Origin of the sequence: Paenibacillus radicis (ex Xue et al. 2023) (assembly GCF_024722015.1) — a bacterium.
Lineage (GTDB): Bacteria > Bacillota > Bacilli > Paenibacillales > NBRC-103111 > Paenibacillus_S.
In genome coordinates this window covers 1-57,671 of record NZ_JANQBD010000024.1, presented here as the reverse complement: position 1 = coordinate 57,671, position 57,671 = coordinate 1, and the positions used below count along the sequence as shown (strand labels likewise).

Genomic DNA, 57,671 nt, shown 5'->3' with positions numbered 1-57,671 from the left:
CGACAGTCAGATCTTTTACCTGAGCTTGATCGGACCGCTGTCCAGGCTGCCTGTTGCCCTGAGCAAGCATGGAATGAACCCGCTCAAGCACCTGCTCGATCGTGCTGCTCTCCCAGCTCATGACCGCCTCTGAATATGAGGATTTATCCGCTTCATCTGACGAGAGATTCTCTTTATTTACAAGTCGCAACGTTGGAACTCCATGGCTTCGCATCAGCTGCGGAGCTGCTGAAGCTCCATGTTTGGTTTCTTTGGATAAATCCACAATCATCAGGTCGATAGGAAGGACAGCCAACGCTTCTTCGTCCCAATAGCGAAAAACAAGCACATCGTAGCATTTGATCGTCAATTCCCGCACAAGCTCATGCAATGAATAAGGAAATGGACTAATGATTACAATACGATGTGTAGTCTCGCAATAATCCCCAATTGCCGGTTCTGGGAGAGTTGGTCGAAATAATATAGAATCATTCAGCGGTGAGCTCAGTTCCCTTTCCCTTTCTTTTTGCATACCGGGCACACTCCTTTCACCAAAACATGCTGCTGCTCAATCGTATAGCCTGTTTCAGCGGCTACTGTGTTCAGCCATTCCTGCGGTACCTCAGTAAACACCTCGTCTACTCTGCCGCATACTTTGCAAACAATATGCTGGTGATCCTCGGTACAGGCATCGTATCGGCTGGCATCCCCGTCCAGCTTCAGCTCACGGATCATGCCTTCTTCCGTCAAATAACGTAAGGAATTGTAAACGGTAGCGTAGGCTAAGTGCTGTTCCTTCTGCTTCAGTCGGTCAATAACCTCAGCAGCTGTTGGATGATCTTTGCTCTCAGCCAAAATATCATAAATCGCTTTGCGCTGTATGGTAAGCTGCCCTTTTCTGCTCATAAAAAGCCCTCCGCAACTTCAATGTATTTAGATTAAGTTTAAACTTATATTCAGTCTAAGTCAATAGCAGGTAAACAAAGAAGGTACTGCTCTAAAAGTCATTTTGAGGCAGCTTATTCTTAGATGTTCTCAGTGAAATACAGAGATGAGATCGCTTTCCAACGCGCGCTAATCGTTAGGTTCTGGTTCTCGGTTCTCGGTTCTCGGTTCTCGGTTCTCGGTTCTCGGTTCTCGGTTCTCGGTTCTCGGTTCGGTTACGGCATTGCATGGCAGTCTGGCGGTCTTCATGCATTTATCGGGAAAATGTCACGTTAATTGCTCCGAAAATAGCGTTTCTAGCCCTTTAACTGGAATTTCTCATGCTAATTCTACGTATTTTGGCGGATATTGGCCATATCACCCATATTAGAGTTAGTTTTTCCAGTTAATTTGATTTCAAGCGATATTCAGGCTGAATTAACGTGAGGATTTCCATCTATTTCCACCCCTTTCCTTCAGCAGCCGCCCGAAGATCCTGGTCTCCCCTAGATTGAAAGCAACCTTTGAACATCGGTTCTCGCCCCATCACTTATGCAACATCCAAAAAGAGGCTGTCGCAATAGTCAAATTTTGGATTTTTGGATGCTCGCCCCCCACTCTGATCAGAATTTCCCTACAAAAAAGACGCTTCCATCCCCACTTACAAGTGGTTTTGGAGCGTCAATAGTTTGGGACTGATTCATACACTTACACCCTTTTGGGACAGCCTCCTTAGGAGTGGCAGTCCCAAAAGTCATTTTTGGATTTTTGGATGCTCGCCCCCCACTCTGATGGGATTTCCCCTACAAAAAAGACGCTTCCATCCCCACTTACAAGTGGTTTTGGAGGCGTCTGATTCATTCACTTACACCCTATTGGGACAGCTTCCTTAGGAATGGCAGTCCATTGATTCCAGCTGTCAGCTCATCATTATTAGGCAAATGAATGCTGTATACTTACTTCTTCAAATGTGTGTCGAGAAACTTGAGCATAATCGTATAAAAGTCCAACTGATTTTCATAGCCGCGGAAGCCGTGACCTTCATCCTCTTTAATCATATAAGGGGCATCAATTCCACGTTGGCGAATCGCCATAACCATCTGATCCGACTCTTTCTTCTTTACTCTCGGATCGTTGACACCTTGTGCGAACATAACTGGAGACTTGATACGATCCACATGCAAAAGTGGCGAATAGTCTTCCATCATTTGTTTGTCCACCCCTGGATCCCCGACTTGCATATACAACTTCTTTTTGTCCCAATAAGGAGGCATGGTTTCAAGAAAAGTAAGCAAGCTGGAGGGGCCCATAAAATCAATCCCCGCGGCATACAAATCCGGTGTAAACGTCATCCCGGCAAGAGCGGCATAACCGCCATAGGATGATCCATAAATAGCTATGCGCTTAGGATCTGCAGTTCCTTGCTTAATGAGCCAATTAACACCATCCGTAATGTCATTTTGCATGGCTTGACCCCATTGCTTATTGCCTGCGTTGAACAGAGCTTTTCCAAAACCGGTTGAACCGCGGAAATTCATCTGCAAAACTCCATAACCCCGGTTAGCCAAAATTTGCACTTCTTTGTCATATCCCCATGAATCGCGAGCCCACGGTCCGCCATGCGGAAGAATGACAAAAGGAAGGTTTTTGTCCCCGGCATTTTTGGGCAAGGTCAGATATCCCCTTATAGTCATACCGTCACGTGCCGTATAAGAAACCGACTTCATTTCAGCCAGTTGATCCACTTGAATCCAAGGCATTGTATCCTTAACTTTTTTTATCGTGTCGTCCTTACGGTTATATTGATAATAAACACCTGGAGACCTGTCACTGTAAACGAACAAATTCACCTTGGATTCCGGAAGCGGATTGCCTGTTATAATAAATTGCTCTCCGGGAAGCTTTTTGGCAATAGCCTGATTCAATTGTTCGAATTCCTTATCCAGGTAATGGTAGTGCACTTTATCGGTTTCATATTTCACTGCCAGAATAGCCTGTTTTTTGTAGGAGATTACGATATCAGTCACGTCGGCTTCCGGATTTTCATAAACCGTTTCACCTATTGATTTCGTATTCAAATTATATTTAACCAACGCTAAAGTATTTCTTCCAATATCGCTTAGTGCAAAAATCTGAGTTTCATCGAAAGAGAACATTATAGGTTTGAAGCTGTCCCCGAATTTAACATCCAATATCGACTCAAATTTACCTTGAGCGGAGCTGCGATACAATATTTTCGTATTAATGCCATCCTTTGCAACCGCTAATCTGGCCTCGCCATATATATCCGTTAGCCATTCGGTAATGTTTCCAGGATTCTCTGCTACCAGTTCCATCTTACCCGTCTTCACATTCAAACGCTGAACATCAAAAACAGTACGGTCCCGATTATTAATGCTGATTAGCATATCGCTCTCATGACCAGGCAAATAAGACAAAGATTCCATAATATCCGCACGTATATTGTCATAGGGCGTTAAATCCTTATCCTCTTTACCGTTAGGATTTACGGAATGCACGTGATTATCCTCCAAACCATGTGCGCTCGTGGTATAGACGATCCTCTCATTATTGAACCAAAAAAAGTTCTCAATATCCCGATCCTTCATATTCGTAATGCGATAATCCTGCTCTACGCCCTCTTGATCCACATAGATTTGCAGGTGACCTTCGAATTCCTCTACATAAGCGGTCATCTTACCATCCGGTGATGATTGAATTCCTCTTGTTTTGGATTTACGCAGGAAGTCGCTTAACGGTATTTCATCCTTGCCCGTCTCTCCCTGTGAGATAGCACGGTTTAAGAATAGCACAAGCTGAGCACGGGTTACTCGGCTCTTCGGTAAATATTCCAGCTGATCGGTAATTAAATGCTGCTTTAAGCGAACAACATCCTTGTAATGACTCTCCCCAATTGATGATTCATCCTTAAACCACACATTGACTCCGTTTTCCTTCAGCTTAAAGGCTCTTACCAACAAGCTGGCCATTTGTTCACGTGTCAGAGGGGCTTCCGGGTTAAAGCGTCCTTCGTCACCTTCAACAATCCCTTTTTCCTTAAGCGAATTAACCGCATACGAATAGACGCTGCTCTCAGGGATATCTGTGAATCCCTTTAATGACACTGGCTCCTTTAGCTTCAATGCTTTGCTTAACCACAAGGCTGTCACCCCGCGCGTAATTTCACTGTCCGGATGAAAAAGACCGTCAGAGCCGCCTTCGATGATCCCCATTTGAGCTAGTTTGGATATTTCTTTACTTGCATAATGTTTTTCCGTCACATCCGCAAAGCTCTTGGCAGCTGTTTCTGCATGGGCGCTAATGGGTACCGTCATAATCGTAACTAAAAATAGCATGGATATAAATAATGATAATTTCTGCTTCACTTATAACACCCCTAATCATAGTATCCATAGCCATTTCAAGAGCAAGCATCCAAAGTAGGGTTACGCTTCGAGCTCCCCTCTTTTACTCGCTTTGTTAATCTTTTTATATTGGAAGGCCAGCATTGCAAAATGAACAAAAAATACACCTGCAATAATATAGAACACAATGGAAATGCCAAAGCTGCTCGCAACCAAACCTCCGAACATCGCACCTGACACGTTCCCCAAAGAGTTAGCGCTTGCATTATATGCAAAAATGCTGCCCTGGAGTCCCATAGGGGTCAAGCTTCGCAGCAAGGATGAAATCGACGGCACCAAACCTCCTACACATAAGCCGGAAATAAAGCGGATACCCATCAAGCTCCACGGACTTGTTACACTCGCTTGAGGAATGTACAAGATGGCAATCAGAAACACGGAACAGAGCAGAATAGGAAGATGACCGAATCTGTCCCCCAATTTTCCCAGAAATGGCGCTGCGATGATTGTCCCCAATGCGCTTGATGCAAATATCAAACCTGCCATAATTTCAATGTGGTTCTCAATATGCATGCTTTTGACATACAAAGTAATCATCGGACTAATGCTCTGAAAGCTCGCAGCTATTAAATAAGTGGACACGAATAAAGTCAATATTATAGGAGATTGCTTAATCACTTCGCCCAGCTGCTTTTTCTTGGGAGCATCACGCTTTTCAATCCGGACTGGCTCAGCCGATTTCTGGAACCACCGTAATTTGAACTTCGGATACACTTTTGTTTCTTTAACACCGACAATCGCCAATACCGTTGCAATCAAAATAAATAAGCCTGTGAAAAAAAAAGAATTACGCATTCCGAGCCACTCCGCAAGTATTCCGCCAATCAAAGGTCCAAGCAATTGTCCAGCTACTTGTCCTGTTTGCAGCATACCCAGCGCTTTGCCGACCTCTTGTTTAGGGGCTTCAATTGCAATCAATGCGACAGCACATGTGCTGAATCCTCCCATCGTCCCAAACAAAGCTCTGAGGAGCAGCAATTGGATCGGCGTATGAACCAATCCCATAGCAGCAATGATGATCGCAAGGCCGAAGCCTGAACGGACCATCGTCAATTTCTGCCCATACCTGTCCGAAAATTTCCCCCAGAAAGGAGATACAAGTGCAATCATTAGATGATTGACCCCGAAAATCATGGCTGACCATAGTGCAGCCTGCTTAACGTCATGAATGCCAAGCTCCTGAACATACAGCGGCAAGAAAGGAATAATCATTCCAATACCAGCCGAGCAAAAAAAGCATCCGAACCATAAGATGTAAAGATTGCGCTTCCAAGTTTCCATTCGAACTTTCCTTCTTTACTGGTAAATTGTGTACTTGTCCACTGTATGCACAAAATAAAGAAGCGTCAAGAGGAAAAAGTTTATTTGGACGCGTTTTTAAGAAGAAGCTTTGCTGCCTCAACCTTCGTTAAGCCAGATGCAGCATAGGTTTGACCGTCAGCCTGTTTCATATTCCGTATAGCCTCAAGCTGTGCAGCTGTTGCCGGTTGAAATTTGATTAATGCATCCAAATTGTCATAGGCTATCTTTCTTGCCAATGCCTTATCTCCCAATTCGTCTATTAAACGGTACATCCCCTCAATCGCTAACTCCTCGCTCTTCAAGCCATAGCCAGAGTCCGTACTAAGCATAAACCTGTCCGGGAACTCTTTCATCACAGGAATAAAGTGCTCCAGCTTGTTAGAGCTCTCAGGATTGAAAACTGTAAAACCCGCAAAAAAATCCGCATATAGATTGGGATGCTTCTGCAGCAGCCGCCGTATATTATCAGGTGAATTATAGGCATTGGCATGTGCGAATATAAAATTCGTATGAGGGTAAGCTTCTAATGCTTCCTCCAGCTGATATATGGGCCCGCCAGATGGAGGATCAATGTGTAAAAGCAAAGGAGCCTTGTACTGCGCGGCTAACTCGTATATTTGCGGTAAGAAGCCATCCATCGGATGGTCTGTTTTCCAAGGAACATTCCTAAGAGCAGGAGAATTAACAGAAGCGGCTGCAATTTCTCCAATACCGAAATAGCCCTTTTCCAAATTTTTCTTGACAACCTCGAGACTCGAAGCATCCTTCAGGTTAATACCGGAGAAGAAGGGGATTACAAGTTCAGGATACTCTTCATAGGCTTTCCAGGCTGTTGCATCGGTGTCTATAGCACTTGGATCGGAAACATTACCGAACAGAACAATTCGGTCGATGCTCGTTCGTTTCCACGTTTCCACCATTCGCATATAGGCGTAACCGCCAGCGTCATGATTATGGGCGTCAGCCAGAGGCAGCTCGCCATATTCTTTTACCAGATCAGCCAGACTCTTGCTCGGTTTCGTAGACTGGGGCTTCGCTGGCACAGGATTTGCCTCTTGGAAGGAAGTATCGCCCGAAACCGGCTGCTCTTTCCCGGAATTGACAATAAACAGCTCTCTTCCTACTACTATTCCTCCAACCAGCACAACAACAGCGGTTAGACCTAGCACAGCCTTCTTAACTAACATAGCCACCACCCTCTTTTTTTTACATATTATTACATAATAATCCAGGTAGAGCCATGCTGTAAACAACATTTATACAAGACCGAATAAAACAACAAGCAGATAGCCTAAGCCTGATAAAAGCACAGATCCTATAAGCCCTGCGACAAATGGTCTCAACCCTAATCTGCGGAAAGAAAGTAGATCCACATTCAGTCCTAAGCCCGCCATTGCCATGGCAATTAGCAAATAAGCTGCCGTTATGACGTGATTCGTTACCTCTGTAGAGATGATTCCCAATGTGTTGACGCCACTCATTAAGAGAAACCCGATAATAAACCATGGAATCGGAATCGCTCTCCAGCTTGTTTGGCTTGTAGCACCAGATTGTTTGTTCTCCAAACGTTTGGCCCAAATACTAATGAGAATGGCTGCCGGAACAAGACAGGCTACACGGGTCAGCTTCACAATCACTGCCATATCTACAGCGTCCTTCCCGCCAGGGGCAGCTGCTGCAATTACATGAGCAACCTCATGCAGAGTAGCTCCTGAGAAGACGCCATATCCAGAAGCCGAAAGTCCGAGAAACGGATAAAGCAGCGTATAAAGCAATGTAAAAATTGTACCCAAAATCGCCACAGTTGCTGCACTTATAGCTGTTTCTTCATCATTCGCCTTGATCTGCGGCGCAATAGCTACGACCGCCGCTGCTCCACAGATGGCCGTCCCACATGCAGTGAGCATACCGAGCCTCTGCTCTACTTTTATAAACCGGGCAATGCCGTAAACTATAAAAACCGTAAATACGATGTTAATCACACCAACAGCCAGCACCTTCGGACCAGCATGAACTATATCAGCCAGGTTAAGCCGCATTCCGAGAAGAATAATGCCAAACCGCAGAAGTTTTTTATTTGAATAGGAAATACCAGGCATCAATTGTACCGGTACCCCGATCAACGCACGCCATACAATACCGAGCAGAATTGCAATGACCAGTTGACCCATGATACTTAAATAAGGAAAACCGGACAAATACTTGGCCGTAACTGCAAGGAGCAGCGTGAGACCTAAGCCTTGAGCGAAGCCGAGTCCTTTTTTTATAGGGTTAAATGGATAAGTTTGTGCTTGTGTCTGTCCCATAGTGAATTCACTCCTTTAATATATGGCTCCACTATAGAACAGCTAAATAAGGAAGTGAAATACTTATCTGCTATTAGTATCATCAGAAATACTAATGATTGTTCATTGTTCTGAATAAGGTTTAAAGCTACAATGTGAATACTGTATAACCGGGGCTCAACAAGGAATAAAACCGAAGATTAAGGCGGAGGAATAAGTATGATTGTAGAAACACTGAAAGTATTTGTAACGGTAACCGAGCAGAGCAATTTCTCCCGGGCCGCGGAGCTGCTTAATCTTTCCCAGCCTGGAGTAAGCTTGCATATTCGAAATCTGGAGCAGGAGATGGGTGCCAAGCTGATGCATCGTTCCCCCAAGCAAGTAAAATTGACGGAAGCGGGAACCCTATTATATAAAAATGCCAAGCAAATTTTATCTCTATACGAAAATGCGAAGCAAGAAATCCATCTGCTGCAAAATGCCGTAACCGGCTCACTTAAAATCGGCGCAAGCTTTACTATAGGAGAATATGTCATGCCGCGGCTGTTAGCCGAATTTACAAGTTTATATCCTCAGGTCGACATTCAAGTGAACATTGGCAATACGGAAGAAATTATCCAAGCCGTTCGCATCAATGAACTCGACCTCGGTCTGGTGGAAGGCCATGTGACCCAGTTCGATATCGAGGCCATCCCCTATATGAAGGACGAAATGATATTAGTCGCTCCACCCGGGCATCCGTTATCTTCCCTTCGCATAGCAGAGCCATCAATGCTGCAGGATCAAGTGTGGGTTCTAAGAGAAAGCGGCTCAGGGACCCGAGCGTTCAGTGATGCATTCATACATGATGCCGGTCTCTCCGTCAGGCGATCCTATATTTTTAACAGCAGCCAAGGTGTGAAGGAATCCGTTGCTGCCGGGCTTGGGATCGCTATTTTATCACGATTGGTCGTGCGCAAAGAGCTCGAAGCCGGTGAGATTATCGATGTCCCAATTAAAGAAACAAGCTTCACACGGGACTTCCTGATGATTCATGGCAAAAAAATGCCAATAACCATGGCGATGAAAATGTTTGTACAAAAGCTGATCCCCTCTTCCCCTGCGTAAGTATCCTGTAGGTTTATCTCTCTGATTCTCCACTTTACAAAATCGAATAACTCGTATAAATTAAAAGTAACAGTTGTTATATTATAACGACTGTTACTTTTTAAATTCGGAAAGGAGCAGCTCGAATGAATCTTTATGTAATAACTGCAAGCTTTCTAGGTACAGCAGTCGAGTTTGTGGAAGCCCTTACAATCGTATTGGCTGTAGGTGTAACGAAAGGCTGGCGAAGCTCGCTTTCCGGCATGGCTCTTGCCATCCTGCTGCTGACAGCACTGGTCGTGCTATTCGGAGTCCCATTAATGAGCTACGTGCATGTCAGCGCCTTTCAGCTTGTCATCGGGATATTAATGATGATGTTCGGGATGAGGTGGCTACGCAAAGCCATATTGCGGTATTCCGGCCTAAAAGCATTACACCTGGAAAATGAAGCGTACGAGGAAGAACTAACACGCCAGAAAAAAGAGGGAACGGCTACCAAGCGGATGGACTGGTTCGGCTTTACAACAACATTCAATATTGTTTTGTTAGAAGGAATCGAGGCTATATTTATCGTTCTTACCTTAGGTTTAGCCGCTAACGAACTCAGTTCAGCAGTTCTTGGCAGTGTCATCGGGATAATTGTCGTCATAATTGCCGGAATACTACTTAGGAAACCTCTCGCAATGATACCGGAAAACACAATGAAATTTGTAGTTGGATTAATGCTTAGCAGCTTTGGTATTTTTTTGGTGGGTGAAGGTGTCGGAGTCGAATGGTGGCACGGGGATGTGTCCATATTAGTTTTGATGGCCGCCTTACTGCTCGTATCCATTCTAAGTGTGGGTGTTCTGCAGAATCTGCAAAAACGGAGGGTGAGGAACCGTGAAAACAGTGCTTCAAACCATTTTGGGTCTTATAATTGATGATTGGTGGCTGGCTATCGGCATCCTTCTATCCATCACGGTTACAAGCATATTCATTTATAATAATTTCAGCTCCGCGGCTGGCGCATGGCTGCTAGCTATACTTACCCTGCTAACACTACCGCTTAGTCTAATTATGGAGTATCGAAAAAAAATGCGTTGACACCTATATATAAAGAGCAGCACCTGCCGCAAAGGCTGGATGCTGCTTTTTTGGATATATGGTATCATTAGGGTTAAAACAGAATGGAGCATCTTCTATGAAGTGGATTATTTTTATTTACAAAGTCCCCCCGCAGCCTACTAAATATCGTGCCTACTTGTGGAGAGAGCTCAAAAAATTCGGATCGATTTATCTTCAAGACGGGGTCTGCCTGCTTCCTAATTCCGATGATGTCCACTTGTTTATAGGAGCATTAGCTGAGAAGGTTCGTGAATTCGGAGGTCAAGAATCCACCTTTTTGTCCAATACATTCTCTACCGAAAAAGACCAGGAAATGATCGAGCAGTTTAACTCGGCCCGTACCGAAGAATATAACGAGTTGATTCCAGGGATCAAACGACTGCAAGGCTATTTCGAAGAAGAAGAAGCCTGGGAGTTCGATGATGAACAACTCCAACGAGTACGGGAAGAATTTCAAAAAACGATACGTCAATTTCAAATAATTGAAGCTCGAGATTATTTTGAAGCTGAGGCGGGACGAAAAGTCAGGCTGCTGCTTGATCAATGTAGAAAACAATTGCTCCGATTTTAAGCCCTTATTGTTTGCCAGTCCCTGTCTTTCGTTCACACCATGCATATAGTGCATCGTACATAGGTATTTGCAAATTAATTTTCTCGTGGTCATCGATCCCTAAGTAATGAAAACCAAAGGCAATGGCACGCAAGCCTGCTGACTCCGGAGTAATGTCAATGTCTATGGGAATATCAGCTCCATGGATAATTGATCCCATCATCACCAATGCCAGATTGTTGGTTAGCTCATACTTGATTAGCATCGTTTCAAAGCTGCAGCTCCCAGAGTGATGCCCCAATTCCACCCCCTTCATATCAAAAGGAATTCCGTCCGTTATGGCTGCAGGATCCGTATCATTGGGAACGAATTCAAAAATCGCTTCCGGATCAATAAATTTCAATATTAGCCATGGACATGCCACACGTTCAACATTCGCATTCTCTCTCGTTACCCATTTCACTCCGAGTCACTCCCTGCCCTATTGAATTCTTTATACGTCTGTCTTAGATTATAGCCTGTTAACTGAATTAACACATTAGTTTTTAATAGCAGCAATACGAATAGGAGCTTGCCGAAGCAAGCCCCTCAACGATCTTATTCATTTTAAACATTACCAGCCGAAATCCAGCGTCTTCCCAGTTTCAGCATAGGTCTTAACATTGCTTAGTATCATTGGCCAGCTCTGCGAGGCATTGCTGTAAGATGGATGGTTAGCTGGCCATTGGTCATTAACGAGCTTCAACTTGGTACAATTTCCAACCGTCTCCAAAGTAAAGGTTACTCTGGTCTCAAGCTGCGCATGATTTTCCCTATAAGATGGCCCCGGATGCTCCGTGCAACTCATTTCCTTATGGATCTCATACTTCAGAATGCTGCCATATACATGAATCGTCTCATCACCATCATTACCCGGACCTACATATTCGTAAGGAGCTCCCTCTTCAAAAGTAGATCGGATCACACATCCGAAAAAGGTTTTGCGTGTTCCTTCCGGCGACACTAAAGCATCCCATACCTTTTCTATTGTCGCATCAATGTAAAATTCATATTTCAGTTCTGCATTTTCCATATTACTTCCTCCTTGGTGTTTGTTTCTAGCGAAACTAGCAACATTGATTGTTTGCGAGATTTTCTATATGTTGCTAATATGAATTATAGATATTCATTCCAGTTAAGTATTGTAAAAACGCGACAAGCTGCTAGTTACGATTAGGACAACTCACAGGAGAAGAAGGAGTAACCACATATGAACTCAAATGCTCTGAAGCCTAGTATGGGTGTATTGAATTTGGTAGAAGGCGAAAAGAAATTCTCGCTCTCACGTTACGCTCCCTCGGGGGATGTTGGTTTTTTCGTCAAGCACTTCTGGATTGTAAGCTGGGGTTTAACCGGCCATGATCCCTATAATCAGGAAATTGTTCCTAATCCATGTGTAAATCTAATCATTGAACCTGACAAGACAGCTATATATGGCGTTGCGAAAAACAAATACAGCGTTATCATTCAGGAAAAGGGACGCGTTCTAGGTGTGAAATTTAAGCCGGGAGGCTTCTATCCATTCATTAAACAGTCAGTCTCTCAGTTAAATGGCAATCCTTTGGGGATCGAAGGCGTTTTTGATGTGGAGGCTCGAACTATAGAGCATACAATTCTCAGCCAACAAGATGACTTCAGGATGGTTGAGCATATCGAACATATAATTCGGCAAAAGCTTCCGGCGAAGGATGAAAACATTACTCTAATAAATAGAATCATAGATCAGGTTGTCGAAGACCGGGAGATTACTAAAGTGGACCATGTTAGTCAACTGTTCAACATTAACATAAGAAAGCTGCAGCGATTGTTTGAACAATACGTCGGAGTAAGCCCAAAGTGGGTCATCAAGCTGTATCGACTGCAAAATGCTGCTGAAACAATGGATCTCGACCAAAATTATAATTTGGTGAAGCTGTCGACAGATCTCGGATATTACGATCAATCGCATTTCATCAAAGATTTCAAAAGTATTATTGGTAAAACTCCTGAGGAATACACCCGTAAACACCAATAAATTACTTGTCTCTGAAAATGAAACCCGCTTTTGAGCCAATTAGCTCAAGCGGGTATTTTGTTTGCTGTTTTTTCTGTGTAAAAGACTGAGCAGTCATTCACCAAATAATATTCATCTTTATTTTGTATGAAAAGGTAGCATTTGGTTTACTATAATTAACAACTTTATCAAGGGTTTTCAGCCCAATGGGGGATCATCATTTGTTCAAAAAACTAAATAAATGGCTGAGAATGAACCCTGCTCAGGGTCGTGAACAGAAGAAGCCTGCCAATAATGACCAGAAACAGCAACAACTTTATTCAAGTTTGCAGCCTAATGAAAAGATGCTCCGTTCGATTTATACCAAAAGCTCGGATGTAGTCTTTCGCTCCTTTTTAATCGGTGGAAAGGTTAAAGCTATTCTGATATATATCGATGGCATGTCTGACTCCGAAGGCATTGAGGAGAATGTTATTGCGCCATTGATGAAGGAAGAGTCAGGAGCAAACACCAATCTCAAACAGCTTATCGAACAAAAAATATCAGTATCTCAAGCCAATGAATTCAACACATTCTCATCTTGTATTGACTATCTTTCTAACGGGAATCCAATTCTGTTATGTGATAATGAGCCATCTGGTCTTGCACTAGGATTAACCAAATGGGAAAAACGCGGAATAGAGGAACCTACGGCTGAGGTGGGGATCAGGGGGCCTCGTGAAGGCTTTACAGAAACACTGCGTGTCAACACCTCCCAATTGCGTCGTATCATCAAGAGTCCAAGCCTTAAGATGGAATCGATGAAAATCGGCGATTACACTCAAACGAATATCGTTATCGCTTATATAGAGGGTCTTGCGGATCAAACGCTGGTGGAAGAAGTGAAAAATCGGCTTCAACGTATCCGGATCGACGGTATACTGGAGAGCGGCTATATTGAAGAACTGATTGAGGATACCCCTTTCTCTCCTTTTCCTCAGCTGCTGAGTACCGAACGCCCGGATGTGACCAGCGGCAGCCTGCTCGAAGGAAGGGTAGCCATTCTGGTAGATGGCACTCCGTTTGTATTAATTGCTCCTGCAACCTTCTTTTCCCTCATACAAGCCGCGGAGGATTACTACCAGCGTTTCATGATTTCCACAGTCACACGCTGGCTGCGTTATTGTTTTCTATTGATCTCTATCCTGCTTCCATCCGTATATGTAGCCATTCTTACTTTTCATCAAGAGATGGTGCCCGGAGCTTTGTTAATCAGCATGGCAAGCTCACGGGAATCGGTTCCCTTTCCGGCGTTGGTCGAGGCTTTGATCATGGAAATTATATTTGAAGCACTCAGGGAAGCAGGCGTTCGATTGCCCAAGCAGGTAGGCTCTGCCGTCAGCATAGTCGGAGCGCTCGTCATCGGTCAAGCATCCGTACAAGCCGGCCTTGTCTCAGCACCTATGGTTATGGTAGTTGCCATTACCGGCATCTCTTCCTTCATGGTTCCACGTTATATCGCTGGGATAGCGCTGCGAATGCTTCGCTTTCCATTGATTCTTCTCGCGGGTACACTTGGGCTTCTTGGGATTATGTTAGGTGTTATCGCTATTGTACTTCATATGTGCAGCTTGCGGTCTTTCGGTATCCCCTATTTATCCGCGGTTTCGACTCCAAAGCTGGCTGAATTCAAAGACGTCCTTATTAGAGCTCCTTGGTGGATGATGAATACACGTCCGCGTTTAACGGGGGAGTACAACAAGTATCGGCAGGCATCCGGTCAAAAACCGGGTCCTGAAAATGGGGAGACTTAATCCATAGAGGGGGAGATGTAGATGCTGGAGAAAGGGAAAATTTCAGCCTTCCAAATGGGTTTGCTCATGTATCCCGTCATTTTGGCCACTGGCTTTCTTTCTCTTCCCGCCATTACAGCCCATTACACCCAAAATGACATATGGCTGACGCCCCTCATCGCATCTGCGACCGGTTTTGTAAGCATCTATACAGCAACCCGGTTACACGAGCTGTTTCCTAAACAAACAATCATCCAGTATAGCGGACAGCTGATTGGAAAAATACCTGGAAAAATCGTTTCCATGATCTACTTTCTTTTTCTGACACATACAGCAGGAACAATCACCAGACAGTACGCAGATTTTGTCACGGGTACTTTTTTATTTAGAACTCCACTGTTGTTGGTCATCCTCTCGATTCTTCTGCTCGCAGCCTTTGCAGTTCGCGGCGGGATCGAACTAGTAGCAAGGAGCGCAGTGATTCTCGTACCTATCTTTATTTTGCCGATTTTTATCCTGCTGCTTCTTTTCCCGGATCTGGACGCCAAAAACATTTTCCCTATTCTAAGCGGCGGGTTACTCCCTGTAATTAAAGGCGCAGCAGCTCCGCAGGCATGGTTTAGCGAATATTTTCTGATCTCCTTTTTCCTGCCCAACCTGACAGACCCAAAGAAAGGAAGGAAATGGGGGATCATTTCTTTGAGTGCCGTCGTATTGAGTTTGACTTATATCAACCTGATTATCTTATTTTTACTTGGTCCGGACATTGCGAATAAAATCTACCCCCTATTGGTTGCATTCCGTTCTATAGGCGTTGCTAGTTTTCTAGAAAATTTAGAATCGCTGCTGCTGGTGATGTGGGTGGTCGGTAATTTCATTAAACTCAGCGGTTTTTTCTATATGGCTGCTCTTGCGTTTGGCCAATGCTTTGAATTGTCAGACTGCCGTCCTATCATCTTTCCACTTGGACTTCTGATTGCTATCACGAGCCTGTGGGATTTGCCAAGCTTACCTGTAATGGAAGAATTGATCCGCTACGTAGCTCCATTCGAGCTGCCGACAATGCTAACCCTCATTCCGCTGCTATTGCTTATATTGGCTGTATTACGCAAAAGAAAAGCGACTGCTGGAGGAGATTCCACCCCATGAGAGCGTTGATGAAATTAGCAATGTTAATCCTGCCTTTCCTACTGCTTGGAGGCTGCTGGGATCGAACAGAGCTTAACGATTTATCGCTTATTACTGCATTAGCCTTCGACAAAGTGGAGAACAACATGATTCAGGCGACAGCGCAACTTATCATCCCACAGAATCAAAGCGGGAGTGGAATGATGGGAGCTGGGGGGTCCGGTGGCGGCACAGCCAAAAAAACAACCATAAGTTTTGAAAAAGGGTTTAATATTGCAGACGCACTATCCAAGCTGCAACGTAAAACTACCCGTAAGCTGTTCTGGGGGCAATGCAAAATATTTATTATAAGCGATACATTGGCAAAGAAAGGGATTCACGAGCAATTCGACTTTCTAGTACGGCATCCTCAACCCAGAGAAAGAGCTTATATGTTTGTCAGCAAAGGAAAAGCAGCGGATGCTCTGGAAGTGTTTCCAAGCGTTGAGCGATCTTCTTCGGATGCGCTCCGGAAGTTATCCGACCTGCAGACCGGATTCAAGATAACGTTAGAGCAGTTGAGCCAAATGTTAAGAGGAGACTCCCAGGCAGCCGCCCTTCCGATCGTTAAGATTTTGCCGCCGAAAAAGTCGGCAACTGATCCTCTGCAAACCATTCCGTATATAATGGGAATCGCAATTTTTAATAAAGATGCAATGATTGGGGAGCTTTCAGGTAAAGTAACGCGGGGGGTGATGTGGGTAAGAAATGAAATCCAGGAATACACGGTTACCTATAAAACCGATGAGACCGAAGGACTCGTGTCTTTAAACCCTGTCAAAGCCTCTGTTAAACTAATCCCGGAAATTGTTGGAGACCAATGGATGATGACTATAAAGGTGAATACAGAAGGTGATATTGTTCAAAACAGCACCCTATTGAATCCGTTAAGCCCAGACCTGTTAATACTGCTGGACAAGGCATTCGCCAAAGATGTCAAAGAACGCATCCTGCAGGCTACTAACGAGGTTCAGCATAAATGGAAAGTAGATATTTTTGATTTTGCCAAGGAATTCCACAGAAAATACCCCAAGCAATGGGAAAAAGAAAAAAATAATTGGAATGAGTTATTTCCAAAGGTTGTCGTGAAGGTTGACATTCAAGCTCATATACTCCGACCCGGGCTAATCAACTCACCGGCGGGAGTCCCTATGGAAGAGGTGAAGGGTCGATGAGATGGGGATTTTTCTGGATGGTCACAATAGCTGTGATGCTTATTATATGGCTGGAATGGTCCCAGCTTAAATCCAAGCCCACAAAGGATAAGCTCGTATTTATATCGCTGCTGCTTCTCGTTTGGCTGCTGTCTATGCTGGATTTGCCAAATACGCAGGGACCAACAACTTTATTACGTTTCATTTTCAAACCATTCCGGCCACTGCTTGAAACATAAGCCTCTATTTATAACCATGATGAAACACTCGACTTGCCCAATCTGAGGAAGAATGTCTGATTTTTAGTTGACCTGAGCTTTCCTTATACACAACAGATTTCTCAGGTACGTCTTGCCGGTAAAGGGTGGCACCAATTCCAACGGATACCCGATCGCCGATATGGCATTCGCCAATGATGGAAGATCCCGGCAGCATAGCAACTCTCTGTCCGAGCACAGGATAATGCCCCTGATGGTTCCCAACCGTGCAGCCTTGAGCCGCGACAAAAAAATCGCTATAGGCAGCTTTTCCAAGCACCGTCCCCGTAGTGTGCAGCAGCAAGAAGATATCCGGCAGCAACGTGTCGTACATGCAGCTGAAGCCATGCAATGCTTTGTTCAAGTAAAATAATTTGTTGGCAGCCGCTTCATTCTGTGTTAATTGCCAAACCGCATTAGACAGAAACCATAGGTATACAGCATACTGGTCCGAGTGCAGATGGTTCAGATTGGGCTCCCCCTCCTTGCTGTAGCCCGTTAATGTGACATGCCGAAAGCAGTAAGCGGTTCGTTCAATCGCCTGCTCGAATGCGGGCTGCAGCTCTTTAAGCTTGAGGACGCGGCGATCAGGGAACATATTGTTCAACTGCCTCAGGGTGTAGGCTGTAAATTCGTTATACGGCAACGACAAGTTCACGTTAACCTCCTGCCTTTCCCAAACCTTGTCGTTTTAACTCTTCAGTACACTCTGCGATCAATCCCCGAATGAGTGCTTCACTGTCTGGATTTTCGTAACCCATTTCATTATGAATTCGTGTGACGTCTATTAGTGGAAAGCAAACGGTCCGAGCATCATCTGCTACTGAGACCTGGCAGCCAGTAAGCTCTCGAATCCACTGGGAGATGCTCCTGTTCGACGTGTTTATGCCGCTCGCCACATTGTATACCCCCGATCCATCCGCTTGCGCGATGCTAATAAGCAGCCTCACTACATCATCGATACCGATGTAATCCTTAGCTGTATCAAGGGTCGTGTGCAAAGTAATGTGCTTCTTGTCTACCGCATCATGGATGAGCGAATATAGAAAATTACCAGAATTGTAGTCATCACCGCATACATTCGATACTCGGGCGATTTTGACGTTCTTCCGTCCTGAATTCAAGCAGAGTGATTCACCCGCGAGCTTGGAGAGATGGAACAAATGATCTCGATGATGGGGATTGACCAATAAGGACACCTGTTCATTGGAGGTAATATTATCCATATAAATGCGGGTCGATGATACATAAACGAAAGAATCGAAGGCTGCTTTTTCAAGAAACTCCCCAGCCAAACAAACATGCGCTTTCATCGTGTCAAAGGGCCTTTGCCGGAAATCTGAAGTTACTCCAGCACAGTAAATGACATGTCCGAGTGATTGCTGAAACACTGTTGGGTCATCTCTCTCTGGAGCGAAGCATTCCTTCCCTTGGCTGCGTAAAGCGCTAACTAGATGCCGACCCATAAAGCCTTGTGCACCAATGACTGTAAATAACCCCGATGAATTAGTATTCATTGGCGGTACCCTATCCTTCTTGAAGGTACACCCACATTGATCGAGTAGGGCTCAAGCTCTCCCTTGATCAGGGATTGTGCTCCCACGACACAACCTTTCCTCAGAAATGCGCCGTCAAGAATAACCGTTCCTGCACCAATCCATACATCATCCTCGATAACGATTCCTCCTTTACTCGGCATAAATCGCTGCTCTATAATCGGCAGACTGCTTGAACGATATTCATGATTCACTGGTGCAAGCGTGCAGTTTGCGGCGATCAGCACCCCACTACCGATCCATACTCCATTGCCGCTATAAATAACCGTACCTGAGTTGATATAGCTGTTACTGCCGATTTGCACATCCCCCGTGCCGCCAGCAGGCTTTATTTTTACAAACGAGTCTATCATCGCTCCGTCATCAATGAATATGCGCGTCCCTCTCACTGAATCTTCAATATCAGCCAACGCCGATACATGTGCTTTATCAGATATAATCAGCACTACTCCGCTCCCTCCCTCCATAGCTCGAACTGCTGATCCCTGTCACTTATGATGAGAGCCTCCATAGGCAGCCATTGAATACAAAACGCTGGATCATTCCATCTAACACCACGAGCACTTGCAGGTTCATATCGCTGAGACAGCAAATAAGTCAGCTCCGTATCGTCTTCGAGTGTTTGAAAACCATGGGCAACCCCCTCCGGTACATACAGCATACTGCGATTTGCTGCAGTTAGCCGAATGCCGAGCCACTGCTTATAAGTTGTTGATTGGGGTCTAATGTCCAGTATGACATCATAAACCGCGCCTTTTGTACAGCGTATCGTTTTCGCTTCAGTGAATGGAGCCTCCTGATAGTGCAGCCCTCGGATCGTACCTTTATACCAATTATAAGATATCCCGCACTGGACCACGTTCGTATTTAGACCATACTGAGCGTATTCATCCACACACCAGGAACGAGCAAAAAATCCGCGTTCATCGTTTGACGGCTCGATATCAATTACATAAGCGCCTGCAATCGAAGTTTCAGTAAATTTCATCTTTACCACATCTCAATCTGTGGAATCCATACGGCACATTGACCGCCCCAATCTCGAATATAGGATAGCTGTCCGGCAATTTCTTGTTTAAGATTCCACGGCATAATTATGACAATATCCGGTTTGGTCTCACGAATATATTCAGGAGGAAATATCGGTATGAGCGACCCAGGCAGGAGCAGCCCCTGCTTGTAGGGATTCCGATCCACAACATAATCCACCATCTCCTTGCCGATACCGCAATAATTAAGCAAGGTGTTGCCTTTGGCCGGCGCTCCATATGCCGCGATTTTGCGACCAGCATTTTTGTGCTCAATAAGAAATTGCCATATATTCCGCTTGGTATGAGCCACATTTTCAGAAAATGCAAGATACGTTTCAATTTTCCGGAGACCTGCCGCCACCTCTTGCTGAAGCAGGGTATGAACGCTCTGTCCAATCATTTTAGACGTATCTCCTACATGCCCTGCATATATGCGCAAGGATCCGCCGTGAGTATCCAATACATCCACATCGAATATGGCCAAACCATGTATGGCAAACAACTGCTGCACTGTGTGCAAGGAGAAGTATGAGAAATGCTCATGATAAATAGTATCAAACTGATTATGCTCCATGAGCTGCAGCAGATGCGGGAATTCCATTGTTAGTACGCCTGTATCTTTGAGCAGCGTCTTCAAGCCGGCTACAAAATCATGAAGATCCGGCACATGAGCGAGAACGTTGTTGCCGATCAGAACATCAGCCTGCTTATGCTCACAAATAAGTTGGTGAGCGAGCTCCATTCCGAAAAACTCCATAACTACAGGAATTCCTTTGTCCAATGCGGCGGCGGCTACGTTGCGAGCGGGTTCAATGCCAAGCGTTCGGATACCGGATTGCTGGAAAAATTGCAGTAAATAACCGTCATTGCAAGCAATTTCAACAACTAAGGGACTTACGTCGGAAGAATCGGTTGTTGGATCAATAGAGCTAGTAAAGCTTTGTAGAGCAAACCTGTCGATCATCATTTCGGTGTAATTCCGCGCATGCTTAAGCCAGCTGTCGGAGAACGAGCTAAAATAAGCATATTCTCCGAAAATGCTCTCCGGGGGCTCAAATTGTGCAAGCTGAACAAGGAAGCAAGCTCCGCATACATAGGCGTGCAGCGGATAAACCGAACAAGGTAGCTCGGATTCTTCTGGCTTCAAATAATGATTGGAGAACGGAGACATCCCGAGATCTACGAATGTATGGATCAACGGTTCCCCGCATAAGCGGCATGGTCGCAGCTTTATTGGAGCACTCATCGTGCAGACTCATCTCCTTCTCTTGACACAAAGATGGAATTCAGAGATATTTAACAAATTTCTATTTCAGGCTTGTAAGTTCTTATAAACTTCTATTTGCTTAAGAGTCATTTCACGAACGCTCTTGCCATGAGCATAAGCCTGATACCAATCGGCTGTCCAGCGAATGGCCTCCTTAGTGTCAAGCAGGGGTCTCCAGCCAAGCCTGGTTCTAGCCTTAGAGCAATCCAATACCAACCGCTGCGCTTCATGCGGCTTTGGATCGTTGAAATCCACCATATTATCTCTAATAGGCGCTGCTGCTTCCTTTATTGCATCTTCTATCTGCGAGCTTGGAAGCTCCTTTTCATCCCAACTTGCAAGCAATTCACGTGCAATTTCTCCTACGGTTAACGGCTGAGCGTTATCCGGTCCGAAATTCCATGCCTGCCCAAGCTGATCTCCTGCGGCATACATTCTCTCCGCTAGCAGCAAATATCCTTGCAGCGGGTCGAGCACATGCTGCCATGGTCTGACAGCTAACGGTTCCCGTACCTTCGGAGTTTTTCCGCTAAGCAAGCTGCGGATCAGATCGGGTACTAAGCGATCCTGCGCCCAGTCTCCGCCCCCAATAACGTTGCCGGAACGGACAGTGGAGAGTGCAGTAGGCGTCCCTGCGAAAAACGATCGGCGGAATGCGTCCGTTACCAACTCCGCGCATGCTTTACTGGCGCTATAGGGATCATATCCGCCCAGCTGGTCGGTTTCGCGGTAAGGCCATATCCATTCGCGGTTTTCGTAGCATTTGTCGCTCGTCACAATGATCACTGCCCTTACTGTAGCACCACTGGAACGGACTGCCTCGAGAACGTTTGCTGTCCCGACAACATTCACATCGAATGTTTCGACCGGCAAGCGGTATGAGGCTCGAACCAAGGGCTGAGCTGCCAGATGAAAGACGATGTCGGGACTGCAACGCTTCATGGCTGCGTTCAGTCGCCGTGAGTTACGTATATCGCCCTTAACGGATACGATTCCATCGGCTGCGTTTGCCAGTGAAAATAAATTGGGATCTGATTCTGGCGATAAGGCAAATCCTGTTATATGAGCGCCCAAACTTTGCAGCAACAGCAATAGCCAGCTTCCCTTGAACCCTGTATGTCCGGTTATAAACACCTTTTTCCCCTGCCAAAAGGACATCTTTACCACACCTTCCAAGGGGCTTTGGAGGATGACCACCATTCTTCCAGCAGCAGCTTATCCCTCAACGTATCCATTGGATGCCAAAACCCATGGTGCCGAAAACCCGCCAATTGGCTGCTAGCCGCAAGTCGCTCCAACGGTTCTAACTCCCAGATAGTCGCATCCCCCTCAATCAGATCAAACACATCCGGCTCCAATACAAAAAAACCGCCATTAATCCAGCTATCTTCCCCCTGGGGTTTTTCCTTGAATCGGGTAACCAAATCGTTAGTAAACTCCAACGCTCCGAACCTGCCCGGCGGATTAACCGCTGTTAAAGTGGCCAGCTTGCCCTGATCCCGATGGAATTGAATCAATTCGTTAATATTTACATCACTGACACCATCACCATAGGTAAAACAAAATGTTTCATGGCCTACAAACGTTTTGACACGTCTGAGCCTTCCCCCTGTCATCGATTCCGATCCTGTATCTACTAATGTTACCTTCCACGGTTCGCTCTGGTTGTTATGGATTTGCATTTGATTAGCTGCGATGTCTATCGTGACATCCGACCTATGGAGAAAATAATTGGCGAAATATTCCTTGATAACATATCCCTTATATCCGAGACAGATTATGAATTCGTTGATTCCATAATGCGAATATATTTTCATAATATGCCAAAGTATCGGATTGCCCCCGATCTCCGCCATCGGCTTGGGTCGCATAGTTGTTTCCTCACTCAGTCTTGTGCCGATTCCCCCAGCCAATATCACCGCTTTCACCTGACAATCGCCTCCTTTATACAGGGGACAGCTAGCGTTAAACTGCTTATACTGCTTCCGTTACAATAACCATCTCGGATACGGATAAAAGTGCATGGTTAAACATTTCATGAGTTTTGGGTATTTTTTCCATTTTATTGAAGAGTTCCGTTAGTTGAGGCTGTACAGGATCTTGAACAAACAGTATTTTTCTTACAGGCAGCTTGTTGCTTTCCAATAGTAAAAGAAGCGGTTGAAGATGGAAAAAAGTATTAGACAGCTGCGTCTGAAGAAACGGTGTTCTGTCACTCAACCAACGTGCGATTTGAAGGTAATGCGCTCCATTCTGCATCTTGAACAATAATAAGCCCCCACTGCACAGCTTGGAACGTATGCCATTGATTATGCTGTCAATCTGGTGCCGAGGATAGGGCTCTAATCCGCCTTCTAATAGAATCACATCGTATAAAGCTGAATCCTCAAAATCCTTCAATTCAGTAAGCAATCCATGCTTAGCTGTTTCTGAAACCGAAAGCAAATCCACCATGTATTTGCTTTGATCTGTATAATTGACAATCGTCGTTTGCTCAAATCCGTTTTCCCGCAATTTATTGCGTAGCTGCAGCGGCGTGGAGCCGCATTTGGCATTAATGCCAAGTATGCGGACAGCTTGAGGAGCCGTCCCAGAACGCTGCCTTTGTTGCTGTATGCATTCCGTCGCCGTATCCACCAGATGGATATCAAAACCTGTATCCTCCCAGGCATCTATTCCATATTTATCACGGAAAATTTCACGGCTTACCTCAAGAGATTGATGCTGCCGCTGTTCCTCCCCCACTGTGACAGAGCCGAAATGATGAGTGAAGGTGTCTTTTACAAATATCAGCTTGTTTCCAGCCCTGCGAATACGAAAACTTATATCGTCATCAGCGAATTCCCCATAAATGAACCTTGGATCAAAATAACCTACCTGCTTAAGTAGCTCCGTTCTCACCATCAACACACAGGGCAGGAGCCGAACTCTTTCCTCCCACATGTCAGGATTCGAAATGTTATAGCTCTCAGCAAACCGCTGCATCTCTTCAAGATCAACTGCATTGGGGCAAATGATCCGTTGATTGTTCGATACTGAATCGGCTCCCGGTGAAACAAAACCAATCGTTGGGTCGGATTCCATACAGATTAGCAAGTTATCGAGCCACCCTTTGGTAACAATGAAGTCATTGGAAATGCAAGCCGTGTACCTTCCTTCCGCCACCATCATTCCTGCATTAAAGCCGTTAACAGGGCCAACATTTGCAGCGAGAGTTACCTTCTTGTGATTAGGCAATTCGTTGAAATAAGCTGCTGTCCCATCCGAAGAACCATTGTTAACGGTAATCAGTTCTATTGGAAGATGCATTGTATAACGGTAGATGCTATCCATACATTGCTTGGTGTATTCCAAATGATTGTAGGCGAGCACAATGATGCTGACTAGCGGTTTGGATGCCCTATCAGTCATTTCATTCGTGCTGGACAACTTTTTATTTATATCATCTATACACTGTTGGATTTCAGTTCTCTTATTCTCGTCTTCCGTCAATTCCATTGACCGTCTATACAAGCTTACAGCTAATACGAATTCCTTCTTTTGGAAATATACATTGGCGAGTTTATAGAAGAGATCAAATCGCTGATACTCGAAACCGATGGCTTCAACCAGAGCACGCTGTGCTTCATCAAGCTTGTTTTCGAGCATATGGATCTCTGCTTTCCATAAGTAAATGTCTGCATCGCGTGGGTGGAGTCCTTGGAATTCGCGTATTAACAGCTTGGCAATATCCACTTGACCTGCATCGAGCATTTCTTTGATTTTTTTCTTTACTTCCAAATGAAGTCATCCCCAATCATCTGTTCCTTTTTTCCTATGAGTCTTCAAAAAGCAGCGTTATAAAAGGGAACTTTTTGAACGACCTCTATAAAATTACCAGCTTTCGTATACAGTAATTCCAATATATGCATGGAAAGATGAGAAGTGAGTCTATGCAGGGTTCCAAGAAATGAAAAACGGGCGATGAAAAACCATGGCAATAGTGGTTTCTATCCATGCAAGGGTCTACCCGTAAACGTAAGATGAAGAAAAAAGAAAGGAGTGGACTTCATATGCCAAACTTTGCCGTTTATAATACAGATCCCAATCAGCTGCAAACCTTGATATTTGGGAGCGACGGAACGAACACTCTTGCGCTTAATACCGACTCCACAGGCAGACTTAATATTGGAGATGTCAATACAGTAACAGCTGTCATGGGGGCAACAATTACTGGTGGTACTGTTTCGGCAACCATTGTTGGTGGCACGTTGAATGCGGTGCAAGCGGCTACTATTATCGGCGGTACGTTGAATGCCGTACAGGCTGCTACCATTGTTGGCGGTACTCTTAATGCTGTCGAAGCCGTCACTATTGTCGGCGGTACTGTTTCCGCCACCATTCTCGGCGGTACCGTGTCGGCTACCATTGTCGGCGGGACGTTGAACGCCGTGCAAGCCGCAACTATTGTTGGCGGCACGCTCAATGCTGTGCAAGCGGCTACTATCGTTGGCGGCACGCTCAACGCTGTCGAAGCCGTCACCATTGTCGGCGGTACTGTTTCCGCTACTATTGTTGGTGGTACGTTGTCAGCCACCATTCTTGGCGGCACGTTGAATGCTGTTCAAGCCGCAACTATTGTCGGCGGTACGCTCAATGCTGTGCAAGCGGCTACCATCGTTGGCGGCACGCTCAACGCTGTCGAAGCCGTCACCATTGTCGGCGGTACTGTTTCCGCCACTATTCTCGGCGGCACACTTAACGCCGTCCAAGCTGCTACTATCGTCGGTGGTACGCTCAACGCCGTACAGGCTGCTACCATTGTCGGCGGTACGCTCAACGCTGTCGAAGCCGTCACCATTGTTGGCGGTACTGTTTCTGCTACTATTCTCGGCGGTACCGTTTCGGCTACCATTCTTGGCGGCACACTTAACGCCGTGCAAGCGGCTACTATCGTCGGCGGTACGCTTAACGCTGTGCAAGCGGCTACCATTGTCGGTGGCACACTCAACGCTGTCGAAGCCGTCACCATTGTTGGCGGTACTGTTTCTGCTACTATTCTCGGCGGTACCGTGTCGGCTACCATTCTTGGCGGCACACTTAACGCCGTGCAAGCTGCTACTATCGTCGGCGGCACACTTAACGCTGTGCAAGCTGCTACCATTGTCGGCGGTACGCTCAACGCTGTTGAAGCCGTCACCATTGTTGGCGGTACTGTTTCGGCCACTATTCTCGGCGGTACCGTTTCGGCCACCATTCTTGGAGGCACTCTCAACGCCGTGCAAGCTGCTACCATCGTTGGCGGCACGCTTAACGCTGTGCAAGCTGCTACTATCGTCGGCGGTACTCTCAACGCTGTCGAAGCCGTCACCATTGTTGGCGGTACTGTTTCGGCCACTATTCTCGGCGGTACCGTTTCGGCTACCATTCTTGGAGGCACTCTCAACGCCGTGCAAGCTGCTACCATCGTTGGCGGCACGCTTAACGCTGTGCAAGCGGCTACTATCGTCGGCGGTACTCTCAACGCTGTCGAAGCCGTCACCATTGTTGGCGGCACTGTTTCGGCCACTATTCTCGGTGGTACTGTGTCGGCAACCATTCTTGGAGGCACTCTCAACGCCGTGCAAGCTGCTACCATCGTTGGCGGCACACTGAATGCTTTGCTCGCTGGCACTGTTTCCGCCACTATTCTCGGCGGTACCCTCAACGCCGTGCAGGCTGCCACCATCGTCGGCGGCACACTGAATGCTTTGCTCGCTGGCACAGTTTCCGCCACTATTCTCGGCGGTACCCTCAACGCCGTGCAGGCTGCTACTATTGTCGGCGGCACGCTCAATGCATTGCTCGCTGGCACTGTTTCCGCTACTATTCTCGGTGGTACCGTGTCCGCTACCATTCTTGGCGGCACAATTACAACGATATCCCAAAATAATTTCAACCAATTCAGTGCACTTGGCGTTACAGTAAGCAGTACAACTTATACGCCAATAGCTTCAGCATCGCTCAACCAAAGCTTATATCCTTACAAGGTATACTCCTATCTCATCTATAACAACAGCGGCGCCGCTACCGTCAATGCACGAGCAGAAATTAGCTCGGACGGTGTACGTTGGATTGTCGATTCAACTGTGACCGGTTTGTTAACAGGCGGTCTCGTTCTGACACCGATTAGATTTGCTAAATACACTCGTGTATCGCTAGCAATGGCATTACTCGGAACGGCTACTGTAGACGTTTATCTCGATGCACAAGTATAAACATAATTCATAAAATAGAGGATGACACCCGTTATCCTCTTTTTTTGTATTCAATTGAATGGGTCTCATTAAGCAATTATATAAAAAGTAAAAAAATGGAGATGTTGCGTGTGTCTGAGCTTGCTGTTCTTTCACTTATCGTTGACAGTAAGAAGCAAACTCCCGATCCAGGTAGCCCCTATCCTGTGATTGCCTTTGATCCCGAAAGTGGTGCAACCTGGAATGATGTTAAAAAGCAAATTATGCAATCGGGGGCCCAAAAGGTATTGCTACAATTTTCCAACGAGACGATCGATATACCGGCTCATAACTGGAATCACATCGATTATCAGTTCCGTCGTTTCCATCGGCTGTACGATTCTGTCGACATCATCACATCCGTTTCTCCTTTAATATTCATCGATCTCTTTGCCCCCCTCCCCTTACCTGGCCTTAGCATCGTTTCGAGGGAAATTAACTTTGATGAATATGGCTGGAAAACTACCCGACTGCTATACTTTTTCGATACACATAATTGGGATCAACTTGAAATCATGCTTAGCAAAAATAACTTGCACATAGATGATTTATTTGCCCTCTCATGCCTGTATGAGCAAACGAACCGTTTTGAAGAAGCCTATGCAGCTAGCCTAAAAGCTCTTACTTTGGAAGAATCAGCTCAAACTAATGATCGCCAACGGAATGGAACACCTCTCTCAGAGCTTCCTATCCCCGTGACACAGGACCTTCCAATGTTTGATCCAGCGAGGTTATGGTTGGCCCATGGTCTTCATGCAGCGAGGTGCAACCGTAATGAGGAAGCCGCTACCGCCTTCCGGATGTCCTATGCAGAGAATCCACACATGGACCCGTTATACTATTGGGCAGATGAACTTATACGGCAAGGCTTCTCACAAGAAGAAGCAATCATACCTATAGTGAAATGGTTGGAGACTGATCCAGATAAAGAAGAACGGTATATTCGCCTTTTACACCGTATTGGCTTATTTTCAGCGGCGCTTAAATCTCTGGAACAAATAACAACGGCATCGCATCATCAGATTACCCGCATCTACTTTGATTGTTTGATCCAGGTTGGCAGAATTGCTGAAGCTGCTCTGTTGTTCCATGAACAGGATGAGGCATACAAAAAAAAGTATCCGACGGATGCACTTTTATACAAAATACTGTTAGCTGATGATAATCTATCTGCTCTGATTTCGCCGCTTGCACAATATGAGCTTGTAGCATTACAGGATCGTGCTGTCTCGATTCGTCTATTTAGCTATGCGGAAACACTTCAAGGCTATATTAGTGAGCCCTTATCGCTCGCCTTCACCTTGTTTCGGAATGGTTATGTCATGCGTTCCGCTACCCATTTTTTACAAGCATTGAAAAATAATACGATGGTTCAGGACGGTTACCGATGTTTAGGAGAAATACTGTATTATCGTGGCGCCTATCAGCAAGCATCCGAGATGTTCGAATATTTGCTCTCGCAAGCACCAGATAACGCTGCTCTGCGCACTGCTTTGGCACTAGCCTGCTTACGTCAAAGCGAGGTGCTGCTTAAGGAATCCATGTATATTTTTCCTTCTTCTGTTTTCTTGCGCGAGGAGTCGGAGAAGGTTGGAAGCGGGATCAAGAGGATGGAGCAAAGCGCAGCTATTACTCGCTGGAAGTGGGCAGAGAGGACAAATTTTCATGGATAAACCACTCATTTCCCTCTGTATGATTGTCAAGAATGAAGAAGATTGCATCGCCCAATGCCTGCTAAGTGCAAGGACAGCCGCCGACGAGCTCATAGTGATGGATACTGGATCAACGGACCAAACAGTTGAGATAGCCAAACGAACCGGAGCTGCAGTCCATATTCGTGAATGGAAAAACGACTTTGCTGCTGCTCGCAATGAATCCATTAATCTCGCCTCTGGCGAGTGGATACTCGTGTTGGATGCCGATGAAATACTGGAGGAAGGCCATGGAGCGCTGCTGCGCGAGGTAATCGCTAATTCACCCGATGCGGATGGATTTTTCGTGCGAATAGTTAACTTCATAGGTACAGAAGCCCAGCACGCAGGATCATCCGTATCAGCTTCACTGCGTTTATTTCGCAATAAACAGGCTTATCGTTATGAAGGAAGAATCCATGAGCAGATTGTTCAACCTATTCTATCAGCAAATCCGGCAGCTAAACTGCTTTATTCTAACATTCAATTAAATCATGGCGGCTACCTGCCCGAGGTTGTTCAGAAGAAAAATAAAGTACAGCGCAACATGGATCTGCTGCTTCAGGAGCTGGAGAACACTGATAGTGAGAGCTTTCACCGTTACAACCTTGGTGTAGAATATATGCGGGCAGGCGACTATACATTAGCGCAAGAACAGTTTTGCCTTTCCAGAACCGTAACAGACTGGAGAAAAACGAGCTTCGGTCATGTTGTTGTGCTCCGCGAGGTGAACTGTCTGCAAGCCCTTGGCCGTTGGGAGGAAGCTGCCGATTTATGCCGGGTTGCCGCTAGTGATCTCAACAATTATCCCGACTTATTTTTCACACTCGGAAGAATTCATTATCACCTGCGACAATGGGAACAAGCTGAAGAAGCCTTCCATAAAGCACTGGAAATCGGTGAGTCACCGCCTCAGTATACGTCCGTCAGTGGTGTCGGAACTTATAGTGCCAGCTTTCATCTCGGCAAAACCCGTGAACAGCTGGGAGATTACGATGGAGCAGTGCAGTGGTATGCGAATGCACTTACGTTCAATTCAGGCTTGCTTTCACCCTTTTTACGACTGATCAGTCTGCTTGCTCGTCTTCATAACGCCAATGGCATCACTAATACGATGGAGCGGCTGTTTCATTTGGAATCGCCTAAAACCTGGTGGAGTATTGCGCTTTCTTACTATCAGCTAGGACTGTATGAACAAGCGACGGATATTTTGAAAAACAAACCTATGCCCGTAGAAAAGCGAGAGGAACGGCAGCTGCTGCTCTTGCGCTGCTACCTTCTACTGCCAGGAAATCGTGCCCCAGGCTATACGGGTGTAGCAGCCAGGCACAAACGAACAGTGAGGAAGCTGTTTTACATGGCTCTTGTTCGCAATGATGACAAGGCTGCAGCACGATGGCTGCAGCGTTTGGAACAGGAAAGAGCACAACGATTGAAACAGAAGCAAGGAATTACGGATAAACATACTAACGAATCCTTTGATAGCTCAGATTCTGCAAGCGAGCTTGTTTTGAACCTGCATGCATACTTGCTAAAGGAAAGAGAGCAGCATGTTATTCCTCTCCATCTTCCTGCTTCGGCGTATTCCGCACTGTGGAGCGAATTGTACTTTTTGTATATACTAGCCTCCAATGAGCATTTATTCGCTTTGCAAACTCAAATTCAAACCTATTGGCTCCAACTCCTGACGCTGCTGCCCGATCCTCTTCAACGCTTGAAGGGACGTTATGAGCTTATTAAATGCGTTCATGTAAGAATCTATCAGCTGCTGCAAAATAAAGATGGCGATCTTGAGTATGCTGCTCTGTGGAATGATGTGAAACCCCGATTAATGACATTAATCGATGATTTGCTCATGGAGGAGGTTAACTGATAATGCCTAGAGTATCACTGTGCATGATCGTTTGTAACGAAGAAGAGAATATCAAGCAATGTTTGACTTCAGCAGAGCCCTATGTCGATGAAATCATTGTCATTGACACCGGATCCCAAGATCAAACCCCAAACATAGTTGAGCAGTTCGGAGCGCAATTGTACAGAATGAAATGGAACGATCATTTTGCAGAAGCACGGAATTATGCAACAAAACGCGCAACTGGAGACTGGATTTTGGTGCTTGATGCTGATGAACAGCTGCTGCCAATAGATTTCGATCTCTTCAAAAGCTTGCTTGCTGATGAGACGGTGTCAGGCTACTATGTACTGATACGAAATCATCGCTCCGATGTGTCTGATGATTATGAAACCGATTTTGTATGCCGTTTATTCCGCAATCTCCCGAACATTTCTTACCAAGGGCGAGTTCATGAGGATATCGGCGTGTCGCTTTCCACAGCTTATCCCAAGCTCGCCATCAGGCGTTCAGGGCTGATTGTATCCCACTACGGATATTCGCGTATGGCGGAACACGCGAACAAGAAAACTGAACGCAATGTTAAGCTGCTGGAACGCGCGGTTCGTGAGGAAAGCGATCCTTTTTTTTACCGATACGCAATAGGAGTTGAATCATTTTTGCAGGAGCACTACCAGAGGGCTGCTGAAGATCTCGCCCCGCTTCTTCCGAAGGTACCTCCAACAACAGGCTATGCCGCTGATCTGGCCTATAAATTAGCTTACTCCTATTGGCGCTCAGGCAGGAACACTGAGGCACTTCAGGCAGTGAAAACAGGACTTGTCCGCGAGCCTTTGTATGCCGATTTACAGGAGCTTCATGCCGTATTGCTGCTCGAAGAAGGTCGTCCTGAGGAAGCCCTTCACCGACTTACCCAATATGCCAAGACAGCCACCTTCACCGAGGAAAAGCAGGCAGAGCGAGCAAATTATTGGTTGGGGCTTGCCCATCAGCAGCTTGGGAATTGGCAGCAAGCCTTGCTGTATCTTGAGAAATGTCTGCATACAACAGCTTATCGTGAACAAGCGAAACCTCGCTGGCTCGATTTGGCTCTGCTCATTTATCCGCTTACAGAGGTGGAATCCAGACTTACAGCAGCACTGCATAGCTTGGAAGAGCTTGCAATTCCTATCTATTTAGGCAGCTACGTAACGAAATGGGGATACAGCAGCCGAATGCTGCCATTACTGGAAGGGCTGAAATTGGATGGAACAAGCGAGGATTTACAATTGCAAGAATTAGCTTTTTTCTACGCGATCATGCTAGCGCAGACAGGTGAGACGGAGAAGTCTTCGGAAATTCTGCATCAGCTCATCCACAAAAAACCAGAAAAACATCTGCTTATTTACTTGTGGGCACTGCAGAATGCCGGAGGCGAATCACTGGTTCAACTCAACCTTCTATATGCCTTTCGTGATACTGAGCCTGAGCTTGCCTCACTTGCTGATAGGCTGCTTCACGGAAATCCATCGCTCTCCCCTGCGCCAAGTGTACAGCTTTTGGAGCAGGCAGCGTATGCCATGCTGATGATGAGAGCATGGTCCGGCTTTCAATTAGTTTGGCAGCACTTGCACGGAATTACTACTGAAGGTAGGCAGTCCGAGCTGCCAAAGGCTTGGCGTCCCGCCATCTACCAATCCCCGGCACATATACGCGAGATTATCCTGCAGGGTCACTCTCCTGAAACAAGCAGATATGGTGAACGGCTCTTTGGGGCTCAACTCGCGTACTCTCTAGGGAAGAAGGAGGAAAGCATCCGTCTGTTTACTCAATTAAAACAAGATTTTCCTCAACGACTCGAACCCCGATTAGGTCTGTATGGCGTTGGGATTGGATCAGATGAATGCGCATCCTATCTCTTTCTAGTCGACCTCTAAGAGGTCGATTTTTCATTTATGCGGTTATCCCTGAGTTTGCGCCTGAAAATAAATATCGAGCATGGTCGGTTGATCCAGTTGCTGTGATTTGACACTGAATCTTGTAAATTTCAAGTATCGCATAGGAACGATGGCTTGAGTTGTTCCAGCTGCGACAACCATCTTGGAGTCCTGCATGAAATCCAGTCCATTAGGGCTGATTTCCACCTTTACCTCACTCGCATGATTTCCTCGATTGACGATAGAGTATGTGTATAATTTTAACAAGGACGAATTGACCAAAAGTGATGGCTTCCATTCATTCTCAGTTGTTACCCCCAAGCGCTCCTGCTCGATGAATCTCGTCCGCTGTACATTCACACGCAGCTTCTTGATAATCGGGCGGATTGGCTTGCAGCATTTTTTAATAATGATGTATTTATGCTTTCTGTATGTTTTCTTTTTGGGAAACAGTTTTTTCTGACTCATGCAGCGATGCGAATATTTCTTCTTACGATGACAGCAGCAAGAGGTAAGCGTCTTTCTACAGGCGGTATATTTCAGTGCAGGCACCCAAACTCACCTCCGGTTTTGTAAGATAATTACCAATATATTCGGCTATCCTACATTTAGCAACGGCAGTTATCACGTCCCCTCAGCATCGTTTCCTCCTAGTAAGCCGCACTTTCTACCTTCAGAGCATAAAACTCCTTAATTACACTCTCAATCGGCGGTTCTTGTAAAGTCATGTCATTAACCAGGCTGCTCTAGTTCAAATGATTTATATACACTCAAGAGAAAGTACAGACATATCCAACTCGAGCTCAGCAGTATAAACCAACCGCTTATTGCCATGTTGGACTTCAGAATTTTGGATAATTTGCGTAGGACACTGGTTCTTTTGTTCGCAAATCAAAATATAGCGAGCCATCTCATCATAAAAATCATTCTTTCGAAAAATTGGATGATTAAATTCGGACCTCAGAAGAATCGAAAGAAGATTCAAATAACGTCTTCCCACTCCGCTTTATTCGAATCCATCGCCCTACCCAAAACCTGCAATAATACAGTCTTTTGACCATTTTTTCAGGAGTTTCTTGAATTCCTGCAAATGTGCATCTATTTTTATCATTGTTAGCTGTAACCAGACTTTTTATATGAAATAACTGTAATATCGCACTTATTTTCCTCATACTAACAATATTAGCAATAAATAACTGCACAATTGCAGGAATTTGTACTTGCTGATGATCTGAAAAGGAGGAAAGAACTGATATCGAGGTTAAAATCTATAATCATCCTCTAGAAGACTACCTCCATGCCTCTATTCATCGAACTACCAAAAAAAATTGAACATCCTATCTCCAAATAAACCAGTTATAATTACTTTCTCCGGTATTTCGACTTTTTCAAAAAAAGACCTTTCAATAAAAAAGGCAGATTCCCCGCAAGGAACATGCCATCTTCGTTAAGTGTATCTCAACCACTACAAAGGAGCGTTCTTGTCTTTCATCCCCATTGCAAAACCTTCAAATCCAAGCTTATTATAATAGGGGATATTCTCCTCCGTACAAAGCAGTTGAATATGAAGCTTGCTCTCTCGACCCTTTTCCACTAACTTTCGAATCATTTCGCTTCCAATTCCTTGGTTTTGATAATCCGGATGAACAACTAAACCACAAATGTACGCATTAATCACACCATCTGAAACGATGCGGCCCTTACCGATCAACCTATCCTGATCATAAGCACAAATAACATGCCAGCTTTGAACTAACGCTTTATATAACAGTTCCTTGGGCAGCATCAAGTAATCATTCCAACCAACAGTGTCGTACAGTGCAAATATGCAATCGGCACTTGGAATTTCATTAGTATAATGAATCTCTATCTTAATCCCCCCCTTTCTTCACTCCCCAGTCCCAGAATCTATGCTATCCGAGGCACCGTAAAGCTCATAATCCCAATAGGTCCGGCTTTGGTTACGCGTTACGTTCATGACCGTATTCCCATCCACCTTAAAAAGATCATAACGATAACCTTCCACGTAAGCTTGGTATGGAAGATCCCCGCCATAGTCGCTGTACAGCTTTTTGACAGCCAACTTCGTATCCAGGGAATAGGTACTGGACAATGGTGAATGAACCTTAATGATCAACGTCCCCTCCGCTGTTCTCGGATAGCCGAAATGTGGAACCTCCACTTCCGCTCCTTGGAACAAGTCATTCACGATTGAAATTTCCCCGCCGGCATTTATAAGCAAAAGCTTCCAGTCCCCGCCTACCACCCAATGGGTTCCATCTGCGTTACTCCATGACCCACGAATAAGAGAAAAGGGTAACTCCGTAGCTGTTCCTTCTCTAATCAAATAACTAAAATGATATTCACGCGAAGTACTAAACCTGCCTTTTACAGGAATATCAACGTTAATTTGTAGCGATAAAAGGGTAAGCTTTTCGCTCAATCGGTGCGTCAGAGCACTGTATGTAACCCCATTATTAGTTTCCCCAGGATAAGAAGCAAAAAGCGTCTGATTTTCAAGAAGATACTTGGTTAAGGAAGTAAGCTGTACATTTTGAAAGTAAAGAGCATCCTGCTTTCGTTCCAGCACGGTATCACCTTCGTATTTCCACATCCACTGCGATGCATTCTCGAACAGCTTACCGGCTGTTTTCCCATTAACCCACTGCGGCGGCTCCTGAAGAGACTTGGCAATTTTTAAATAGCCATATTCGTTGTTTTTGAACATCTGATTCCTAATGTATAAGTAATTTTCATCATCATATTCGATCCTGTCGAATTGCCGGCTCTGTTCGGTTGTAATGGTCAATCCGGCTGTATCTTCCCACTGCAAATTCATGTGAAAAAGGTCGTGAGCGAAGCTCCACGTCATTGGAAAGTAAGTGATGTCGCGGAATTGCAGCAGCGGAAACGGTTCTGTTTCATTCGCAATTCTCTGACCGTAGATAGTTACGGCAAAGGGAGCAATGGATGCGTTATAATAAGCACCCGCACGATTGGCGACAGATTCCACCTGACTCCATTTCTCTTTGCCCGGCAGCCCTTGCGAATAACCTGGAACAATGGATAGCCCACTGCTCTCATCCCATGTATAAGATAGCCCCAGAGCCCGAGCTGCGTTCCAAGTAAGTGGAAAGTAGGTAATGTCCTTATACGTAACCAAGGGATACGCGCTATGTGATTGGTCAATCCTTACTCCGTCCAAGGTTACTGTAAACTCTGGTATGCTGACTTGGACACGTTCTGCTTGCGCCTGCACTGGCTGCTGCATCTGACCTAGCAACATAAGGAACAAACCAGCTGTAAGTAATATTCTCCACATCTTGACCCCTCCTGAACAATAACATGTTAATTGTATGACGTTGGTCTTAAAGAATAGTTGCTCTTTTACAAAACAAATATAAAAGGAGCATGCCTTCAAAGGGCAGCTCCTTTTACGTTCATTTATTAAAACCGTATAAGCAATCGACTTAACTAGTCACTGCATTTAATGCCTTGCGATGCATCCGTGAAGTCGCCCAAACGAACAAGAGCATAAGTAATGCAAATCCGACCAACACCCACAGCGACCACGACACCGACAGCTTATCCATACACCAACCCGTCAACAGCGGAAGCGTTGCACCACCAATACCGCCTGCAGCAATCAGCACGCTCGTCGTACGCTCCTCCGCCCCTGGGAAGAAGCTGTTTGCATAAACCAAAGCTATTGCAAACATGCCTGACATTGCGAGCCCAAGTAAAATGATGATTCCAAAGGCAGATACGATGCCCGTGGTTAGCGCCAATCCGGCAACTAGTACACAGAAGCCGGCACTGCCGAACAGCAGGTAGCGGGAATAACCGATTTTTCGTGAAAAAGCTGCTGCGAACAAGCGGCCAATTGCCATCGCTCCCCAGAAGCAGGTTACCGATAATGCTCCAATTTCTGAACTAGCTCCAAGGTTCTCAACAAAGATCGACGGCAAAAAGTTTGCCAAGCTCATCTCGCCGCCTACGTACAGCAAAAAGATAAGAATAAAGAGAACGAAAACGCCCATCGAACCCTTACGAACCTTCTCTATAACTGCAGTTGGTTCATAACCGCGCTGCATGCGTTCACGTAATCCTCCAAGCGGCAGAAACCACCAGAGAAGAAGCATACATACGGTGAATAGGCCTAACGTCAAGAACGCCCCTCTCCACCAGCCTTCAGCTATAAACATAGAGGCCAAGAGCGGCATCACTAGCGCACCTACTCCGAAAAACACTTCTACACGAGCCATCATCGCCGCCTTGCGGTCTTCCTCCGCGGCTTGCATAATAAGCGCCCCAATGACAGTCTCAATCATGCCAAATCCGAATCCGGCAAAGGGTGCGACCACCAATACCACTCCCCAAGCCGGCAGCATTGCGAATACCAACTCAGCAGCGCTTAGGAAACATAGAGACAGCAGCAATGCTCCTCGTTTACCGAGCTTAGTCGACCACCATGGCCCCGACAGTACACCAATCAAGAAACCAACAAACTGTAAAGAGATCAATTGCCCGCCCGCCGTATAATCTTTTCCGTAAAAAGCCAGCATATCAGGCAGCAGCGACCCTATCACTACATGCGCCAAACCGATTAAAAAGTAAGATAAACAGCCCATCCATAAAAAAACCTTCACTTATCAATCCCTCATTTACACGTTGAATACGGATGTTTCCGACTTTTATTACTTTAAATGAAATGTCTGAATACTACAAGTCGCCGGGCAAATAAAAAGTTCCCTGCCGATCCTTCTAAAGTATCATCCTCAAGCTTCAAACCAGTATGGGCTTATATTCACCGACAAACTTATATTGATAGCTGTTATCTATTCGAATATATCCCAATATTTTACTCCATCTGTCTCGATGCACTAAACTTGATTGATTTTTGTTATCCATATTTCCTTCTGCAACAAGCAATTCATTATCATGACAAGACAGCACAATGCCTATATGGTCGTGAGATTCGTTGGACAGCAGCTTTTCATAAATAACGATATCGCCCCTAGCCGGGGAGAAGCCTTGATCTTGAACACTATGAAAAAAGTTCACATCAGGAAATTGGGCCCATTCAAGCCACGCTGCTACGCCTGCAAACCTGCACACACTATTAGGAAAACGGATCGGCAATAATAACCCTGCTTTTCTGCAACAGTAGTATACAAAGGCAGCACACCAGCTTGCTTTTAATTCTTTATAAATATTATCGCCTGTCCAATAAAGACATATATCACGGTAATCTTTATCCGAAGGAATCCCTATAATCCCTTTTGATGCGAGTTGTTCCGCCCAGTCTGCTAATCGCTCGCACCTATCACCTGACACTTCCATTGGCGTACCTATCCCTTGCTTATCCTGTTCAACTTTAAAATCATTGAGAATACCTAATTCATTCAGTAGCTTTCTCAAACGTTTTGCATGTTCAAAACTTACTTTAGTACCGTTATTATAAAAATATTGCTGCAGTACTTGGGCATCCTTGACAATCTCATCATATTCATTATGTATGTTAGCTTTATCACTATGATAGAATACCGCACAAAGGATGATCCTTTGCTCCTCTTTTGTGAAAATATCCATATCTCTTAAAATTGGTCTTATCGCCTCGGCACCATTTTGATCATGAAACTCTTCAATACCTGTCATAAATAAATAGTAATCATGCAGCAATCCTGCAATAGCAGCTATATGTTGCTGAAGGCCTCTTTTTTGCGCCAACATTGAAGCGTAGCTCGATACACCATAAAGCTGCAGATAAGCATTACGCCTTGTTTCTCCATTTGTTATTTTAAGCAGCTTTTCATCGACAACCGCCCTCACACTTTCCAACTTCTGGTAATTTTCAATGTGAATATTAACCCCTCCTTTACACAACCCATATTATACCATTTTTCAGAAAACTGAAGCGTATATTTTCAACCCGACTGACCTTTACTTAAGTAAACACAAAAAAAGAGCTCCCTCGAAAGTTAGCTCCTACATTATATGGAGTCAAATCAAATCATGTTGGTTAGCTGCTTCATAATAGTATCATACTGCTCCATCGTAATTTCCTTCATACATACCTGACGAATTAATTCCTTCTCTTGTGAACTAAACACCACATCATCTAATTCCCAGGATGAACTGATTTCTTGAAAGCTTTTCTCAAATTCATCTCTTGTCATGTTATTCTCTCCCTTGTGGGGGTAATCCCTGGATGTACGATCTATGGTGAATGGTGCTCTAAAGGGCCTATATATACTACTTCGAAAGGAAAATTCAAATTAAGTAGGTATAAGCTCACAAAACGTTGTTTTTTTCCAATAAAAAAGGAAACACACCCATCGGCATGTTCCTTATTTGTGTTCATTCGACATTTAATTTGCATGATCAATGACCTGCTGGTGGGGAAATACTAACAGTTTACCATCCGATTCCATCCAGAGCACGAAGTCCATTGTATTAATCCGTTCCATGGCAGCAATGAACTTGGGGGGATTCTGTACCTTCAAGCTGAATTTCAGCTGCAAGGTCGGCTTCTCTCTGCTGTCTTCGGACGAGTCGGTCTCGGAAATCATTTTGACGTTAATGATTTGAATGCCCTGCTCGCCAAAGGCTGATGCCAGCTTGCCAAGTACACCTGGATTATCAAGCGCCTTAATGGTAAGCTCGTGATTTCTGCGATGGCGCATCAAATATTTTTCCCATTTATTAAGGACAAATAGGCTGATTAAAACGAGCATGGTCGTGTAAAACGCCGCAAACAGAAATCCCGCTCCCACACACAAGCCAATCGCCGCTACCACCCATACCGATGCCGCTGTCGTCAAGCCGCTGATTACTGATCCATTGCGTAGGATGGCTCCTGCTCCAAGAAAGCCGATGCCGCTGATTACTTGCGCAGCAAGGCGTGCTGGATCAATCCGTACATTAGGCTCATTGACATATTCGGAGAATCCATAAATGGACAGCAGCATAATAGTAGCTGAGCCCAAGCAGACCAGAATGTGGGTACGAAAGCCTGCAGCATGGTTATTCCACTCGCGCTCCATTCCAACGGCCCCACCGAACAGGACCGCCAGCACCATCCTTAGCAGCAGCTCCCCATGGGAAATTGTCCATAAAGTTGTAGTTCCCATCGTGATAGTTCACTTCCTTTAGCTAAAGTAAATCGCATTCGTAAATCCAATCATAGTTCGCACATTGCAAAATACTCCGTACAGCTCGCCACGCAGCCAGCGGACGCCAGTCACATCCAAGGTCAGATCCGCTTGCGGCTGCCCTTGCGTTAATTCCACAACAGCAAGCTCTCCCAGATTGCTGACAAGCTTTAGTTGCAGCAGCTGCTCCGGCAGCTCCCAATGGCCTGCTCTCGCGGTGAAATCTATGCCAGCCGTTACCTCAAGCTGCATTCCGTCTCCCTCGCGGAGCTCAATAGTATCGCCGATGCCTGCCCGCGTACCATCGCTCCCAAGCACGCTAAGCTGTGGAAGCGGTCCCATCGACACAGCGACATTGCCTCGCCGTAGAGCATCCAGTGCTCTATGGACTAGGCTCAAGCCATCGTCTTCAACAGCTTCATCTTGAATCCCTAGAAATGTCGCCGAGATCGGATCCGTCACCGGATCGGAAACATGCCAATCCCGGCCACTTGTCGCTGCAATCCGGTGCCCCCGGTTTAACAGCTCCGTCCACATTGCGAAGGCGCGGGCATTATTGCGCTGTATTGAAGGAAATAATCCTGACCATACTTCAATATAATCAACCTCATTCCAATCTGACACTTCAAATTCCCAGAAGCAGCCCGTACACATCGGACTGCCGACACGGAATGGATGGGCTACTCCTACTAGTCCCCCCTGACGGTGAACCCCGTCAATTCCCCGATGAATATGAAAGGGGCTCAGATTGCGCCAATCTACATATTCCTGAATACCAAGCGTGAGCATATGTCCGAAGAATGTAGTCCATTCAAGTCCAGGGATCACTTCCACTCCGGACTCTGCTACAATCTGCTCTCGGTTTGCGAGTCCTGTCATTGTATTATGATCTGTTAAGGCAACGCCACGCAGTCCTAATGCATGTGCCGCCGAGACAAGCTCGGCCAAAGATTGTTTGCCATCGCTGTGAAACGTATGGCAGTGAAGTTCAAATGGCAGCCATTTAGTCATTGTATGTCCCTTCCTTCCCAGACATGCATCCTGTACCGGCATTGCTCGGTAACTACGCAATGAATGTTGATCATGATGCTTAGCTGCCCCCGGGGAAATACTCCAGGTACCAGCCCCGGCGAAGCTTCCTCGGCTGTAATAATCAGATGCTGTACAGGATCATGCCGATGTCCCGCACCACGAAACCCAAATTCATCATCGAACGACAGTGTAAGCAAATTTTGCAACGGCAAAAAATTTCGCCAATTATCCGCATATCCTTTGCGATGCTCATCTAGTATGTATTGATTTAGTCCTTCCATTATCAACTCTTGTGATTTCAATTCATCATCCAGTACCTTAGGCTCGTAAGCAAATTCCACGTGAAGCTCCCGACATTCCCGATGCAGATGCATCGTGTAAGTAATATGACTCTTGGAGCAGCACGGAGTTACCAAACCCTCCACTTTCAATAACGTATTCATTGTCCGTCCCCCCGCCATAAAGTTTGTCTTGGTTGTTCTTTCGTCACTGTGACCTCAGCAGAACTGCGAATCGGCTGCTGGGGTGCGTAATCTTCATCGAGAAAAAAACCTTTAAACTCAGGAACCATAACGGACTCTTCCCCATCTGGCAGCCATACTGCGCAAATTTCTTCTATATCGTTATAGCAAGTCCCGGCAGGAAGCTTAACCGTTGTCGAAAACTGAAAGTAAGGTCCATCATAGGCACAGCGGAATTCACCATATCTTAGATCGCCAAAGCTGCCTGAAAACCACCCTTTTACTCCCTTGAGCTTAACTTGAATATCTATAGACGTTTCCTTCTGTGGATTTTCCGTCACCTTGGCCGATTGAACATATAAGTAGTTGCGCAAATCGGTTAGCTGGAACGAGTTGTTCACAACCGGTTGTTCCATAGAATATTGGCGCAGCATTTCCCAGGCCGTTACCTGATAAGTAAACGGAAAGGCATCCATAACCCGCTCTCTCGGCTCAATCTGCTGATTCCATTCATAAACAGCAGGCAGTAGAAACCGATACCTGGATGTGATTGTGTCATGCACCATTCCGTTGGTTGTTGCATTCTGAAGCACTGGATGCCCTCCCAATGCTGTACTGCCCTTAAATTCACCTGTAACATGCTCAGGCCCTTGAAAGGTAGCTTTTTGCACTTCGCCTTGTTCATCAATCTCCACACGGTACACCCATTCAATATCTGTTGTACGCCCCCACTTACTCATCAGCAGAGGTGTAGGTGTCCCTTCATCCTCATGGGAAAACATCATTTGGTACTCGATTGCTTTTCCACTTTCCAAAGGCTCTATACAATAAAACATCAGCAGCGGAGTATCCGTATATCGTCCCTCGTAAGGGTGATACACATTGCGCCCGTATATGACTGGAGTATGCTTATAAATTTCGAACAGCTCCGAATTTTTTTCTGTAATTATCTTCACATCAACCGATTCAATATAGGCTTTTTTCACCTGCGGGGAGGAGATATCCGGATTAAAAGCAAACCTGAGCATATAAGTACCCGGTTGCATATAACCCAATAATCTTGTATAAGTTAAAGGCCGATTCCCATAAAAGAGAACGCAGTCCTGGTTATATTCCCTCTCTACCCATATACGCAGTACAGCTGATTCATAGTCCGCCACACGCCAATCGCTTTCCGATTTGGCTAACAAATCAATTTCTACAATTCCAGGCTCTGCAATCTGTATTTCCATTCTAAAATCCGCGTTCGCATTGATTTCCTTCCAACCCAAAGCTCCAGTTGATACGATAGGCTGCTTCATCTTGTACTCCCTCCTAAAAGCTTCGCTTTCGCGAAACCAACCTCATCAGCGTTATGTATGCTCAAGCATTTAGAAAAAAGCACCTTCCCTTAAAAGCTTTACCTTTTCAGTAAAGTCCATCGAAGGGAAAGGTGCATGTTCAGCTTTAATGCGCTGTCTTATCGTCTTTAATCATCGTACGAATATAGAAGTACCCCATCAAAGAACAAAGGATGAACATAAAGACAGCGTTTGCGCTCGCGAGCTGAGTATCCTGATAGACTGAAAATATTTGACGCATCGCTACGCCCAGCACTTGCGGTGAGTTCGGTCCAATCAAGAACGGTGCCGTAAACCCGCCAATAATACCCATGAAAATAAACGTAACCGCAACCCACATCGTCCGATAGGATAAAGGAAGTATAAATTTGAAGAAGATCTGTAAGCGGCTTGCCCCGATGTCTTTAGCACTTTCAATGATTGCGTTAGGTATACCGGCAAGCGCAGAGGTGAGCAGCATCGTCGTGAACGGGATATTGAACCACAGGTTAGCGAGAATGATACCCTTATAATCGAATATGATTTTGGGCAATGCATCATTGCCGAATAACAATAAAATACGCGACAGCCAACCATGATTCCCATACATATTAATGATTCCGTAAGAAGCAATTACTGAAGGGATAAACATCGGGATCATATACATTCTTTTAATTCCATTCACCAGCCGACCGCCGCTAAATCGCATGTATACCGCTAATGCATAGCTAATCAGCAGCACCATGATGACAGATATGATAGTCAGCTTCAAGGTGAACGTAATGTTGTTAACACTCACCTTGTCGGTGAACAAGTAGAAGTAATGTGCTAAAGTGTAGCTGCCTTTATCGTCCTTAAAGCTCTCATTAATAGCGAGTATGATCGGTATGATAACTACGAAGCATAGAATAAGGAAGGATGGGATTACTAGCAGCAGCCCGAAAATCCCTTGTTTTATGTTTTTACTCATTGGCCAGCAACATCCCTCTGCCAGCGTTTCTGGATCTCTTTACCCAAATCACCAATGCTGAATGTACGGTATCCGCCGGCAACATCCTTAAATTTGTCTTTCAATTCCTGCGGCATTTCCGTCCATTTGATACCTGGATAGCCGTACATTTTGTTGACGATGACACTCTGAGCTTCAGGAGTTAACACATAATCCAGGAATGTAGCAACCGAATCCGGATGCTCCGACAGCTTCGGAACCATCAGGTAAGTCGGGCCACCCGTAAAGGAAGGATCGATTTGCACCAGCTTGGTTGTATCCGGCAGCAGCTTCTTCGAAGTCTGCTCCAAAGCCTGGTCGGACCATGCCGGTATGATATCAACTTCACCGTTAGCAAGCAGGTCTAGCGTTCCTTGATTTTTCTTAGGATAGACGCCTTTTTGGTACATGAACGGGTGCAGCTCCTTCAGCAGCGCAAAGCCTTGATCCCATTTTTGTGCGTAAGATGGATCAGAGCTGACATTAGCTTCCGGTGGAAGGAAGTTATAAATCGCTGTTTGTACAAAGGAATCTCCCGAGCCCCCTGTAGCAGGATCATTATAAGCAAACCGTCCTGGATTTTTGCGTATCCAATCATAAAGCTCGTTAGCTGTTTTTGGCGGTGTTTTTACTTTTGCGCTGTTATAGGCCAAAATTACTGCGGAAGCACGATATGGAATCCCCATATTTTTTACATTACTCATTTGCTTTTCTTCGATTTTACTCAGATTAGGAATTTTTTTTGCATCCAAAGGAGCCCACAAATCTTCCTTAGTCCCCTTGATAACATCACTTAAGCTGCTCTCGTACAGATCGATGTTACCGGATTTCTGGTTTGCTTGCTTCGCTGCAATAATACGGTCCACGGTAGATTGCCCGCCTGCACCGGAATCAATATGAACCATTTTTACTTTAATATTCGGATATTTCTTTTCAAACATTGGAACAACAACTTCCCATAAATCCTTAACATTTAATGAACCGGTAAAATAAAATGAGAACTCGTCTTGCTTCCCTTTGTCTCCACCGCTTGATGATGCCGGTTTATCGCCTCCGCTGCCACATCCCACTAGAGCTCCCAGTACCATTACCGAAGCAAGAGCCATACTTAAACGCTTTTTCATAAGGTTCATTGATTAATCCTCCTTTAGAGTTGTGCGCCAGCGAACTCTGGCATATTGACCTTGAAATATGAATAAGTGGTTTAGGCTGACTTATATGCAAGCACTTTGGAAAAAGATATCCCCGTAACTTGCCCCGGAGATAAATCCTTTACAGCATCACGCGGTAAAAACGCTTTCAAAACGCCTAATTCCGTCTCAAGCGACACTTCGGCATAATGTCCCAGTATCATGACCTGATGAATTTTGGCCAATAGTCCCTCGTCGGGCTGTACAAATACAATATCCTCCGGTCGAATAGCTACTGTAACCTCACCGCTCAACTGCCGTGTATTAGCATATTGCAGTCGGTTCATATGTACCTGGCTCCCATCCGCATTGCCTTTAACGAAATTCATTTTACCGATAAACTGGGCCACGAACAGCGAACTAGGATTATCGTATATTTCCTGAGGGTTGGCTTCCTGCTCGATATTCCCCGCATTCATAACGATGATCCGATCGGATATCGAGAGCGCCTCCTCCTGATCATGCGTAACGAAAACCATCGTTAACCCCGTACTTGCTTGAATATCGCGCAGTTCTTCACGCATCTCGTGACGCAGCTTCGCATCGAGCGCTGAGAAAGGTTCGTCTAGCAGAAGCACTGCGGGCTCCAGTAAAAATGCTCTCGCTACCGCTATCCGCTGCTGCTGCCCACCTGATAATTCACTCGGAAATTTCTTCTGTGATCCGGGAAGCCGGACCAGATCCAGCACCCGCTTGATCGCTTCTTCGATCTCGGCACTGCTTTTCTTCCTTATTTTCAAGCCAAAAGCCAAATTGTTGTATACATTCATATGCGGCCATAAATTATAGCCTTGAAAAACCATCGCAGTAGGACGCTTTTCCGGCGGAAGCTTTAATACACTTTTGCCTTCGATTACGATATCTCCTGAGTCCGGTTCAAGAAACCCGCCAATACTCCGAAGCACTGTCGTTTTCCCGCAGCCGGATGGGCCGAGCAAAGTAACCAATTCTCCCTTGTTAACATTCAGAGAAATATTCGATACGCCTTCTCCAGTTTTATAGCGTTTCGTGAGGTTCTGTATAGATAGCTGGATCATAGTTCCTCCTTAGAGTTTCACTTTAGTGAAACTTACTTCGTAAGCATTAACTTTAAAGTTTTCCATAGGAAAGCTGACTTCGTAAGCATTACTGAGTTTCGCATTAGCGAAACTTACTCCCATTACTTCATTTGGAAACCGCTTGACATGACATCGGCCGTTACGAATCTTTGTGCAGCCAGCAGCAGAACGATTGTCGGCAGTGTCAGAATGATAGAGAACACGGCACCCGCTGTGCTGGGATAGTCTGAAATAATCGAATACATGACAACCGGCATTGTACGAAAATCAGGAATACCAACAAGAAACGTACCCTGTGCTTCATCCAAGGAATGCAGAAATGTAAAAATCGACGCTACCATAATTCCAGGCAAAGCCATGGGCATCGTAATGCTCCAAAATACCCGGAACGGGGTTGCACCAACATCTCTGGCCGATTCCTCCTGTGCTTTATGTACATTGCGAAAGGCCGATGAAGGGATCCAGGTCATAAACATTAATGTATTTACAATATGAATTAAAACAACGCCTGCAAAAGTATTCATCAACCCAACCTTGTAAAATAAAACAGCGATGGAAACGTAAAGCCCCATTTTCGGGAATGCATGGGTTAGCAGAAACGAGAATAAAAACCATCGGCTAAGCGGGAAGCGAATTCTTGCAAATGCATAGGCAGCCGGTATGCAAATGACGATGGATAAAGCGGTTACAACAGTGGCGATTAAAAATGAGAGCCCAATTGATTTGACCACCTCATCCTTGGAAAGTACAAACTTCCACCAATCCAATGACCATGACTGCGGTAAGACTGCCGGGTACTGCCATTTCCCTGTAAACGCTAACAATAACAGATTTAGTAAAGGTCCCATAAAAAAAACAGCAAAGATGACGAGAATAATAAATTCGATCAACTTCCGTTTACCTTGGGCTTTGAAATACCACATCATGCGTGCTCAATCTCCCCTTTCAAAACTTTCACAATCTACATAGGTTAAACCGGTTTAACAGATTGTATATTGGGGTAAGCGGTTAACCTAATGTATCTAGATTATTAACAATTTATTCATATTTGTCAACTATATATTGTTAGCAATGGATACTTTTGTTTGTTAAAAGGACTAAGCAATAAATAGTTGACAAATACGGCTATACATTCATGTTTCTGTCAATTGGTCTGGCTTTCGCTCAAGTTCGCAAGCTGATGCTTTTAAACAAAATTCAGGTTTTCAGTGTAAGGAAACGGCAACGGAAATAATAGGGCAAGGACTTCCTTCAGTTCACCCTGCTCGGTCATTGCAGGTCCATTAAACAAAAGTGTCGTTGCCCCTCGGTGCCCGATAGTTAAGGATTCACGCTTATAGCTAATTTTATAACCGTTATTGGTTACCGCCAAGCTTAGTTCCGCCAGCCTCTCCGCACCAAGCTGCCGCAGCATATACGGCTGCAAGGAATTCCACAGCCCAGGGAAATTAATCATACGAATCGTGCCCGGAATCGTGCTTTCAGTAAAGGTGCAGCCCGCCGAAGCCAGCTTCTCCGATAATGCGGCTCTTTCCCCCATAACAGGAATATGAAGCTCCTTTGGACTTAAACGATCGATAATTTCATGAAGCAAGCCGGTGACAGCTTCGTCACTGCCCCCATATTCCAGAACATCTGCTGTAAGTACCCCGTCTTTTTCCAATAGAAAGTACGCCATATAGCCGATTGCATCACCGCTATTTGTAAAACTCATCCAAACATGCTGCTCCGCACTTTCGTTGCTTGCAACAGCAGCGCTGCGAATAAGCTGGTTCAATTCAGCCTCTGTCCTTTTGTAGTAAGCTTTCTCTGCTTCCATTAACCTAATGATTGCAGGCTGATCACGCTTCTCATCATAGGGCCGTATAATTGCTTCGTTTGCTCGATCCAGCTCTGCCAATTCCTCAATGGAACGAACGGTAAAGCGTTTAACTGCCCCTACCTCCAAGCAGTCATTTCTGAGATAAAGCCCGCGTGTTCCGGATATTAGCAGCAGCTGAGCGCCTTCCTCCGCACATTTATTTATGCTTCGTTTAACGAGCATATCCGCGAAGTTTCTCCCTCTGTAAGCTGTATCCGTACAGACAGCCCCCATGCTTACAACAGGAATGGTGCAGCCAACGATCGAAAGCTCCGATTTCAATAATCCTACCAACGTCGCTGGTACTCCATCCTCCTCTATGATTAACAGATTATTTGCATTCTCTTTGGAAAAAAGCATGGAGTAAGCCTCTCCCATCGAGGTTTGTCCCGGCTTGCGAAACGTACGGTCGGCCAGAGCTACTAGTACTTCAATTTCATCCGGTTTGGCTGATCTGGATACGGACATGGTATTCCTCCTATTCATTATGTTCTCACGTCATTCCCGACTTGCAATCGCTTACAAAATCAATAATTTCTTAAAGCTCTATTACCAATTGAGCACCAATGCGCGAAAGGCTTATCCGCTTGCTCGTTATTATAATGGAAGTTTGTTGGAAAAGGAAGCTGTCTTCATAAAGTTTAGTCGGCTTCCATTTATCTATAATTCATCCTGTTTCAATCTCCCCCAAAAATATTCTTCACCTTATTGCCTACTGCTTTTAGGCTGCGTTATACTTAACAGAGACTTTAGGGCAAGCGCTTACCCCAATTCGTCCATGAAAGGATGCATTTCATAGTATGAAGACGATTTCAATAAAAGGGCTTTATAAACCATGCGGTCAGCTCATCATGGGCAGTGATCATTTCAATCAATCGCAATTCGGTCTTGCCAACAGCTTACTTGATAAGTTTACAGCAATGGGCGGCACTACCATCGATACAGCCTTTCAATACGGTGATGGTGAGAGCGAGAAAACAATCGGCAGATGGATACATGAAAGAAATAACAGAGAGCAGGTTGTCATCCTGACCAAAGGCGCCCACCACGACGAGACCGGCCATCGCGTTAACCCGCAATCCATTACCCATGATTTGAACATTAGTCTGGAGCGGCTCCAAACCGATTATATTGATCTGTATGCACTGCATCGTGATGATCCGAATGTGCCGGTCGGCCCCATCATCGACATTCTCAACGAGCATCTGCTGGCCGGTAAAATCCTTGCGCTTGGTGCTTCCAACTGGTCGCACCAACGTATCCAGGAGGCTAATGATTACGCACAGCAAAATGGTTTAACGGGCTTTACATTCAGCAGCACTAACTTGAGCTTGGCTAAAATGATTGAGCCCCGTTGGGCCGGCTGCGTCCCGGCCGACGAAAAGACCTGCCAGTGGCATCAAGCGACAGGCATGCCTTTGTTATCGTGGTCTTCCTTGGGCGCCGGATTTATGGCCGACCGATTCTCACCTGAGCATCGAGAGGATGAGGAGATGGTTCGCACTTATTATAGTGAAGGCAATTGGCAGCGCCTTGAGCGAACCCGGCAGCTCTCAAAGGAGAAGGGAGTGCCTTCCGTGCAGCTTGCACTGGCTTATGTGCTTAACCAGCCATTCCCTACCTGCGCACTAGTCGCTGCCTATGCACCCGAGGAGCTTGATTCTAATCTGGCCGCAGCCGGCTTAACATTAACCCCGGAGGAAGTGCGCTGGCTGGAGTTCGGAGAAAAATAATTTAACTCTTCACCTTAAAGAGCTTGGCCAGATCACCAGAGAATTGCGGTCTGCTTCTGCCCCCAGCCTTCGCAGCAGCTCAGCAGCGTCGGATTGCAGAATAGGTATATCATTCCACTTATCGATTACGAGCTTTCGCGTATTTGGAACCTTCAAGTACGCGGCAGCTACTGATCGCAGCAGCTCATATAGCTCATCCTTACCGGGAGTCGATTGATTAGGTGCTATGTCTTTCCTTTCAACACCTTCCAGCCGATCATACATAGTAAAAATACGCTTACCGCCGTTTTCAAGCCATAGCTGCCAGCGTCCTCCCTGGATGACCATATCATTTCCTTTTTTCCTCGCAAACGAAATTCCCTCTGCGTCAGGCCATTTAACAATGAGTCCAAAAGGATTGGCAGGATCTGTGGAAGGCAGTACAATCGTGTGCAATTCTGTGTCCCATTCACGGGTACGAAGATTTTCCACCTGATCCCTGGCCGAGAACTGCATCGTCTTCACGTCCTTGACCCAGAGCCCCCTAGTCAGCATTCCCCAGTTTTCCAGCTGCTTCAAGGCAGCATAAACCTCATCCCATGACCACGGAAGATGCAGTGCCGCAAGCTCCTTGGTCAACAGACCATACCCGCCTAGCAAATGCTTGATCCATGCTGACAAAGCCTCTTGGGGATTATAAGGTTCCTTCAGTGAATGAAGAGCATACCATCGGCCAAGACCGGATTGGAAGCCTTTGCCCTTGGAGGGCTTAGCAGATTTCGTGCCCCCGTTCAACCGAAGAGGCGCGAATTGATCATTGGATACTAATCCTCGCCAGGCCAGGGCAAGTAAGTCTGCCGTCAGGTCCGATGGAATACTTCCCGTTTCACGGCTTAGAGACGAAAGGAAGCTGGCTCCTTTACGTGTTAACAGCTCAACCAGCGGCTCAACCTCTTCCCCATTGTGCTTTTGCTCCCCCAGCTCCAGAATCGGTGCGTAGAGCTCCTTGCTCTCTGTCAGGAAAAAAGCGATGCGCCCTTCTTTCTCGTCCGCTTCTTTTCGACCCATCCATAACACTTCCCCGCCTGCACACAGCCGGTCTAACATTTCCTTGCGGTAATCCGTCAAACGAAGTGGAAAAATGGAAATTTCCCATTGAGACAACGGGAGGAAAATACCCTGCAGCTTCGCAATAACTTCCCTGAGTCCCTGTTCACCACTAAGTCGCATGTGAGGCAGAACATGCTGTAGCGCCATCATCCGTGAGCAATAACTGACAGGATCGACTGGCTCCGAAGCCTGCCTCAGGGCAAGCGCCTGGGAACGAGCTTGACGGGCGGCCGCCCTGCTATTAATCCAGACGCGAACGCCCTTTTCATGGGATAGAGAGGCTGCCACCGTGTTAGTTGGTGGAGCAGCTTCAATCCGACCTTCCGCTTCCCACTGCTGCAGAAGCTCCTCAATTCTGTGTGAATTCAACCCGTACCTTTGCTTTAATTGTTCTCCGGTAAAGCTAGTCTGCCGATCCACATATCGAGTAAGGATGAACCGGTCGGCCAGCGGTGCTTCTCCCAGAAGCGCATATGTATCTGCTTCATCAGCACAAATCCAATAAGACGATGAGCTGTCTCCTAGATAGATGGGGCAGAACCGTTTTTCACACTTCAATACATTTAATAATTCATCCCATTTGTTGTCGGCAACCTTTGTAGACAGCTCGGCTTCAGTATGTTCTCCACGCCGTTTCAACAGACTGAATAATTGTTCAGCATTGTGGATTGCCGGCTCTGCAGCCTGAGCTTCAGCCTCCAACCGTTCATCTCCCTGAGAAACAACATCTGCGACCTCCTCTCCAGCCTGAGTAGACTGATCGCCAAACCATTTCCCCGCCAAAGATCGGTCGATTCCCATTAAACGCGTCTGTACATCCCGCCCGACCGCATCCGATTCATATATTTGAGCGTTGATATAATCAGCAAGAAACAGGACAGCAAACGGAGATGGAAAGGCAGCCTGCTTGACACTTACCTCCAGCGCTCCGGTTTCGATCTGCTTCAATACAGCTCGCACACCCTCCACATCCAGCTCTTCATACAAGCACAGCCTAATAGCTTCACCTATAAAAGGGAACTGCTCCGCATAAGGCAGCGATTCTCTAAGAAGCGCCTCGCTGCGCAGCCTTTTTTGCCAAGCCGGCACACGGCTGAAGCTGCGCGACAGCAGCAATGAGGTTTCGGCCAGACGGCGAAAGGCTATGCCGAATTGCGGAGAGGAGGGAACCGCTTGACGAAGCAGGTCTTCCAACCGGTCCGAGGTCACCTCTCGGATTAGCGGCAGCAGCCTAGAAGCTTCACCACTCCCTCCGTCTGCAATAATAAATTCTATTCCATTATCCTTGGCATTAGCGTAAATACGGTAAGGCAAGGAACGTTCGGCATGAAGCTTGATCGCGAGCTGCCACGTCCGGTTAAATGCTCTTCCGAACCAGCTGTGAATAATGAGATGATCCTGCTTGAAGTCATCTTGAAATTGCTCAATAACAATTCGACGATGCGTCGGCAGCTCAGAGACAGCTTTCTGTGAATGGATCAGCATCAGCAGCTCGTCAGCAGCATGTGCCTCCATGAAATGCGAATCCATTAACCATTGTATAGTCCGCGACTTCTGTTCCTTTTCAAGCCGCTCCTCTACATGCTCCAGGAAGCTTCCGATCTCAGCGGAGAAAGCAGCCGATCTCCCTTGCCCTTCTCCCCGCCAAAACGGGATTTCGCTGAACGTATTCCCAGACTCCTCCACCACATAAACGCGGTCGCTTTTAATGGATTGTATTCTCCATGAGCTTGTGCCCAACTGAAATACATCCCCGACCCGACTCTCATGGATGTATTCTTCATCCAATTCCCCCAAATGAATGCGGCTATCGGCATGGTGGACAGGATAAGCGCTCCCTCGAGGAATGGTTCCTGCACCCATAATCGCAGTCATCGCCGTGGAGCTTCGCCTAGTCATGAGACCGGTTGACCGATCCCAGTCTATTAACGGGCGGACAAAAGGATAGTATCCCGAGAGCACCTGAAGCACAGCTTCCAGACGCTCCAGAGGAAATCCATGATAGCCGTAACTTCGATTTAGAGCTTGCTGCAGCTGCGGCACGGTGAGGTCATCAGCAGCGACCATCGCAACGATCTGCTGGCACAGTACATCCAGCGCATAACGCGGCACTTGAATCTCCTCGATTTCCCGCGCCTCAATACTGCGCGCAAGCACTGCGCATTCCGGCAGCTGCCCGCGGGTGCGTGCCACTATTACGCCGCGGCTTTCATCGCCCACGGAGTGGCCCGCCCGGCCAATCCGCTGAATACCCGCTGCGGCGCTCTTGGGAGAATCGATCTGCAACACCAGATCGATATGCCCCACGTCGATCCCTAGCTCCAGCGAGGAGGTGGCGACAAGACAGCGAAGCTCCCCTGCTTTGAGCGCTCCTTCCACCTCAAGCCGCTGCTCCCGGGAAATACTCCCGTGATGCGAGCGTGCCATCTCATAACCGACGTGTTCGTTCAGCCTTAATGTCAGTCTCTCGCACAGCCTGCGGTTGTTCACAAAGATTAACGCTGATCTGCTGTCCTCTATCAGCTTCATAATATGCTCGGTCAGCGGTTTCCAAATTGCTTCCTGCTTGTCCTTTGTGATCAGCGCTTGCTCAGGCAAGGTCACCCGAATGCTGAATTTCTTCTCCATCCGGCTTTCTATGACCTCAACAGTCCGCTCTGCATCAGCTTCCCAGCCTCCCAGAAACCTGGCTATCCGCTCAATCGGCTTCTGTGTAGCCGAAACTCCGATGCGCTGCGGTGTGGCACCAATCCAATCGGTCAGCCTTTCGAGCGTTACCGATAAATGCAATCCTCTGCTATCCGCCGCCAAATCATGAATTTCATCCACCACACAGAAAAGAACCGTCTTCAGCATCATTCTTCCTTTGGGCGAGGTTAGCAGCAAATAGAGCGACTCCGGGGTCGTTACCAGCACATCCGGCGGATTACGCAGCATGGACGCTCTAGTGCTCTGCGAAGTGTCTCCGGTCCTGACACCGATGGTAAGCCCGCTCCATCCTCTGCCCTGTTCCTCTGCCAATCGCTTAAGCTCAGCCGCATATTCGATCACATGGTGGTGAATATCATTATTAAGCGCCTTCAATGGAGTTATATACAAGAGCTTAACCCCACGGGTAGGAGCTTTCTCATCTTCGGCTTCTTTATCCTGCAAAATCCGGCTTAAACACGGCAGCAGAGAGGCCAATGTTTTGCCTGAGCCGGTAGGAGCCGCAATTAATGTATGCACTCCACTCTGTATCGCCTTCCATGACCGTACTTGAACATCTGTCGGATGGCCGAAACGATCACCAAACCATTTAGCAATCAGCGGATGAAAGGCACCCGTCGTATCGTTCATGATAAGAAATCTCCTTTGCTTAACTGTAACTACGCAGCCTCTATACAGCCCGTAAAAATAACCGATCAGGATATAAAACACAGTATACCATATTATGGAATACAAACTTAAGCGCTGCGAAGAGCCCCATTTTCTGAATCAAACGATTCATGCATGGACCGGTTATGCCTGTACAGCTATTTAGCAAGTACCTACTGTATTCGTAAGTTCCTTACGAAAACTTTACTGATATCCATATGCATGCCATACTTTGGTAACTGCTTATGATATTGCAAAACTTTAAGGAGAGATTATTATTTTACAAAAAACACATAGCGTTGCAGGCCTTGTGGCTGCAGAATGCGTACTTCTTCATCAAAATGTGGCTTTTTTATCCTGGGAAGCATTCGGAGCTGTACTACTGGGTTGTTTGGCTGGGCCATTAGCCGATGTGGACAAACAGGGTTCAACCATGGCCAAAATATTATTCCCTTTGTCAGCGCTCCTTCGGATTCTAAAAGTACGTCACAGAACCGTAACACATTCCTTAATCTTCATTATGATTTTATGGCTGATCTCCTCTCCGCTGCCCGCTTTGTATCACTGGGTATTCATCACTGCCTATGCATCACACCCTCTTATCGATCTGCTCAATGAGAAGGGAGTACAGCTGTTCTGGCCATTGAAATTTAAAATTCGTTTGCTCCCAAAATTTCTGGCTATAGATACCGGATCAACGGGTGAGACGTGTTTTCAATGGATGCTGCTTGGAGTCAGCTTATGGATTCCTTTTTCTACCATTGAATTTTGAATCCTTTCTTTACATTTTGTTACCTCAGGTTGATTATTGCTGCAATTCTGGTTCATCATTCTGCTTCTTTCGACTCAATTTCTGGATAGACTGCTGGAAAAATGCAACATTTTGCATTAAAAGGAGTCTAATCTTGCATGCTGTAAAAAAGTAAGCGCTAGTTCTGCCCGCGCAAAACTCTTGTGAATCGGTTCGAGGAGGTTTTTGCCAAAGCAAAACTTGAAGGAGGTGATGCCATCTAAATAGGGTCATGAAGTGAGTATGCCGTTGAGCCTGCCGAAATATTTTCCCGTCCCTTTTTATAATATTACAGCATCTACGATTAATTTTTCAGAGGTGAACAATGAAGTTACGGTTTGTATTTACACTATTATTTCTGCTGCTGACAGCCCTTATGCTGCCCGTCATGGCGTTTGCCGCTCCTCAAAACTCCGCAGACGGGGTGCCTTTATTTTTTAACGGAAAACAATTAAAGCCAGAGGTCGCTCCGCGAATTATTAAGGATGTGACCATGGTTCCCATACGAATTATCGCTGAAGAGCTAGGCTCCAAGGTGGAGTGGAATCAAGCGGCTCATAAAGTTATAATTATGAAAGACTCTATGAAAATCGAAATGGTAATTGATCAGCTCTCAGCAACCGTGAACGGAGTTACCAACAAACTGGATTCAGCTCCTCTCCTGATCGAGGGAAACACTTTGCTGCCAGTCCGTTTTATTGCTGAAAACATGGGCGTCGAAGTAAATTGGAATGATGTGCAGCGAGCGGTTTATTTACAGGAGAAGCGCGTTTCCCCAGGGGACAAGCCATCCCCGGTTAATCCCGACACAGCTCCCACCAATAAACCTTTGCCCGTCATTAAAACCATTGAGATGACTACTTCCCAATTATTAATTAAAGCAGACTCCGGTGAACTGAAACCCACCCAATTTACTTTGCAAAACCCTAGACGGATCGTTGTCGATATTCCCAACGCTGTATTGGATCCGTCACTTTATAAAGATCAGGCAAATAAAAGCGGAGAATCGGTTTCCAGTAATGTTTACGTTGCCAATGTCCGCTACTCATTGTACAATGTGAATCCCGGTGCCGTTCGCATCGTGCTTGATATGAAGGAGCCCATGGACCTTAAGTGGGAAGCCGGACTCAACACAGCCGCGCTTGCCGGTGTTTTACAAAAAGGAGCCAAATATAAAGTTGTCATCGATCCGGGCCATGGTGACCAGGATCCTGGAGCCAAAGCTGTCAACGGAAGCACGGAAAAGGAATTTAATCTTTCTATGGGACTCAAGGTGTACAAGCTGCTGCAAAAAGAGGCACTGATTGAACCTTTTCTAACACGAAATGACGATACCTTCGTCCCTTTGGATGATCGCGCCGAGTTCGCAAACAGCCGTAACGCCGATCTGTTTGTTTCCATTCACGGCAATAGTTACACTTCAGCCTCAACAGGCACAGAGACGTACTATTACAAATCCGATAGCGATTTATTTGCTCAAATCATGCATAAGCATTTAACAGCGGCGACTGGTCTTCCTGACCGAGGAGTGCGTCAACAACCCTTCCGGGTGGTTAAAGCAACTAATATGCCTGCTGTGCTGCTGGAGGTAGGTTATCTGTCGAATGAGCGTGATACCGCCCTCATGTTCGACGAAGCCTTTCAGGATAGGGTCGCGCTCGCGATCGTAGCAGGAATTAAAGAACAGCTCAAGATTCAGTAAGCGGAAAAAAGGTGGTGGAATCGATGCAAAAGCATACAATTCGCGGTTTATTACTTATTGGAGCAGTCGCGCTTGTCTTGTCAGGATGCGGACAAAAGCCGACAAGCAATGGAACAAAGTCACCAGCCTCCGAGCCTCCGGCAACCGGCAGCCAGACGACTCCGCCTTCCAACGTTGACCCGACAACTGCTGAGAAGGACATGATTCGTCTCACTATTAAAGCCTACTATGGTGATGAACAAGCAGCAAAGCTGGTGGAAAAAGAAGTATCCATCAACTACAAGGAAGATAAGGATAAGTACACGGCTGCGCTATGGACTTTGAAAAAAGCTCCTCCAGGCAGCAATTTGATTCCTTTGGCTGACGCGTTAGGCTTTAAATCCGCTGTACTGAAAGATAAACAGCTTACAGTGGACCTGACGGTTTCAGGGGAGGGTCGTCTTGGAGCTCCAGGTGAGGCCATGCTGTTGGAGGCTCTTCAGAAAACATTATTTCAATTCTCTGAAGTGGACTCCATCGATATTCTAGTAGACGGCAAACCTGCCGAATCGCTAATGGGCCATATGGAGCTGCTTCATCCGATGAAGCGAGGAAAGTAATCAACATTTTGTTTTAGAGTAACCGTCAGGATTCAATTCTGACGGTCCTTTTTTGTGTAAATAAGAATTTATATGTTAGGGGCTCCCCGCAAAGTATCTGAATCAATTTCGAAGCAAGACCCCACTTTGTGGGGATATTTTGTGTAAAATCATACGTTTGTGTGTGGGGAGGGATGTGGGATTACGGCCGCTGTTGAAGTCGTGTTCTTTAAAAATTGAACGGCCTTGCGACGATATGAATAAAACCTGTAACCCCCTAGCACGATTATTTAAGTAAACCTATCAAGTGCTTTTCATTTACAGACGACTAATCTTCCCTTTAGTTGAAGCATAGCGGAAGTAATTGCTCCGCTATGGCATGTAAAGCATACAAAACCGAGAGATAACGGAACAACTTCTTCCGTAATCACTCGGTTTTGTGTTCATTGACCGCCAATTTAAGACGATAGTCGAGTAGGCGGGGCCTTTCCTTCTCACGGATTGTGCCCCTTCCCCCTCACAGATCCGTAAGTGCGCAATTAACGCATACGGCTCTTCATTTCATCGTTACAGGTCGACTGGCGAACAGGTTCACATAAATTTTTGGCAATGGTAAAGGATGACACAAGAGGAACATTCCAACCTTCTCTCCGGTAAAACCTTTCTTTTGGCTTCTTCTGTTTCTCCACTTCTTCATAAGGTTGAGTACCCTCTTGTAGTACTTCCATAAGTACCCGTAGTTATCCGAGACA

At 45.9% G+C, this 57,671-nt stretch carries 49 protein-coding genes and 1 pseudogene (1 of these 50 running past the window's edge); 17 read left to right on the top strand and 33 right to left on the bottom strand.

Going from position 1 to position 57,671, the window contains the following annotated elements; genetic code table 11:
- From NV381_RS28030 to NV381_RS28005, 6 genes are all read right to left on the bottom strand, one after another.
- On the bottom strand, nucleotides 1-511 hold the 5' portion of the coding sequence (locus NV381_RS28030) for a winged helix-turn-helix transcriptional regulator (RefSeq protein WP_258216604.1). The gene continues 269 nt to the left of window position 1, outside the view; 511 of the gene's 780 nt are visible here — the first part of the coding sequence; its start codon is at nucleotides 509-511; the stop codon falls past the left edge of the window.
- A complete protein-coding gene (locus NV381_RS28025) occupies nucleotides 484-885 on the bottom strand; it encodes a Fur family transcriptional regulator (protein ID WP_258216603.1) in 402 nt (133 codons plus the stop codon). The genes NV381_RS28030 and NV381_RS28025 overlap by 28 nt, the downstream gene beginning before the upstream one ends.
- 974 nt (nucleotides 886-1,859) lie before the next feature.
- Nucleotides 1,860-4,289, bottom strand: a complete 2,430-nt coding sequence (locus NV381_RS28020; RefSeq protein ID WP_258216602.1) for a prolyl oligopeptidase family serine peptidase — start codon at nucleotides 4,287-4,289, stop codon at nucleotides 1,860-1,862.
- A gap of 60 nt (nucleotides 4,290-4,349) precedes the next feature.
- A complete protein-coding gene (locus tag NV381_RS28015; protein ID WP_258216601.1) occupies nucleotides 4,350-5,609 on the bottom strand; it encodes an MFS transporter in 1,260 nt (419 codons plus the stop codon).
- An 80-nt stretch (nucleotides 5,610-5,689) separates the two neighbouring features.
- Nucleotides 5,690-6,817, bottom strand: a complete 1,128-nt coding sequence (locus tag NV381_RS28010; protein ID WP_258216600.1) for an amidohydrolase family protein — start codon at nucleotides 6,815-6,817, stop codon at nucleotides 5,690-5,692.
- Between the two features lie 69 nt (nucleotides 6,818-6,886).
- Complete coding sequence (locus NV381_RS28005; protein WP_258216599.1) at nucleotides 6,887-7,936, bottom strand: YeiH family protein; 1,050 nt, start codon at nucleotides 7,934-7,936, stop codon at nucleotides 6,887-6,889.
- 198 nt (nucleotides 7,937-8,134) lie between these two features.
- Here NV381_RS28005 and NV381_RS28000 point away from each other — a divergent pair, with 198 nt between their 5' ends.
- The 4 genes from NV381_RS28000 (at nucleotide 8,135) to NV381_RS27985 (ending at nucleotide 10,679) form a co-directional block, all read left to right on the top strand.
- Nucleotides 8,135-9,022 (top strand): LysR family transcriptional regulator, encoded by an 888-nt coding sequence (locus NV381_RS28000; protein ID WP_258216598.1) that lies wholly within the window; start codon nucleotides 8,135-8,137, stop codon nucleotides 9,020-9,022.
- Nucleotides 9,023-9,147: 125 nt separating this feature from the next.
- Nucleotides 9,148-9,924, top strand: a complete 777-nt coding sequence (locus NV381_RS27995; RefSeq protein ID WP_258216597.1) for a COG4280 domain-containing protein — start codon at nucleotides 9,148-9,150, stop codon at nucleotides 9,922-9,924.
- On the top strand, nucleotides 9,884-10,087 hold the full coding sequence (locus tag NV381_RS27990) for a hypothetical protein (RefSeq protein WP_258216596.1): 204 nt from the start codon (nucleotides 9,884-9,886) through the stop codon (nucleotides 10,085-10,087). The genes NV381_RS27995 and NV381_RS27990 overlap by 41 nt, the downstream gene beginning before the upstream one ends.
- Before the next feature lie 97 nt (nucleotides 10,088-10,184).
- Nucleotides 10,185-10,679, top strand: coding sequence for a Chromate resistance protein ChrB (locus NV381_RS27985; RefSeq protein WP_258216595.1), 495 nt, complete (start codon nucleotides 10,185-10,187; stop codon nucleotides 10,677-10,679).
- Between the two features lie 4 nt (nucleotides 10,680-10,683).
- Here the strand turns inward: NV381_RS27985 and NV381_RS27980 are convergent, their stop codons facing one another.
- Both NV381_RS27980 and NV381_RS27975 read right to left on the bottom strand, forming a co-directional pair.
- A complete protein-coding gene (locus NV381_RS27980) occupies nucleotides 10,684-11,121 on the bottom strand; it encodes a chromate resistance protein (protein WP_258216594.1) in 438 nt (145 codons plus the stop codon).
- 150 nt (nucleotides 11,122-11,271) lie between these two features.
- Nucleotides 11,272-11,730 (bottom strand): SRPBCC family protein, encoded by a 459-nt coding sequence (locus NV381_RS27975; RefSeq protein WP_258216593.1) that lies wholly within the window; start codon nucleotides 11,728-11,730, stop codon nucleotides 11,272-11,274.
- A 177-nt stretch (nucleotides 11,731-11,907) separates the two neighbouring features.
- Between NV381_RS27975 and NV381_RS27970 the strand changes: the two genes are divergently transcribed.
- The 5 genes from NV381_RS27970 to NV381_RS27950 all read left to right on the top strand — a co-directional run bounded on the left by NV381_RS27970 (nucleotide 11,908) and on the right by NV381_RS27950 (nucleotide 17,022).
- Nucleotides 11,908-12,711 carry a helix-turn-helix domain-containing protein gene (locus NV381_RS27970; protein WP_258216592.1) on the top strand — a complete coding sequence of 268 codons (804 nt, stop codon included), beginning with the start codon at nucleotides 11,908-11,910 and terminating at the stop codon, nucleotides 12,709-12,711.
- A 230-nt stretch (nucleotides 12,712-12,941) separates the two neighbouring features.
- On the top strand, nucleotides 12,942-14,483 hold the full coding sequence (locus NV381_RS27965) for a spore germination protein (RefSeq protein WP_258216664.1): 1,542 nt from the start codon (nucleotides 12,942-12,944) through the stop codon (nucleotides 14,481-14,483).
- A gap of 21 nt (nucleotides 14,484-14,504) precedes the next feature.
- Nucleotides 14,505-15,611, top strand: a complete 1,107-nt coding sequence (locus NV381_RS27960) for a GerAB/ArcD/ProY family transporter (protein WP_258216591.1) — start codon at nucleotides 14,505-14,507, stop codon at nucleotides 15,609-15,611.
- Nucleotides 15,608-16,804, top strand: a complete 1,197-nt coding sequence (locus NV381_RS27955) for a Ger(x)C family spore germination protein (RefSeq protein WP_258216590.1) — start codon at nucleotides 15,608-15,610, stop codon at nucleotides 16,802-16,804. Before NV381_RS27960 ends, NV381_RS27955 begins: the two co-directional genes overlap by 4 nt.
- On the top strand, nucleotides 16,801-17,022 hold the full coding sequence (locus NV381_RS27950; RefSeq protein ID WP_258216589.1) for a hypothetical protein: 222 nt from the start codon (nucleotides 16,801-16,803) through the stop codon (nucleotides 17,020-17,022). Before NV381_RS27955 ends, NV381_RS27950 begins: the two co-directional genes overlap by 4 nt.
- 4 nt (nucleotides 17,023-17,026) lie before the next feature.
- Here NV381_RS27950 and NV381_RS27945 read toward each other — a convergent pair whose 3' ends face one another.
- From NV381_RS27945 to NV381_RS27910, 8 genes are all read right to left on the bottom strand, one after another.
- Complete coding sequence (locus NV381_RS27945; RefSeq protein ID WP_258216588.1) at nucleotides 17,027-17,698, bottom strand: hypothetical protein; 672 nt, start codon at nucleotides 17,696-17,698, stop codon at nucleotides 17,027-17,029.
- A gap of 1 nt (nucleotide 17,699) precedes the next feature.
- A complete protein-coding gene (locus tag NV381_RS27940) occupies nucleotides 17,700-18,557 on the bottom strand; it encodes an NAD-dependent epimerase/dehydratase family protein (RefSeq protein ID WP_258216587.1) in 858 nt (285 codons plus the stop codon).
- The gene (locus NV381_RS27935) at nucleotides 18,554-19,042 is read right to left on the bottom strand and encodes an acyltransferase (protein ID WP_258216586.1); all 489 of its coding nucleotides are present in this window, start codon (nucleotides 19,040-19,042) and stop codon (nucleotides 18,554-18,556) included. The genes NV381_RS27940 and NV381_RS27935 overlap by 4 nt, the downstream gene beginning before the upstream one ends.
- On the bottom strand, nucleotides 19,042-19,584 hold the full coding sequence (rfbC, locus tag NV381_RS27930; protein WP_258216585.1) for a dTDP-4-dehydrorhamnose 3,5-epimerase: 543 nt from the start codon (nucleotides 19,582-19,584) through the stop codon (nucleotides 19,042-19,044). The genes NV381_RS27935 and rfbC overlap by 1 nt, the downstream gene beginning before the upstream one ends.
- A 2-nt stretch (nucleotides 19,585-19,586) precedes the next feature.
- Nucleotides 19,587-20,861 carry a class I SAM-dependent methyltransferase gene (locus tag NV381_RS27925; protein WP_258216663.1) on the bottom strand — a complete coding sequence of 425 codons (1,275 nt, stop codon included), beginning with the start codon at nucleotides 20,859-20,861 and terminating at the stop codon, nucleotides 19,587-19,589.
- Between the two features lie 78 nt (nucleotides 20,862-20,939).
- Complete coding sequence (gene rfbG / locus NV381_RS27920; protein ID WP_258216584.1) at nucleotides 20,940-22,061, bottom strand: CDP-glucose 4,6-dehydratase; 1,122 nt, start codon at nucleotides 22,059-22,061, stop codon at nucleotides 20,940-20,942.
- Nucleotides 22,055-22,822: a glucose-1-phosphate cytidylyltransferase gene (gene rfbF / locus NV381_RS27915; RefSeq protein ID WP_258216583.1), complete on the bottom strand. Its 768-nt coding sequence runs from the start codon at nucleotides 22,820-22,822 to the stop codon at nucleotides 22,055-22,057. Before rfbF ends, rfbG begins: the two co-directional genes overlap by 7 nt.
- A gap of 46 nt (nucleotides 22,823-22,868) precedes the next feature.
- Nucleotides 22,869-24,674 carry a glycosyltransferase gene (locus tag NV381_RS27910; protein ID WP_258216582.1) on the bottom strand — a complete coding sequence of 602 codons (1,806 nt, stop codon included), beginning with the start codon at nucleotides 24,672-24,674 and terminating at the stop codon, nucleotides 22,869-22,871.
- A 272-nt stretch (nucleotides 24,675-24,946) separates the two neighbouring features.
- Between NV381_RS27910 and NV381_RS27905 the strand changes: the two genes are divergently transcribed.
- The 4 genes from NV381_RS27905 to NV381_RS27890 all read left to right on the top strand — a co-directional run bounded on the left by NV381_RS27905 (nucleotide 24,947) and on the right by NV381_RS27890 (nucleotide 32,607).
- Nucleotides 24,947-27,130 carry a beta strand repeat-containing protein gene (locus NV381_RS27905; RefSeq protein ID WP_258216581.1) on the top strand — a complete coding sequence of 728 codons (2,184 nt, stop codon included), beginning with the start codon at nucleotides 24,947-24,949 and terminating at the stop codon, nucleotides 27,128-27,130.
- Nucleotides 27,131-27,240: 110 nt separating this feature from the next.
- Nucleotides 27,241-28,821, top strand: coding sequence for a hypothetical protein (locus NV381_RS27900; protein WP_258216580.1), 1,581 nt, complete (start codon nucleotides 27,241-27,243; stop codon nucleotides 28,819-28,821).
- A complete protein-coding gene (locus NV381_RS27895) occupies nucleotides 28,814-30,712 on the top strand; it encodes a glycosyltransferase (protein WP_258216579.1) in 1,899 nt (632 codons plus the stop codon). The genes NV381_RS27900 and NV381_RS27895 overlap by 8 nt, the downstream gene beginning before the upstream one ends.
- A 2-nt stretch (nucleotides 30,713-30,714) precedes the next feature.
- Nucleotides 30,715-32,607, top strand: a complete 1,893-nt coding sequence (locus NV381_RS27890) for a TPR domain-containing glycosyltransferase (protein ID WP_258216578.1) — start codon at nucleotides 30,715-30,717, stop codon at nucleotides 32,605-32,607.
- A 24-nt stretch (nucleotides 32,608-32,631) separates the two neighbouring features.
- Here the strand turns inward: NV381_RS27890 and NV381_RS27885 are convergent, their stop codons facing one another.
- The 15 genes from NV381_RS27885 to NV381_RS27815 form a co-directional block, all read right to left on the bottom strand.
- Nucleotides 32,632-33,159, bottom strand: coding sequence for a DUF6385 domain-containing protein (locus tag NV381_RS27885; RefSeq protein WP_258216577.1), 528 nt, complete (start codon nucleotides 33,157-33,159; stop codon nucleotides 32,632-32,634).
- Between the two features lie 913 nt (nucleotides 33,160-34,072).
- The gene (locus tag NV381_RS27880) at nucleotides 34,073-34,393 is read right to left on the bottom strand and encodes a GNAT family N-acetyltransferase (protein ID WP_419182309.1); all 321 of its coding nucleotides are present in this window, start codon (nucleotides 34,391-34,393) and stop codon (nucleotides 34,073-34,075) included.
- Nucleotides 34,394-34,495: 102 nt separating this feature from the next.
- Nucleotides 34,496-35,929 (bottom strand): hypothetical protein, encoded by a 1,434-nt coding sequence (locus NV381_RS27875; protein WP_258216576.1) that lies wholly within the window; start codon nucleotides 35,927-35,929, stop codon nucleotides 34,496-34,498.
- Between the two features lie 148 nt (nucleotides 35,930-36,077).
- Nucleotides 36,078-37,256 carry an MFS transporter gene (locus tag NV381_RS27870; protein ID WP_258216575.1) on the bottom strand — a complete coding sequence of 393 codons (1,179 nt, stop codon included), beginning with the start codon at nucleotides 37,254-37,256 and terminating at the stop codon, nucleotides 36,078-36,080.
- Between the two features lie 136 nt (nucleotides 37,257-37,392).
- The gene (locus tag NV381_RS27865) at nucleotides 37,393-38,439 is read right to left on the bottom strand and encodes a CHAP domain-containing protein (RefSeq protein ID WP_258216574.1); all 1,047 of its coding nucleotides are present in this window, start codon (nucleotides 38,437-38,439) and stop codon (nucleotides 37,393-37,395) included.
- A gap of 176 nt (nucleotides 38,440-38,615) precedes the next feature.
- Complete coding sequence (locus NV381_RS27860; protein WP_258216573.1) at nucleotides 38,616-38,786, bottom strand: hypothetical protein; 171 nt, start codon at nucleotides 38,784-38,786, stop codon at nucleotides 38,616-38,618.
- 192 nt (nucleotides 38,787-38,978) lie between these two features.
- Nucleotides 38,979-39,740, bottom strand: a complete 762-nt coding sequence (locus NV381_RS27855; protein WP_258216572.1) for an MgtC/SapB family protein — start codon at nucleotides 39,738-39,740, stop codon at nucleotides 38,979-38,981.
- A gap of 18 nt (nucleotides 39,741-39,758) precedes the next feature.
- The gene (locus NV381_RS27850) at nucleotides 39,759-40,772 is read right to left on the bottom strand and encodes a CehA/McbA family metallohydrolase (protein ID WP_258216571.1); all 1,014 of its coding nucleotides are present in this window, start codon (nucleotides 40,770-40,772) and stop codon (nucleotides 39,759-39,761) included.
- Nucleotides 40,769-41,236: a hypothetical protein gene (locus NV381_RS27845; protein ID WP_258216570.1), complete on the bottom strand. Its 468-nt coding sequence runs from the start codon at nucleotides 41,234-41,236 to the stop codon at nucleotides 40,769-40,771. The genes NV381_RS27850 and NV381_RS27845 overlap by 4 nt, the downstream gene beginning before the upstream one ends.
- Nucleotides 41,233-42,555, bottom strand: a complete 1,323-nt coding sequence (locus NV381_RS27840) for a hypothetical protein (RefSeq protein ID WP_258216569.1) — start codon at nucleotides 42,553-42,555, stop codon at nucleotides 41,233-41,235. Before NV381_RS27840 ends, NV381_RS27845 begins: the two co-directional genes overlap by 4 nt.
- Nucleotides 42,556-42,700: 145 nt before the next feature.
- Nucleotides 42,701-43,543, bottom strand: a complete 843-nt coding sequence (locus NV381_RS27835; RefSeq protein ID WP_258216568.1) for an ABC transporter permease — start codon at nucleotides 43,541-43,543, stop codon at nucleotides 42,701-42,703.
- Nucleotides 43,540-44,694 carry an extracellular solute-binding protein gene (locus NV381_RS27830; RefSeq protein ID WP_258216567.1) on the bottom strand — a complete coding sequence of 385 codons (1,155 nt, stop codon included), beginning with the start codon at nucleotides 44,692-44,694 and terminating at the stop codon, nucleotides 43,540-43,542. Before NV381_RS27830 ends, NV381_RS27835 begins: the two co-directional genes overlap by 4 nt.
- Nucleotides 44,695-44,765: 71 nt before the next feature.
- On the bottom strand, nucleotides 44,766-45,788 hold the full coding sequence (locus NV381_RS27825; RefSeq protein ID WP_258216566.1) for an ABC transporter ATP-binding protein: 1,023 nt from the start codon (nucleotides 45,786-45,788) through the stop codon (nucleotides 44,766-44,768).
- Nucleotides 45,789-45,910: 122 nt separating this feature from the next.
- Nucleotides 45,911-46,735: an ABC transporter permease gene (locus NV381_RS27820; protein ID WP_258216565.1), complete on the bottom strand. Its 825-nt coding sequence runs from the start codon at nucleotides 46,733-46,735 to the stop codon at nucleotides 45,911-45,913.
- 260 nt (nucleotides 46,736-46,995) lie between these two features.
- The gene (locus tag NV381_RS27815) at nucleotides 46,996-48,138 is read right to left on the bottom strand and encodes a GNAT family N-acetyltransferase (RefSeq protein WP_258216564.1); all 1,143 of its coding nucleotides are present in this window, start codon (nucleotides 48,136-48,138) and stop codon (nucleotides 46,996-46,998) included.
- Nucleotides 48,139-48,470: 332 nt separating this feature from the next.
- Here NV381_RS27815 and NV381_RS27810 point away from each other — a divergent pair, with 332 nt between their 5' ends.
- A complete protein-coding gene (locus NV381_RS27810; RefSeq protein ID WP_258216563.1) occupies nucleotides 48,471-49,403 on the top strand; it encodes an aldo/keto reductase in 933 nt (310 codons plus the stop codon).
- A 9-nt stretch (nucleotides 49,404-49,412) separates the two neighbouring features.
- On the opposite strand, the gene NV381_RS27805 is transcribed toward NV381_RS27810, so the two are convergent.
- Nucleotides 49,413-53,831 carry a DEAD/DEAH box helicase gene (locus NV381_RS27805; RefSeq protein ID WP_258216562.1) on the bottom strand — a complete coding sequence of 1,473 codons (4,419 nt, stop codon included), beginning with the start codon at nucleotides 53,829-53,831 and terminating at the stop codon, nucleotides 49,413-49,415.
- Nucleotides 53,832-54,120: 289 nt separating this feature from the next.
- On the opposite strand from NV381_RS27805, the gene NV381_RS27800 reads away from it, so the two are divergent.
- From NV381_RS27800 to NV381_RS27790, 3 genes are all read left to right on the top strand, one after another.
- Nucleotides 54,121-54,621, top strand: a complete 501-nt coding sequence (locus NV381_RS27800; protein ID WP_308862351.1) for a metal-dependent hydrolase — start codon at nucleotides 54,121-54,123, stop codon at nucleotides 54,619-54,621.
- Nucleotides 54,622-54,964: 343 nt separating this feature from the next.
- Entirely contained in the window at nucleotides 54,965-56,341 is a 1,377-nt protein-coding gene (locus tag NV381_RS27795; RefSeq protein ID WP_258216561.1) for an N-acetylmuramoyl-L-alanine amidase family protein, read from the top strand.
- Nucleotides 56,342-56,364: 23 nt separating this feature from the next.
- Entirely contained in the window at nucleotides 56,365-56,940 is a 576-nt protein-coding gene (locus NV381_RS27790) for a GerMN domain-containing protein (RefSeq protein ID WP_258216560.1), read from the top strand.
- Between the two features lie 535 nt (nucleotides 56,941-57,475).
- Here NV381_RS27790 and NV381_RS27785 read toward each other — a convergent pair.
- Nucleotides 57,476-57,671, bottom strand: a pseudogene (locus tag NV381_RS27785) (group II intron reverse transcriptase/maturase); the annotation flags it as partial.

Bases quoted from the DNA above. Each gene is read 5' to 3' on its own strand.
- NV381_RS27975 (WP_258216593.1), bottom strand. From the start codon at position 11,730: ATGGAAAATGCAGAACTGAAATATGAATTTTACATTGATGCGACAATA.
- NV381_RS27890 (WP_258216578.1), top strand. From the start codon at position 30,715: ATGCCTAGAGTATCACTGTGCATGATCGTTTGTAACGAAGAAGAGAAT.
- NV381_RS27790 (WP_258216560.1), top strand. From the start codon at position 56,365: ATGCAAAAGCATACAATTCGCGGTTTATTACTTATTGGAGCAGTCGCG.
- NV381_RS27960 (WP_258216591.1), top strand. From the start codon at position 14,505: ATGCTGGAGAAAGGGAAAATTTCAGCCTTCCAAATGGGTTTGCTCATG.
- NV381_RS27825 (WP_258216566.1), bottom strand. From the start codon at position 45,788: ATGATCCAGCTATCTATACAGAACCTCACGAAACGCTATAAAACTGGA.
- NV381_RS27970 (WP_258216592.1), top strand. From the start codon at position 11,908: ATGAACTCAAATGCTCTGAAGCCTAGTATGGGTGTATTGAATTTGGTA.
- NV381_RS27845 (WP_258216570.1), bottom strand. From the start codon at position 41,236: ATGAATACGTTATTGAAAGTGGAGGGTTTGGTAACTCCGTGCTGCTCC.
- rfbC (WP_258216585.1), bottom strand. From the start codon at position 19,584: ATGAAATTTACTGAAACTTCGATTGCAGGCGCTTATGTAATTGATATC.
- NV381_RS27950 (WP_258216589.1), top strand. From the start codon at position 16,801: ATGAGATGGGGATTTTTCTGGATGGTCACAATAGCTGTGATGCTTATT.
- NV381_RS27880 (WP_419182309.1), bottom strand. From the start codon at position 34,393: ATGCTGCCCAAGGAACTGTTATATAAAGCGTTAGTTCAAAGCTGGCAT.
- NV381_RS28000 (WP_258216598.1), top strand. From the start codon at position 8,135: ATGATTGTAGAAACACTGAAAGTATTTGTAACGGTAACCGAGCAGAGC.
- NV381_RS27835 (WP_258216568.1), bottom strand. From the start codon at position 43,543: ATGAGTAAAAACATAAAACAAGGGATTTTCGGGCTGCTGCTAGTAATC.
- NV381_RS27830 (WP_258216567.1), bottom strand. From the start codon at position 44,694: ATGAACCTTATGAAAAAGCGTTTAAGTATGGCTCTTGCTTCGGTAATG.
- NV381_RS27855 (WP_258216572.1), bottom strand. From the start codon at position 39,740: ATGGGAACTACAACTTTATGGACAATTTCCCATGGGGAGCTGCTGCTA.
- NV381_RS27810 (WP_258216563.1), top strand. From the start codon at position 48,471: ATGAAGACGATTTCAATAAAAGGGCTTTATAAACCATGCGGTCAGCTC.
- NV381_RS28010 (WP_258216600.1), bottom strand. From the start codon at position 6,817: ATGTTAGTTAAGAAGGCTGTGCTAGGTCTAACCGCTGTTGTTGTGCTG.
- NV381_RS27895 (WP_258216579.1), top strand. From the start codon at position 28,814: ATGGATAAACCACTCATTTCCCTCTGTATGATTGTCAAGAATGAAGAA.
- NV381_RS28005 (WP_258216599.1), bottom strand. From the start codon at position 7,936: ATGGGACAGACACAAGCACAAACTTATCCATTTAACCCTATAAAAAAA.
- NV381_RS27820 (WP_258216565.1), bottom strand. From the start codon at position 46,735: ATGATGTGGTATTTCAAAGCCCAAGGTAAACGGAAGTTGATCGAATTT.
- NV381_RS27965 (WP_258216664.1), top strand. From the start codon at position 12,942: ATGAACCCTGCTCAGGGTCGTGAACAGAAGAAGCCTGCCAATAATGAC.
- NV381_RS27905 (WP_258216581.1), top strand. From the start codon at position 24,947: ATGCCAAACTTTGCCGTTTATAATACAGATCCCAATCAGCTGCAAACC.
- NV381_RS27985 (WP_258216595.1), top strand. From the start codon at position 10,185: ATGAAGTGGATTATTTTTATTTACAAAGTCCCCCCGCAGCCTACTAAA.
- NV381_RS27840 (WP_258216569.1), bottom strand. From the start codon at position 42,555: ATGAAGCAGCCTATCGTATCAACTGGAGCTTTGGGTTGGAAGGAAATC.
- NV381_RS27815 (WP_258216564.1), bottom strand. From the start codon at position 48,138: ATGTCCGTATCCAGATCAGCCAAACCGGATGAAATTGAAGTACTAGTA.
- NV381_RS28015 (WP_258216601.1), bottom strand. From the start codon at position 5,609: ATGGAAACTTGGAAGCGCAATCTTTACATCTTATGGTTCGGATGCTTT.
- NV381_RS27850 (WP_258216571.1), bottom strand. From the start codon at position 40,772: ATGACTAAATGGCTGCCATTTGAACTTCACTGCCATACGTTTCACAGC.
- NV381_RS27940 (WP_258216587.1), bottom strand. From the start codon at position 18,557: ATGAATACTAATTCATCGGGGTTATTTACAGTCATTGGTGCACAAGGC.
- NV381_RS27995 (WP_258216597.1), top strand. From the start codon at position 9,148: ATGAATCTTTATGTAATAACTGCAAGCTTTCTAGGTACAGCAGTCGAG.
- NV381_RS27795 (WP_258216561.1), top strand. From the start codon at position 54,965: ATGAAGTTACGGTTTGTATTTACACTATTATTTCTGCTGCTGACAGCC.
- NV381_RS27805 (WP_258216562.1), bottom strand. From the start codon at position 53,831: ATGAACGATACGACGGGTGCCTTTCATCCGCTGATTGCTAAATGGTTT.
- NV381_RS28025 (WP_258216603.1), bottom strand. From the start codon at position 885: ATGAGCAGAAAAGGGCAGCTTACCATACAGCGCAAAGCGATTTATGAT.
- NV381_RS27875 (WP_258216576.1), bottom strand. From the start codon at position 35,929: ATGTGGAGAATATTACTTACAGCTGGTTTGTTCCTTATGTTGCTAGGT.
- NV381_RS27860 (WP_258216573.1), bottom strand. From the start codon at position 38,786: ATGACAAGAGATGAATTTGAGAAAAGCTTTCAAGAAATCAGTTCATCC.
- NV381_RS27955 (WP_258216590.1), top strand. From the start codon at position 15,608: ATGAGAGCGTTGATGAAATTAGCAATGTTAATCCTGCCTTTCCTACTG.